The following is a 55,817-nucleotide window of genomic DNA, read 5'->3' as shown; positions in this document are numbered from 1 at the left end:
CGACCGAACGTCGTCGCCCGGCTGATAGGCCCGGGATTCGTCGAATTCCATGCCGCGGCCGCGAAAGACCGAGTGATTGGTCCCGAACTGGTGCGTTCTAACCTTTCCGCCGGGCGCAAAACCGGTGACGCGGCGGTCGGGTCGGCAACGCACGAGTTCGGGGAATGGAGCGTCGATGCCGCTCCGATCCTTTATGTCTGACTGGGTCATCGTTTCTGCCTCAATCGGAGAGTGCTGTAAGGGCCGGTCAGGCGACCGGAACGCGCCTGACGAGTTCGTCGATCACCTCGTCCTTGGTCACGCCGTCGGCCTCGGCCTCGAAGTTGAGGATAATGCGGTGACGCAGCACGTCGTGAACCACCGCCTGGACGTCGAGCGGCGTCGCAAAATCCGATCCGCGCATCCAGGCGTGCGCGCGGGCGCATCGGTCGAGCGCGATGGTGCCGCGGGGGCTAGCGCCAAAGTCGATCATGCCAGCGAGGTCGTCGCCATAGATCTCCGGATTGCGGGTCGCGAAAACGAACTGGAGGATATAATCCTCAAGCGCCCCGGCGACATGGATTTGCAACGCCTCGCGACGCCATTCGAAAATGGTTTGCGGTTGGACCATCGCCTTTGAGGGGCGGTCATTCGACAGCTCTTCGCCGCGCACGATCTTGAGGATCTTGCGTTCGGCCTCGATGTCCGAATAGCCAATGCGCACATGCATGAGGAAACGGTCGAGCTGGGCTTCGGGCAGCGGATAGGTGCCTTCCTGTTCGATCGGGTTCTGGGTGGCGAGCACCATGAACAGGTCGGGCAGCTTGTAGGTTTGCTGTCCAACCGAAATCTGGCGCTCCGCCATGGCTTCGAGCAGGGCCGACTGAACCTTGGCCGGGGCGCGGTTGATCTCGTCGGCCAGAATCAGATTGTGAAACAGTGGCCCGCGGACAAATTCGAAGGAGCCGCTATCAGGACGGTAGACATCCGTGCCCGTAAGGTCCGTGGGCAACAGGTCCGGGGTGAACTGGATGCGACGCTCGTCGCAATCGATGGCTCCGGCGAGCGTTGTCACGGCTTTGGTCTTGGCAAGCCCGGGCGCGCCTTCAAGAAGCACGTGGCCGTTGGCAATCAGTGCAATGAGCAGGCGGTCAACGAATTTCGGCTGACCGACGATGCGATCATTCATGTAGCTGCGAAGCTGATCGATGGCGGATGCCTGGTTGGCGCTTTCCGAAAGCGGAGAATGGACGTTCATCGGTTTCGACCTTTCTGGTGGTGGACCCGCGGTCTTGCGCCGGGTCGCCAATGGTTTCAAAAACAGCGGCGCCGGGCGCCGCTGGAGTAATCGACCAGGCGCCGGCTTCTTTTCCTTTCAAGCTTCAGCCGGCGCCTGCGTGTGAATTCGGGTCAGCTTCTGGCGCCGCCCTGAGACGGGATGGCGTCGATAGCGTAGGCTTCGACCACGATCGAATCCTCGATATCCTTGAGAGCCAGGTTCGCCTCGTAATAGTTGCCGTCCCGGATGAGGGCGGCGGCGTCTTTGGTTTTGGCGACGGATTGATCGATCGGCGCCATTGCGGCGGTTATGGTGACGTCAATGTCGGCGCTCTTCAGCACTTCGGCGGCCTGTTTCTGGTCGCCCTTTGCGAGATGCTCGTTGGCCTGCTGAAGGGGCGCCGCCGTGTTTTCCGAGGGAACGAAGTCTTCCGACACGCCCATGGCCATCTGAAACGGCACATAGGTTACGTTGTCGGCGTCGTTCCCCGGATTTCGAATGCCGAGGGTCGCAATCCGGGCATCCGCGGCGTCAAAGCCCCTGGAGGCGTTGGCTACGAGCGACGAGGCTCTATCAATGTCTCCATCGAAGATCGCCATTCGCGCTGACCGCACATCGCGGAGCGCGCCGAAAACTTCTTCCGAGGTCTTCATGAGTTCCGACGGTTTGGCGTTTTCAGCCGTCTGGGCCGAGTTTTCTGCTTTGACGGTTGCGGACCCTGTATCGGTCGCCCTCGCCGCACCGGCGAGGGGAGCGATGGCAACCATGCCTGACAAGGCGACGGCTGCGAATTTGGAACGGTGGATCATGACTGCAAAACCTTTCAATTGACTGTGTCGATCCGCTGGTGATCGGCAGCCTCAATATGAAAGTCGGTCTTTGCAGCAGCTTCGAGCGAACTTTAAATCTTTGACAAGTTGGCGAAACGGGAGGAAGCCCTGAGGCAGTATCCTTGTTTCTTGGTGGAATTAAAGATTTCGTCTTTCCTTGTTCCAAGCGCGGTGGCCACGCTTCTCGAGGTCTCCGATTGTACGAGAAGAGAATAGCGAGAGCGCTGTTTCCCTAGACCAGTGGGAACCGAATGACGATACGCAAGCCCGGATCGTTGTCCTCCAGGCTGATGGTCGCGTTGTGTCGGACGCATACCGCCTGAACAAGGGCGAGGCCGAGACCGTTTCCGGCTTCGCTGCGGCTCTTGTCGAGGCGAAAGAAGGGTTGCAGAACCTGTTCGCGGTGCTCGGGCGGGATGCCCATGCCTTTGTCCGTCACTTCAAGAACGTCGCCACCGGCGTCGTGACGCGTGGAGACGCCGATAGGGCTGTTTTCAGGGGCGTATTGATGGGCGTTCGTCAACAGGTTGACGAGCAGCTGTTTGAGCATCTGCGCATCTCCGGAAACGGTCACATCTTCCGAGAGATCGAGGGTGAGACGCTGTCCTTTGTCCTCCAGCGTTTCTTTGAAGACTTCGGCGACTTCACGCGCGACGCCGGAAAGATCGATCGCGGTGAACGCGGAGGCGTCACGAGTATTGTCAAGGCTGGAAATGCGCAGCACGGTGTCGAAAATAGCACCGAGCCGCTGCAATTCAGTCTCGATCTCCTCCAACAGGGCGGCCGCATTGTTCGGTGATGCGATTGCGTCCTGCACGGTGATGAAGACCCTGTTGAGAGGCGTGCGAAGATCATGGGCGATGGCCCGCACCGTGTTTTGTGAACTTGCAGTCAACGCCGACAGACGATCGAGCGACTGGTTGATGAGATGCGAGATACGGTCAATCTGGTCATTGCCGGCGATCGGCTGCACCCTCGCGCTGATCTCGCCGCGGCTGACCCGTTCCAGCGCGACGGCGATGCGCTGCAGCTTGACCATGGAGCGGTGGCTGTAAAGCCAGCCGATCAACAGGCTTCCGGCCAGCGAAAATACGCCCGCGAGCAATAGCCAAGCGCGCAAAACGTCGAGCGCCAGGTCCACGACATGAGTGTTGCGTCCAATTACGATCTGGTACCTGTCGATCATGAACCAGCGTGTATAAACCCGGTCTTCACCCACGGCCCGGATGATGCTGCGGTCTTCGCGAATGCCGACGAAATCCGGCGCAAGGTCGATATTGCCTGCGAGCCTGTTGTTGCTTTCGTCAAAGATCGCCGCATAGCGTTCGTCGCCGATCTCCGCGACCTCAAGCTGGGTGATCAGGTCGATGAGCCCGTCGGCGCCCTCATCCCGATAGATCTTGGTAAAGAGCAGTGTTTCCTCGGTCAGTTGCTGATTGAGTTCGGAAAGCATGGCGCCGCGAACGGCGACATAGGAGCTCCAGCCGGCTGCAAGCAGCGTCAGCGCGAACAGCAGCAGCGCGGCGAGCGCAGTCCTGAAGGCGGATCCGGAAAAGATGTCACCGAGGCGCATGGATCGAATACCCGATATTGCGGGTCGTATGCAGCAGCGGGACATTAAATGGCTTGTCGATCTTGGCTCTCAAACGGCTGATATGGGTTTCGACAATCGTCGTCCCGGGATCGAAGCTGAAGTCCCAGACCTGTTCGAGAAGCATCGTCTTCGTGACGACCCGCCCGGCGTTTCGCATCAGCACTTCCAGGATACCGAACTCCTTGGCCTGCAATTCGATGGTCTGTCCGCCGCGGCTGGCCGTTCGGGACAGGAGATCAAGCTCCAGGTCGTGAACCTGCAGGGTCGTTTGCTCGTTTCCACCATTCGGCCGGCGGATGATGGCGTTGATGCGGGCCATGAGTTCGGAAAAGTGGAAGGGTTTGACGAGATAGTCGTCGCTGCCGGCATTGAGACCGTCGACACGGTCCTCCACAGTGCCCAGCGCCGTCAGGAAGATCACCGGCAGCTGGCTTCCCGAGGCGCGCAGGGCGCGCAGGACGGCGAGCCCGTCCATACCCGGCAGCATGCGGTCGAGGATCACCAGATCGCAACTGTTGTAAAGGCAGTAGGTCAGCGCCTCGCGACCGTCAGACAGGCAGTCGACGCTGTGGCCTTCCGCGACCAGCCCCTTTCGCACGAATTCGGCGGTCTTCTCATCATCTTCGGCGACGAGAACCTTCATTGTCGATCGACGATCCCCTTCCATACCCGGCTTGCCGAACCCGGCGCCACGCGCCGGTTTGCAGTTCCGATAGATAACGGAATAACGGAATTCCCGGCGGGATCAAGTCGCCGGGCGTCAGGCGTGTCACTTGCTCGCCGTCGGGTTCTTGTGCCGTCATTTTGAAAAATGCACGGAGACGGCTCGTCTCAATCGTCCTGTAAAGTTCGGGTCATATCTTGTCCAGCGGGCGAGATCGAGGCGCCCGGCGGCCTGCTCGAACATGTCAAACCACTTCCTGCCGGCCCGGGTCGAGGGGTTGCGGCCAAGTCGATTTCCCCGCACCACATGTCCGTCGCCGAAATAGTGTATGACATGCGCGTCCTACAGGTTGGTCCGTCTGAAGAATTCGTCCGCCGGACAGTTCCACGCCTCATCGGCGAGATGCCGCCTGTGCCTGTTTATCAGCGCCACGACCGTCATCTCGTCCATCAACAGTATTTTGCGGTCTCTACCCTTTTCCATGTGCGCAGCCCAATCTGCGGGAAAGTCTTCGCCGGTCGGGCGCGCAATGCCGACCAGTCCAACATTGACATCGATCCGGTCGTCGAGCATTCGCTTCGCTGTTTGTTGGTGCAAATCGTCTCCGATCAGCTCGCGGATGTCTTCGAGATGGTTCATTCGGCTGTCGAAGCCCGGGCGCCCGGCAGCGCCATCAATTCCATAGGGCGGTGAAAAGAAGCGTGTAACAAGCAATCCTTCCTGCTCCAGGGGTTCCCACAGCATATCGATCGGTGATTGGAAGATCAGGTCGCTGTCACACCCCAGCTTGCCCAGATCCCTGCGAAGTCCGGCGTCACGCGTCTGTTCAGATTCGGCGGCGAACAGACAACGTGCCTGGGTCATTCGGGAACAGTTGCCGCTATGTACACGTAGATCAAACTGTGATTATTCTGCCGTTCACAAAGTATCGTTGAAAATACAATGACTTGCGATCGTATTTATTGAGTTTCTACAACGATTGAAAACGAAGGAATTGGTGGAGCCAAGGGGAGTCGAACCCCTGACCTCTTGCATGCCATGCAAGCGCTCTCCCAACTGAGCTATGGCCCCAATTTCGTCCGGAACGTCGCCGGTCCGGCTATCTAAGTCCGCCGGAGGCGGAGATCAAGTTCAAAATGCAGCGGCGGCTGAAATTACCACGCAGCCGCTGTATCAGGTTTCCTCGTCGTCGTCGGAAACGTTGATGATGTCGGAAACGTCGTCGTCTTCGTCCTCGTCGGTTTCCAGGAAGGCGTCGTCGTCATCATCGCCGAGATCGACATCGTCGTCCAGGTCGACATCGTCGTCGTCGTCATCGTCGCCGTCGCTGCTGGAACTCGAACTGGAATCGCCGGAGGCTTCGTCGTCCGCGTCTTCCAGCGTCACAATTTCGACTTCGCTGTCGTCGGATTCCACTTCTTCGGTTTCGACCTCGGCTTCCTTCTCCTCGATTTCGTCCGATGTCTGGTCGCCGCTGTCAAAGAACGTCACCGGATAGGATTTTCCGGTGTAGGGCGACACGATCGGATCGCGATTGAGATCGTAGAATTTGCGCCCCGTTTCCGGACAGATGCGCTTTGTTCCTCGTTCAGGTTTTGACACTGCGAAAGCCTCTTTTCGATTCCGTCGCCGGTAGGCGGACCGAAGGATTGTGCATGACCGAAATGCGATGGACCATAAGGAAGCACGAACGGAATTATTGTCAATATTCCATCGGGGCCCCGGTCTGTTTTTCAGTCCCCGTCTGCCGGTCGCCTTCCGAAATTTGCTTTTTCGGATGCAGCGGCGGACTGCCGATTACTCGAATGTGCGCGCTCCCATAACCATCTTGGCCGTCTCTGTCAAAGCCCTAATCGAAAAAACCGCTCGGTTTTTCCACCGGATGGATGACCCGTCGAAATCACTGTGTTAAGGAACGCGGCGTTTGAGGGCACCGCTTTTGGCGGCGCCGCATCCGGGACGAGAAACAACCTGGCGATGATGACCACAAAAGTTGAGGCCAAACCCGCGACCGCGCGCAGGTCCGGGCCGCTGAAAGGCACGATACGCATACCGGGCGACAAGTCGATCTCGCATCGGTCGCTGATGTTCGGCGGTCTTGCCGCGGGCGAAACCCGCATTACCGGTCTGCTCGAGGGCGATGATATTCTCGCCACGGGCCGCGCGATGCAGGCCATGGGCGCTGTCATGCGCAAGCATGACGACGTCTGGATCATTGACGGCGTCGGCAACGGATGCCTGCTCGAACCGGAAGCGCCGCTCGATTTCGGCAACGCCGGAACCGGCGTGCGCCTGACGATGGGCTTGGTCGGAACCTACGGATTCTCTGCGACCTTCACCGGCGACGCTTCCTTGAGATCCCGCCCCATGGGCCGCGTGCTCGATCCGCTCCGCTTGATGGGCGCGCAGGTGCAAGCCGAAGAAGGCGACCGCCTTCCTGTCACGATGCGCGGCCCGCGAATCGCGCGGCCGATCACCTATCGCGTGCCGATGGCCTCTGCGCAGGTCAAATCGGCAGTTCTGCTGGCCGGATTGAATGCGCCGGGCGTAACCACCGTCGTCGAGCCGGTGATGACGCGCGACCATACGGAAAAGATGCTGGCCGGTTTTGGGGCAGAGCTTCAGGTGGATACGGCGCCCGATGGCGTGCGCACCATCAGCCTTCACGGACAGGGCGCGTTGCGCGGTCAGGTGATCGACGTGCCGGGCGACCCGTCGTCGACGGCTTTCCCGCTAGTCTCGGCGCTGCTGGTTCCCGGCTCCGACGTTACGATAGAAAACGTGCTGATGAACCCGACGCGCACGGGTCTCCTGACCACGCTCCTGGAAATGGGCGCCGATATCGAGATCATCGATCCGCGTCAGGCGGGCGGCGAGGACGTCGCCGATCTGCGCGTCAAGGCGTCGGACCTGAGGGGCGTGCGTGTGCCGGCCGAACGCGCGCCGTCCATGATCGACGAGTATCCGGTGCTTGCAATCGCCGCCGCCTTCGCCGAGGGCCGCACGGTGATGGAGGGCGTCGAGGAACTGCGGGTCAAGGAATCCGACCGGCTCGCCGCTGTCGCCGCGGGACTGAAACTCAACGGCGTCGAATGCGAGGAAGGGCCGGACTGGTTGACGGTCGACGGCGTTCCGGGCGGCAAGGGATTGGGCGCGTCGGCCTCCGGCCCCGCGGTGGCCACGCATCTCGATCACCGGATCGCCATGGCCTTCACGGTAATGGGATTCGCCAGCGAACGGCCGGTCACCATTGACGACTCAACGATGATCGCCACCAGCTTCCCCGAATATATGGATCTGATGACTGGCCTTGGAGCCGTCATCGAATCCGTCGACAGGGCGGCATGAGGCGTGTCGTTCGTCGTCGCCATCGACGGTCCGGCCGCTTCCGGCAAGGGAACGCTCGCCCGTCGCATCGCCGCGCAATACGGCTTCCATCATCTCGACACCGGACTGACCTATCGCGCTGTCGCCCGCGCGATGCTGGACGCCGGGGCGTCGCTGGACGACGAGGAAGCGGCGGCCGAACTCGCAGAAAACCTCGATCTTTCCGGTTTGGACCGTGACGTGCTCTCGGCGCACGAAGTGGGCGAAGCCGCTTCTAGGGTCGCCGTCATGTCGAAAGTGCGCGCGGCGCTCAAAAGGGCGCAACAGCAATTTGCCCGCAAGAGTCCCGGCGCGGTTCTCGATGGCCGGGATATCGGCACCGTGATCTGTCCGGATGCGGACATCAAGTTCTACGTTACCGCCTCCGACGCCGTTCGGGCCAGGCGTCGTCACGCGGAAATGGCGGCGAAGGGCGCCGCCGCCGCCTATGACGCCGTGCTCGCCGATCTGCGCCGACGGGACGCTCGCGACTCAGAACGCGCGGATTCCCCGATGCGGCCGGCGCACGATGCCTACTTGCTAGATACGACCGAAATGGATATAGAAGCGGCGTTCGCGGCGGCTCAATGCCTGATTGAAAAAGCGATCGCCGCCAAAAACTGAGGATAACCGGTACTTTCAGACTGTCCATGCGCCGATTTTGGTCGATATGACCGGACGGTTCTGAAGGTCAATGCAACACCAGCCATCGGCGCCTGTCCGGACGAAGCACATTGTAGCCGTTGCGGACGTACCAGGAGTTTCTATGACATCCATACCCACCAAGGAGGACTTTGCGTCCCTCCTCGAGGAATCATTTGCCGAGCATGACCTGGCTGAAGGCTATGTCACCAAGGGCATCATCACTGCTATTGAAAAAGACGTCGCAGTTGTCGACGTCGGCCTGAAGGTCGAAGGTCGCGTTCCGCTGAAGGAATTCGGCGCCAAGTCGAAAGACGGTTCGCTGAAGCCCGGCGACGAAGTCGAAGTCTATGTCGAGCGTATCGAAAACGCGCTTGGCGAAGCCGTCCTGTCGCGCGAGAAGGCGCGTCGCGAGGAAAGCTGGGTTCGTCTCGAAGCCAAATTCGAGAAGAACGAGCGCGTCGAAGGCGTCATCTTCAACCAGGTCAAGGGCGGCTTTACCGTCGATCTCGACGGCGCCGTGGCGTTTCTGCCGCGTTCGCAGGTGGATATCCGCCCGATCCGCGACGTCACTCCGCTGATGCACAATCCGCAGCCGTTCGAAATCCTCAAGATGGACAAGCGCCGCGGCAACATCGTCGTATCGCGCCGCACCGTTCTTGAAGAGAGCCGCGCGGAACAGCGGTCCGAAATCGTCCAGAACCTCGAAGAAGGTCAGGTTGTCGAGGGTGTCGTCAAGAACATCACCGACTACGGCGCCTTCGTCGATCTCGGCGGCATCGACGGTCTGCTGCATGTCACCGACATGGCCTGGCGTCGCGTCAACCATCCGACGGAAATCCTGTCGATCGGCCAGACCGTGAAGGTCCAGATCGTTCGCATCAACCAGGAAACCCATCGCATCTCGCTCGGCATGAAGCAGCTCGAGACCGATCCGTGGGACGGCATCGGCGTCAAGTATCCGGAAGGCAAGAAGATCCAGGGAACGGTCACGAACATCACCGACTACGGCGCGTTCGTCGAACTGGAGCCGGGCATCGAAGGCCTTATCCATATCTCGGAAATGTCCTGGACCAAGAAGAACGTCCATCCCGGCAAAATCCTGTCGACGAGCCAGGAAGTCGAGGTTGTCGTCCTCGAGGTCGATCCGGCCAAGCGCCGCATCTCCCTCGGTCTCAAGCAGACCCTCGACAATCCCTGGGAAGTCTTTGCTCAGAACCATACCTCCGGCGCTGTCGTCGAAGGCGAGGTCAAGAACAAGACCGAGTTCGGCCTGTTCATCGGCCTCGAAGGCGATGTCGACGGCATGGTCCATCTGTCGGATCTCGACTGGAACCGTCCCGGCGAGCAGGTCATCGAGGAGTTCAACAAGGGCGACGTCGTCAAGGCTGTCGTGCTCGATGTGGACGTTGAGAAAGAGCGTATCTCTCTCGGCATCAAGCAACTCGGCAAGGACGCCATCGGTGAAGCAGCCGCTAGCGGCGGTCTGCGCAAGAACGCCGTCGTCTCCGCCGAGGTGACCGCTGTCAACGATGGCGGCATCGAGGTCAAGCTCGTCGATCATGAAGACCTTTCGAGCTTCATCCGCCGTTCGGATCTGTCGCGTGACCGCGACGAGCAGCGTCCGGAACGGTTCTCGGTCGGCCAGACAATCGATGCCCGCGTCACCAACTTCTCCAAGAAGGATCGCAGGATCACGCTGTCCATCAAGGCGCTGGAAATCGCCGAGGAGAAGGAAGCCGTCGCTCAGTTCGGTTCGTCCGACAGCGGCGCGTCGCTCGGCGACATTCTGGGCGCAGCCCTGAAGAAGCAGAACGACGACAGCTGATTTTACTGTCCGATCTGAAAATCGAGGCCCGCGGCGGAAACGCCGCGGGTCTTTTTTGTTTCTTTTTGAATTACGCGCTCTATCCTTTGGCGCATGAGCGTTCGCCCACCCAATCTCTCCAGTCTCAGTCGCGGCAAGACAGGCCTCGCAGTGCTCGACTACGAGGTCATGCAGGAGCGCGCCTCTGCTCTCGGTGAGGCGGGACGGATGCTGGAAAAGGCGCTTCTCGATCTGAAAACCCACGATGCGGAATCTGTCGCAGAGGACGACCCGGACCAGCGCAAGCGCGCCGGGCTGGTGCAGAAGGCGGCCGACGCCGCCTGGGCGCTGTTCATCCAGCACGAGCTTTCAGGGCTCTCTTCGCAGCGCATCCTCGTCAAGCGTTACCGTATTCCAGGCGAGGTTCTGGCCCGCGTAGGGATCAGAACGAAATCGTAGCCAATCAACCCGTTGAAATCAGCTGTGGGCGAAGATATCGGTTTCGTCCCAGCCCATCAGGTCGAGTTTGGCTCTCGTCGGAAGGAACTTGAAACAGGCTTCTGCCGTCGCGCTGCGGCCGTCGCGATCGAGACGGTCCTGAAGCCTGTCGCGCAAGGCGTGCAGGTGCAACACGTCCGAAGCCGCGTATTCGAGCTGCGCCTTGGTCAGCGTCTCCGCCGCCCAGTCCGAAGACTGCTGCTGCTTGGAGATGTCGATTTCCAGCAATTCGCGCAGATTGTCCTTCAGGCCGTGCCGGTCGGTATAGGTGCGGGTCAGGCGCGATGCGATCTTGGTGCAGAATACCGGCGCGCAGGTGACGCCGAACGTGTGATAGAGCACGGCGATGTCGAAGCGTCCGAAATGAAAGATCTTTGTTTTCTTGCGATCCTTGAGCAGCCCGACCAGATTAGGCGCCTTCTTCTGTCCCCTGGCGATCTGGATCACGTCGGCGCTGCCGTCGCCGGGTGAGAGCTGCACCACACACAGCCGGTCGCGGTGTGGTTTGAGGCCGAGCGTCTCGGTGTCGATCGCTATGTCGCCCGTGTAGCGTTCCGCGTCCTTTTCGGCGATATCGCCCTTGTGCAGCCGGATGGTCATGTCATTTCCCGAGGTCAAATTCATTCTGCGAGTCGCGTCGCAGACATTGCATATTGTCTTGCCGTCAGCCTGTCCAGCCAGCGCGGACGTCGAGTGGCGGCCAGCATCTATCGTTCCTACTTTGTTCTTGTTTTGCGTGCAGAGCGCGTGTAGTGTCAAGAAATATTCGCTTGTAAATTGCATTTATTGATATCGGAGTATGCCTATGGTCGCGCGCGTCAGCACCGTTTCCTTTCAGGGTATCAGCGCCGATCCGGTCGACGTTCAGGTCATGGTTTCTCCTGGCAAGATCAACATGCACATCGTCGGTCTGCCGGACAAGGCGGTGGCCGAAAGCCGCGAGCGTGTGCAGGCGGCGCTCCATGCGTCGGGCATGGCGCTTCCGGCGAAGAAAATCACCGTCAATCTGGCGCCGGCGGATCTCCCGAAGGAAGGCAGCCACTTCGATCTGCCGATTGCCCTTGGCCTGATGGCGGTTCTTGGCGTCATTCCGCCGGACATGCTTTCCGATTACGTGATCCTCGGAGAATTGTCTCTCGACGGAACGCTGGCGCCGGTCGCAGGCGTTTTGCCTGCGGCGATCGGGGCAAACACGCTGGGCAAGGGGCTGATCTGTCCCGAAGCCTGCGGTCCGGAAGCCGCATGGGCGAGCGCCGATCTCGACATCCTTGCTCCGCGCAGCCTTATCGCGATGGCCAATCACTTCAAGGGCGTACAGGTTCTGTCGAGGCCGGAGCCGGCGATGCGCCAGGCATCGGACAACCTTCCCGATCTCGCCGACATCAAGGGGCAGGAATCCGCGCGGCGCACATTGGAGGTCGCCGCCGCCGGTGGGCATAACCTTTTAATGTCCGGCCCACCCGGCTCAGGCAAATCCATGCTTGCAGCCCGTCTGCCATCCATCCTGCCGCCGCTTTCTCCGGCCGAATTGCTGGAGGTCTCGATGGTGCACTCGATCGCCGGGCAATTGCCGGGCGGCCGGTTGTCGGACAGACGGCCATTCCGCGCGCCGCATCACTCCGCTTCAATGGCCGCAATGGTCGGTGGCGGCTTCCGCGCGAAACCCGGCGAAGTGTCGCTCGCCCATCACGGCGTTCTGTTTCTTGACGAGTTTCCGGAATTCACGCCCCAGGTGCTGGATTCCCTGCGGCAACCGCTGGAAAGCGGAGAATGCATCATTGCGCGCGCCAACCATCACGTCAGCTATCCGGCGCAAATTCAGCTTGTCGCAGCCATGAATCCGTGCCGCTGCGGCATGGCGGGCGAACCAGGCCATGTCTGCGCCCGGGGCCCGCGTTGCCGGACGGATTACCAGGCGCGCATTTCCGGCCCGCTGATGGACAGGATCGATCTGCGCATCGACGTGCCGGCGGTCACCGCGGCGGATCTGATCAAGCCCGGCGTCAGCGAGCCAAGCGCCGTCGTCGCCGCCCGGGTCGCGTCGGCGCGCGCGCGGCAGAAGCAGCGGTTCCTTGAACTTGGCCATCCCGGCGTCACCGCCAACGCGCAATGCCCGACGGCGCTGATAGAGACGGTCGCGCAACCGGATACCGGCGGCGCGGCGCTGTTGCAGAATGCGGCCGAGAAGCTGAAATTCTCCGCGCGCGCCTATCACCGCATCCTCAAGGTCGCCCGCACGCTCGCCGATCTGGAGGGAGTCGACACGGTCGGCCGCATCCACATCGCCGAGGCGATCTCCTACCGGCTGTCGGGTGAGGCGGCTATGGCGGCGTGAGATTGTGATGAAGCGTGTGAAGTGGGATCTCATGGAATCGGAGGCGCGTCGCCGTGTGGCCTGAGCTTCCTATAGAGTTCAATGTGACCGGAACCCCAGTGAGCTCTCAAAGCAATAACGGCGCGGCGAAGCTGGAGTGGAAGAACACCGTCTTGTCAGCCGCGCAGGCAGTGATTGGGGAGGGAAGCTGGTCATTTGGCGAAACGCGCTTGGCGGTGACCATGTACTATTTTCCAGACTCACCCATGACTGGCGATGTCGATAATATCGTGAAATTGACTTTGGATGCATTGCAACCGAACGTATATGTGGATGACTCGCTCGTTGATCGGGTTCTGGTTCAGCGTTTCGATCCCGTTGGCGGCTATACGTTCCGGTCTCCCGGCAAGGTGCTTGCCGCTGCGATAGAGGCAGACGATTCGATGCTTTATGTTAAACTGTTCGAGGCGCCGTTGGAGGATATCTCGTCGTGACCGAACGCCAGCATACAAATCATGCGGTCCTGGACAGCCATGAACCCTCATGGGTGGCTCAGGGTTACAGGGTCATACGCGAACCGTCAGGCTCATATCTGCCCAAGTTTCTCGAGCTGTTCAAACCCGACGCCATACTGCTGGGCCGCACACCCAAGATCGTCGTCGAGGTTGTTCGAAAGGGGCAACCAAACGTCGAGCGCAAGATCCGTTTATTGAACGAAACCCTTTCCAATCATCAGGATTGGCGCCTGGAAGTTCTTTATGCGGGCAGTGAACCGGAACAGCTTCCTGCGGTGACGACCGTCCGGCTGAAAGAACAGCTTGCTGAAATCCGCAAATTGTTACCTTTGGAACAACGTGGAAGTCTGTTGCTTCTTTGGGCGACGCTCGAAGCGCTGACTCGTCGCCTGCAACCGGATCAAACACAACATCCATTAACGCCGGGCAGTGTTGTCGAATTGCTGGCTGGAGAGGGGTTTGTTACACCCAGTGAAGCCCGTCAACTGCGTGAAGCCGTTAAATGGCGGAATCGCTTGGCGCACGGGGACCTTGAGATAACGCCTGTCGGGGAAAGTCTTTCCGATCTGGTTACGATTGTCGAGCGGTTGGTCAGCGATCTTGAACGAGAGGAACCGGCCCAGCTAAATCACTGAAACTCCGGTTGGGTGTCGTAACCGGTACTGGCTAAGCTGCTGATTTCAAAAAAAACGAAACGGAGTCCCTTTTTGTCCGTAAATATCGGTGGATTCATTTTCGCGATTATCCTTTTGGTGGTGATATATTCGTTATTGTCGGCTGCTTACCGCTTCTACTTTCGCACTACACTAAGACGACGAATCGCTTTCATCGACGCCTATGAATGGCCGACAGGTCTTGTCGAGAAGCTGTCGATCCGACATCCCGATCTCACATCCAACGACACAGACCTGATTTCAAAAGGCCTGAAGCAGTTTTTCCGCGCCTATCTCAGAGGCGGTCGGCAATATGTCGCGATGCCGTCGCAGGCGGCGGATGACCTATGGCATGAATTTATACTCTACACTCGATCCTATCAGGAGTTCTGCAACAAAGCCTTTGGTCGGTTTCTCCATCACACACCGGCGGTTGTCCTCGCGCCAGAGCAAAAACGAAACAACGAGGGTCTGCGCCGGGTCTGGTGGCAATGCTGCAAGGAAACCAATATTGATCCAGTAAACCCTGCAATGCTTCCGTTGCTCTTTGCTCTCGACCAAAGGCTGAATGTTGCAAACGGCTTCATATACCATCCGGATTGCAAGCAATTGCGGAAGAGAGGCGCAGCGGGAGTTCAGTGTGGCGGCGATTTCGCCAGTTCGGGCTATGACGGAGACACCGACGGTTTCGGCGAGTCCGGTGTCGATGGCGCAGACAGCGGCGGCGGCGATGGAGGATGCGGTGGCGGCTGCGGCGGGGGAGATTAGTCCCGCCAGCCAAAATGGCCAGCGGGACAAGTAATCTACCGGTTGTCCGGCTGGGACCGGACGCGGGCAAGCCCGAGTTCGGTGATCCGGTAAGGCCCGCCGCCTTTGGAGGCGATGGTGCGCCTCCGCTTCAGTTTCCTGAAAAGCGAAAGCGAACAGCCGGAAAACATCCAGCCCTCGCGGGTCACGCATCGGGCCTCGACAATATGGCCGCGGTCATCCTTTTCCACTGCGATGCGGCCGCCCTGGGCGAGCAGGTGTAGCACCCGCTGCTCCTGTCTGGAGATATCCATTGAAATGTCCGAAATTTTTGCGCGTTGCAATTCGCCTGCCGCGGGCCATTCGCCTGCGGCAGCGTTCGCAAACCTGCCCGGTCATTCCACTGACCGGGCTTTACCGGGACTCTTCGCGTCCGCGCATAAAAACTCCGTAACTTGACGAACGCCATTTACGCCAACGCGGTTGAATGCGCAAGAAGGCTGCTGTTTACTTCCTCGGAACCGGTCGTATCAGAGGAGACAGCCATGCAACTCGAGGGATCCTGTTACTGCGGCGCCGTGCATTTCCGGGTCAAGGCCTATGCGCCTGTGCCGTACATGCGCTGCTATTGCTCGATCTGCCGCAAGACGGCCGGCGGCGGCGGATACGCAATCAATCTCGGCGCAAAAGCCGATACGCTTGAGGTGGAGGGCGAGGAAAACATCACCATGTTCCACGCCGTGGTTGACGGTGCGGCGAGCAGCGGCGAGCGGCGCTTCTGCTCGAAATGCGGTTCGGCGCTCTGGGTGTTCGATCCGTCCTGGCCGGATCTCGTCCATCCGTTCGCCAGCGCCATCGACACGCCGCTTCCGCAACCGCCGGAAAGCGAACATATCCTTCTCGATTCCAAGGCCAACTGGGTTTGCGTCGAGGCCGGACCAAACGACGGGCAAAGAGAGGGTTATCCACCGGAATCGCTGGAAGACTGGCACAAACGGCAGGGGCTTTTGAGCAAAGACTGACGCTATTCAGCTCCGCCCCGTAGAACCGAATCCGCCGGCGCCGCGTTCGGTCGCGCCGGCAAGAGACCGCTCCTCAACCGAGACCTGTGTCACCGGCGCAATGATCATCTGGGCGATGCGCATGCCGCGCTCAATCACGAAAACTTCGGACCCCAGATTGACGAGCAATACCTTCACTTCGCCGCGATAGTCGCTGTCGATGGTGCCGGGCGTGTTGAGGCAGGTGACGCCATGTTTCAGCGCAAGGCCGGAGCGCGGCCGCACCTGGCCCTCGTAGCTGGCGGGGATCTCAAAGACAAAGCCGGTCGGCGCCAAGGCCCGCGCGCCGGGCGCGATCGTCATCGGCTCGCCTTCGGGCACAGCGGCGCGCAGGTCCATGCCGGCCGCGCCCGCGGTCTCGTAGGCAGGCAGGGCGAGGCCCTCGCCATGCGGCAGGCGCACCATTCCAAGCGTGACGTTGGAAGTCATCGGTCAAATCCCTATCTTCAGTCCGGTCGCCGACCCTTGTCTTGCCTGCCACGCGCGAGGTCAATTGCAAGTGGCGGCGCTGAGCGCTAGAAGACGCGCAATTCAACAGGATTCTTTGAACTACATGCCAGAAAGTCTCGAACAGGCGGTGGCCCGCCGCCGAACCTTTGCGATCATTTCCCACCCGGATGCGGGCAAGACGACGCTCACCGAGAAGCTTCTGCTCTTCGGCGGCGCGATCCAGCTCGCCGGCGAGGTAAAGGCCAAGAAGGACCGCATGCATTCGCGCTCCGACTGGATGAAGATCGAGCGCGAGCGCGGCATTTCCGTCGTCACCTCCGTGATGACTTTCGAATATGGCGACCACGTCTACAATCTTCTCGACACGCCCGGTCACGAAGATTTTGCCGACGACACCTACCGCACCCTGACCGCGGTCGATGCGGCGATCATGGTCGTCGACGCCGCCAAGGGCATCGAGCCGCGCACGCTGAAGCTGTTCGAAGTCTGCCGGCTGCGCGATATCCCGATCGTCACCTTCGTCAACAAGATGGACCGCGAGGCGCGCGACCCCTTCGAGATCCTTGACGAAATCGAGGACAAGCTGGCGCTCGACACGGCGCCCGTCACCTGGCCGATCGGTCAGGGGCGAACATTTTCAGGCACCTATCATCTGGCCGACAACGCCGTGCGTCGTCTGGATTCCGAAGACACAAGAACCCCGGTCAACGGGCCGGAGTCAGACAGCGCGGCCGGCCTTTTGCCGGAAAACGATCGCGAAGCTTTCGTCGAGGAGGTCAATCTTGCGCGCGAAGCCTGCAAACCCTTCGACATCGAAGCCTTTCTGGAAGGTCATCTGACGCCGGTCTTCTTCGGTTCGGCGCTGCGCAATTACGGGGTGCGGGACCTGATCAACGCGCTCGGCGCCTACGCGCCGCCGCCCCGCGCCCAGCAAGCCGATACGCGGCTGGTCAAGGCCACCGACAGCGACATGACCGCCTTCGTCTTCAAGATCCAGGCGAACATGGACCCCAACCACCGCGACCGCATCGCTTTCGTGCGCGTGTGTTCGGGCAAGCTCAAGCGCGGCATGAAGGCGCGCCTGTCGCGCACCGGCAAGGCGCTCGGTCTGTCGGCGCCGCAGTTCTTCTTCGCGCATCAGCGACAACTGGCCGACGACGCCTATGCCGGCGACGTGGTCGGCATTCCCAATCACGGCACCTTGCGCATCGGCGATACGCTGACGGAGGGCGAGAACATCGTTTTCCAGGGCGTGCCGAACTTTGCGCCGGAAATCCTGCGCCGCGTGCGTCTGGAAGACGCAATGAAGGCGAAGAAGCTGAAGGAAGCCCTGCAGCAGATGGCGGAGGAAGGCGTCGTGCAGCTGTTTTCGCCGGAAGACGGTTCGCCCGCCATCGTCGGCGTCATCGGCGCGTTGCAGCTTGACGTGCTGAAGGAACGGCTGAAGAGCGAATACGGCCTGCCGGTCTCGTTCGAGGCTGCGCGGTTCAATGTCTGCCGCTGGATTTCGGCCGATCGTCGCGCCGATCTGGAGAAGTTCATCGACGCCAAACGCGGCGATATCGCACGCGATCTCGACGGCGACCCGGTGTTTCTTGCTTCCGACGGTTTCTCGCTGAATTATGAAGGCGAGCGCTGGCCCGACATAAAATTCGTGCATGTGAAGGAGTATCACGCCGTCAAGGCGGCCTAATTCGCAACGCCAGGTAGGAGGGCGATCATGCAGCAGTTTCAGGTCCGCAAGGATGATTTGTCGAAGCACCGTCTTGTAGAGGAAACAGCCAGGCCGCTTACAGACGGCGAAATCCGCGTCCGCGTCGCGCGTTTCGCGCTGACGGCCAACAATGTCACCTACGGCGTCGTCGGCGAAAAGATCGGATACTGGAAGTTCTTCGAGGCGGCGGACAACGCCGATGGCGGCTGGGGCGTTATCCCGGTCTGGGGCTTTGCGGAGATTGTCGAGTCCAATACGCCGGACGTTTCAGTCGGCGACAGGATTTATGGTTATTTCCCGATGGCCGACGAACTCGTCATGCGGCCAACGCGCGTGTCGGACAGCCGCATGATCGACGGCGTCGCGCATCGCGCCGATTTGCCGCCTGTCTACAATTCCTATGCCCGCATTCCGGCCGCAGCCAGCCGCGATCTGGACAATGAGCGCATGCTGCTGCATCCGCTCTACGCGACCTCATTCTGCCTGCATGATTTTCTGGTCGATAATGGCTGGTTCGGCGCCGAGCGGCTCATCATCGTCAGCGCCTCGGGAAAGACCGCGATCGGGCTTGCCTATGCCGTCAAGGAAGATGAAAGCGGCTTGCCGACGCTTGGTCTGACGTCGCCGCGCAACCGTGCGTTCGTTGAGAGCCTTGGTCTCTACGACACAGTGCTCGACTATGACCAGATCGCCTCGGTTCCGGATGCGCCTTCTGTGATCGTCGACATGTCCGGATCGGGTCCGGTGCTCTCGGCGCTGCACCGGCGTCTGGGCGACAATATGCGCTTCTGCTCCAATGTCGGCCTGTCCCATTGGGACGACAACCAGATGGGGCCGGATTTCATCCGAGAACGCAGTTCCATGTTCTTTGCGCCTGGTCACATCAAGAAGCGCGCCGGCGAATTGGGGCCGGGTGAATTCGAGAGCCGGGCGAACGCTTTCTGGGAACGCTCGGCTCTTCGAAGCCGCGACTGGCTGAAGCTGAAGATGATCAAAAGCCTGCCCGACGCCGTTCCGGTCTTCGAGGAACTGCGCGCAGGACTTGTCACGCCGGAAACGGGTATCGTCGTCGCGCTTTGATCGCCCGCGCCGTTGAGGCGCGGTCGAGGGCGCGTCACTTTACTTGATGAACGAGCCTGCCTGCAATTCGCGCACGGCCTGGATCAGTTCGTCGCGCGTGTTCATGACAATCGGGCCATGCCAGGCGACCGGCTCGCGGATCGGCTTGCCCGAGACGAGCAGAAAGCGGACGCCTTCCTCTCCGGCCTGAACCGTCACCTCGTCGCCGGTGTCGAACAGCACCAGCGTGCGGTTGCCGGTCTGGTCGCGCAGGAATATTTCCTCGCCGTCGATTTCTTTCTCGGTCAAAACGCCGAACGGCTTAGAGGCCGAAGCAAATGTGCCGGAGCCTGCAAAAATATAGGCGAAGGCGGAGGCGTATGTGTCCACCGGCAACGTCTTGCGCTTGTTGGGCGGAATCGACACGTCGAGATAGACCGGGTCGGCGGCGATGCCGTCGACAGGTCCCGACTTGCCCCAGAACGATCCGCAGACGACGCGCACGACCGTGCCGTCATCGTCGATCACCTCGGGAATTTCGGTTGCGCCGATATCCTGGTAGCGCGGCGCTGTCATCTTCAGCGAGGAGGGCAGGTTGGCCCAGAGCTGAAAGCCGTGCATCTGGCCTTTCGCGTCGCCCTTCGGCATTTCCTGGTGCATGATCCCGCTGCCGGCGGTCATCCATTGCACGTCGCCGGCGCCGAGCGAACCCGTATTGCCGAGGCTGTCGCCATGGTCGACGGTGCCTGCCAGCACATAGGTGATCGTCTCGATCCCGCGATGCGGGTGCCAGGGAAATCCCGCCATGTACTTGTCGGGACTGTCATTGCGGAAATCGTCGAACAGCAGAAACGGGTCCGCCATGTGCGGATCCTTGAAGCCGAAGGCGCGGTACAGTTCAACACCTGCGCCTTCCATCGTCTTCTGGGCTGAAAGGGTCTGTTTGACCGGACGGATGGACATGAGCGTGTCTCCTTTGTTGCGGCCAATATAACAACGATGCGGCTTTCTTGTGCGGGGCGGACAAAGAACTGACTGTTCACTCAGGGTAAACGGTCAGCCGTGATCGTTTTACCGCGACGCATCGACAGCCGTAGCGATCTTTTGGGCGAGCCGCCGGGCGACGGCCTGCTTGTCCATGTCTTCCCAGTCCTCGACGCCGTCATGGCTGACAATGCGCACCCGGTTGCGGTCGCCGCCCATGATGCCGGTTTCGGGCGATACGTCATTGGCGACGATCCAGTCGGCGCCCTTGCGCTCGAGTTTTCCGCGGGCGTTGTCCTCAAGGTTCTGCGTTTCGGCAGCAAAGCCGACGACCAGCTTCGGCCGCTTGTCGTGATGACCGACCGTCTTCAGAATATCCGGGTTTTCAGTCAGCAGAAGAGGGGGCGGGCTTTCTCCTGGCGCCTTCTTGATCTTCTGGTCGGACTGTCCGTCGACCCGCCAGTCGGCGACGGCTGCGACCATCACCGCGATATCGGCGGGCAGGCTCTTTGTGACAGCATCAAGCATGTCGCGGGCGCTCTCCACATGCGTTGTTTCAACGCCAACCGGATCCGGAATGGCGACAGGGCCGGACACCAGGTTCACCGCGGCGCCGAGTTCGGCCAATGCTGCGGCGATGGCATGGCCCTGTTTGCCGGACGAGCGATTGGCGATGTAGCGCACCGGATCGATGGGCTCGTGCGTCGGCCCGGACGTGACGATGGCCGTTTTCCCGGCAAGCGGCTTCGGCCGGTCGTCGAGAAGCCTCTCGCAGGCCGCGGCGATCTCCAGCGGCTCCGCCATGCGGCCGGTTCCGGCCTCGCCGCTTTCCGCCATCTCGCCGCGCATCGGTCCGATGAAGGCGACGCCGTCCTGCTTTAGAACATCGACGTTGCGCCTGACCGCCGGGTTCGACCACATGGCCGGGTTCATCGCCGGCGCCGCAAGAACGGGCGCGCGCGCCGCGAGCGTTATCGCTGAGGCCAGATCGTCGGCAAGGCCAAGCGCCATCTTGCCGAGAAAGTCGGCCGTCGCCGGCGCAATCAGGATCATGTCGCATTCGCGCGCCAGTCGGATATGGCCGACATCATGTTCGTCCTCGCGCGAAAAAAGATCGGTGAACACCTTGTCGGCGGCGAGCGCGCCGACGGCGAGGCTCGTCACGAATTCCTGCGCCGCCTTCGTCATGACCGGTCGCACCGCTGCGCCGCGTTCCCGCAATCGCCTGATCAGGTCCAGAGATTTATAGACGGCGACGCCGCCTGTCATGACCAGCAATATGCGTTTGCCGGCAAGCGCGCCGCTGGCCGTGGACGCCGGGGTCACGGACGCTTCGGTCTGAGGCGTAGCCATGTCCGCCTCGCCGGATGCGCGGATGAGATGGCGCACCTCTTCTTCCATGGATCGGCCGTTGCGGGCTGCGCGTTCGCGCAGATCCTGCTTGGTCGCCTCGTCGAGATTGCGAATGGTGATGCTGGCCATACCGTATATTCCTTCGGATCGCCGTTTAGTATGATATCATTGATATCATTTTACATCTGAAATGCAATAATGATTGCCATCAATGCAATCACCCAAAGCGCGATCCGCCCGGACCGCGTATGCCGCGCTTCGGCTTTACCGATGGCCTGCGCGGTTTCCTCGTCGAAACGCAGGCCGTTTCTTCCCATCCGGTCTATTTCCTCGGAAAGGCGCCTTGCCCTTTCGGCAAGTTCCGGCGCCTGTTCGGCAAGACGAAGCGCGGCGCTCAAGCCGTCGCGCAGATCCGTCGCCACGCGCGCCGGTCCGAGATTGTGACGGATCCAGTCTCCGACCACGGGCTCGGAGGCCTTCCACATGTTGAATTGCGGATTGAGCATGCGCGACACGCCTTCAACGACCACCATCGTCTTCTGCAACATGATCAGCTCGGGCCGTGTTTGCATGTCGAACAATTCCGTGACCTCGAAAAGCAGCGTTAGCAGCTTGGCCATGGAGATCGTATCGGCCGACTGGCCGTGGATCGGTTCGCCGATGGCGCGGATCGCCTGCGCGAAACTCGCCATGTCGTGGTGAGCTGGAACATAGCCCGCCTCGAAATGCACTTCTGCGACGCGGCGATAGTCGCGCTTGATGAAGCCGTAGAGGATCTCCGCCAGAAAGCGTCGTTCCTTTTTGCCCAGTCTGCCGACGATGCCCATATCGACAGCGACGATGTCGCCTTTCGCGTCGACGAACAGGTTGCCCTGGTGCATGTCGGCGTGAAAGAAGCCGTCGCGCAGCGTGTGCCGGAGAAACGACTGGATCAGCGTCTCCGACAGCCGCACCGTGTCATGGCCGGCAGCGCGGAGCTTGTCGAGCTCGTAGATCTTGATCCCGTCGACCCATTCCATGGTCACGCAATCGCGGCCCGTCCGTTCCCAGTCGACTTTCGGCACGCGAAAGCCGGGATCGTCGACCGTGTTGTCGGCGATCTCCGAAAGCGCCGCCGCTTCCAGCCGCAGATCCATTTCGATCTTTGTGGTCTGGTCGAGCGTGCGCGCAATCTCCACAGGTCTGAGGCGGCGCGCGGAGGGAACCAGTTTCTCGGCGAGCTGCGCGACCAGATAGAAGGTCTCCAGGTCATTGCGGAACCGCTGCCGCACGCCCGGCCGCACCACCTTGACCGCGACTTTCCGCACGCCGTTTTCGTCCGCAATTTCCGCCGGGTGCACCTGCGCGATGGAGGCCGCGGCGATGGGTTCGCCGAAGCTCAAATAAAGATCTTCGATAGATCTGCCGATCGACGCCTCGATCCTCGCCTTCGCCGCTTCCTGGGGGAAAGTGCCCATGCGATCCTGCAGCAGCGACAGATCCGCCGCCAGCGCATCGCCGACCACATCCGGACGGGTCGCAAGAAACTGGCAGAGTTTGACATAGGACGGTCCGAGGCGATCCACGGCTTGGCCCAGACGCTGCGCCCGGTCTCGCGATTTCGAGGCGGGTCGCGCGAGCGCCGCCGCGATGCGATAACCGAGGCGCGCCGGGCCGTGCAGGCCTTCCGAAGGCAGGGCGGCGACCACGCCCTCGCGGGCCATCACCCAGCCGGCCCGCAGGAGCCGCGTATAGGCAAGGAAATTGTTCAACGGGATCGAACCTCTGCCGCGTTCAAAGTTTCCAGCCGGAATGTAGCGCCGCGATGCCGCCTGTGTAGTTGGTCCACTTCACGCGGGAAAAGCCGGCCTGTTCGATCGTCGTCGCAAAATCCTTCTGGTTCGGAAATTTGCGGATCGATTCTACCAGGTACTGGTAGGGTTCCGAATCGCCGGTGATCATGCGTCCGAGCCGCGGTATCGCATTGAATGACCATGCGTCATAGAGCCTGTCGAGCATTGGCGCGTCGACCTCGGAAAATTCAAGACACAGGAACCGGCCGCCCCTTTTCAGGACCCGATAGGCTTCCGAAAGCGCCCTGGGGATGTCCGGCACGTTGCGAATGCCAAATGCGATCGTATAGGCGTCGAAACGACCATTCTCGAAAGGCAGATCCTCCGCATTGGCCTCGACAAAATCGACGCATCCATCGAGACGCCGCTTTTCGGCGCGTTCGCGGCCGACCTGCAGCATCGAGCCGTTGATGTCCAGCACAGTTGCGTGCGCCTGGCGGCCGGAGGATTCGACAATACGGAAAGCGATGTCGCCGGTTCCGCCGGCCACGTCCAGCACCGCATAATCCGGCCGTTTCGGCGGATTGAGCGCGGTGACCATTGCGTCTTTCCACAGACGATGCATCCCGCCCGACATGGCGTCGTTCATGATGTCATAGCGCCGCGCCACACCGTGGAACACTTCGTCGACAAGCCCCTGCTTGCCGCCCTGCTCAACCTCGGTGAAACCGTATGAGGTTTCCATCCCGTCCGCGCTGGACACACGAGTCTCGGACATGTCTCTACTCCAAAAGCCGGGCGAGAAATTAGTCTTGCAGCCGGGTCACTGTGCTTATAGGTCAATCACTGACAAACGCCAAACAGACAGAAGCAGAATATCATGCCGGAATTGCCGGAAGTAGAGACGGTTCGTCGCGGCCTGGCCCCCGCCATGGAGGGCGGCCGGATTGTGAGCATGAGGCAGAACCGGCCTGATCTCCGCTTTCCGTTTCCCGACAACTTCTCAGACCGCCTGACCGGGCGCCGCATAGAACGCCTCGACCGCAGGGCCAAATATATCCTTCTGGAGCTGGACGACGGCGCCGTCCTCGCCTCGCATCTCGGCATGTCGGGCTCCTGGCGCGTCGAGCCGGTCGAAGGGAATGAGGCGATCCCCGGCAATTTCCATCACGAACGGTCGAAGGACGGGCGGCACGATCATCTGATCATGGACCTGGAGGGGCCGGGCGGCAGGCATCGCATTATATATAATGACCCGCGCCGTTTCGGTTACATGTTTCTTTCGGATGTCGAGAGGCTCGCCGCCCACCCGATGATGGCGGGGCTCGGCGTGGAGCCGACCGGCAACGCGCTCAACGCAGACTACCTTGCGGCGCGTTTCGCAGGAAGGCAGGTTCCGGTCAAGGCGGCGCTCCTTGACCAGGGCGTCATCGCCGGCCTCGGCAATATATATGTGTGCGAGGCGTTGTGGCGGGCGCGGATTTCGCCGCGCCGCAAGGCGGCGACGCTGGTTGATCGCCGCGGCAAAGCCGTCGCGCGGCTGGAAAATCTCGTTGCGGCGATCCGCCAGGTGATCGCGGAAGCCATCGAGGCGGGCGGGTCGTCGTTGCGCGATCATCGATTGACCGATGGCTCGCTCGGCTATTTCCAGCACAGCTTCAACGCCTATGGGCGGACAGGGGAGCCCTGCCGCCATGATGGCTGCGGCAAACCCGTCAGACGCATTGTACAAAGCGGGCGGTCGACGTTCTACTGTCCGTCATGCCAGAAGTGACGTACGCAAAGCGGCAAAAAGGAGAGGATCATGAGTTACGAAACGATCATTGTTGAAACGGATGGGCGCGTCGGGCTGATAACGCTCAACCGGCCAAAGGCGCTTAACGCGCTCAATTCGCAAGTGATGGAGGAGACCATTGCTGCGGCGAAGGCTTTCGATGAAGACGACGAGATCGGCGCGATCGTGCTGACCGGTTCGGAAAAGGCTTTCGCAGCCGGCGCCGACATCAAGGAAATGCAGGCTCTCAACTATGTCGAGGCTTATGGTCGCGACTTCTTTGGGCAATGGGAGCGCTTTGCAGCGACGCGCAAGCCGATGATCGCGGCCGTGTCCGGTTACGCCCTTGGCGGCGGCTGTGAACTCGCCATGATGTGCGACATTATCGTGGCCGCGGACACGGCGAAATTCGGACAGCCGGAAATCACCCTCGGCGTCATTCCCGGCATGGGCGGAACCCAGCGTCTGACGCGCGCCGTCGGCAAGGCGAAAGCCATGGATCTGTGCCTGACAGGGCGGATGATGGACGCCGAGGAAGCAGAGCGCAGCGGTCTGGTGGCCCGTGTGGTGCCGGCTGCGGAACTGATTGCAACCGCGAGGGAGACGGCGAAGAAGATCGCATCCTTCTCCCTGCCTTCGGTGATGATGGCGAAGGAAGCCGTCAATCGGTCCTACGAGCAGCCTTTGTCGGAAGGTTTGCGTTTTGAGCGGCGGATGTTCCACTCGCTGTTTGCAACGGACGACCAGACGGAAGGAATGGCGGCCTTCACGGAGAAGCGGGAAGCCCAGTTCAACAACCGTTGACGGGCGGGGACTTTCCGGCTATATCGCCCTCCACGGAAAAAGGTGGCCTCCGGGTCACCTTGTTTTTTTACCGGAAAGCGGGCCATCGGCCTCGAGCTGCCGTCCCGGTATCCAGTTTGAAAATTTGAAGAGAGACCTCAATGGCCAATACAACTTCGGCGAAAAAGGCTACACGCAAGATCGCCCGCCGCACGGCAGTCAACAAGACGCGACGCACACGGGTTCGCGGATACATCCGCAAGGTCGAAGAGGCGATTGCCTCCGGCGACCAGGAAGTCGCAGCAGCCGCGCTCAAGGCTGCCCAGCCGGAAATGATGCGCGCTGCAGGAAAGGGTGTTTTTCATAGCAACACCGTAGCCCGCAAAATGTCGCGTCTGTCCCGTCGCGTAAAAGCAATCAGCGCCTGATTGCAATCAGTTAGACTGAATTTTCTTGGCCTGGCGGCTCGCCGGGCCTTTTGTGTTTTTGTTAAAAAATTGTAACACAGCTTGAGCAATGATGGATTCACGCGCCGGCGTGAAACAATGAAAACTGTTAAAAAACAGTAAATTGCCGGAGGTTATAAATTTCCTCCCATCCCTCGGGAAAACTCCATGCGCAGATTATGAGTCAAGCGATTTTTTTTGGTTTTTTTCCAAACTACCGCTTGCAACTGCTTGCCTCAAGAAAAGCCATTGAATCCGAATAGATTATGGCAAAGCGCACATAATGCATGTTTTCGGTGAAGTTGCGTTTCCTTCCTCTGACGTCCGATTCACGATTTCACAGCCTTGACCAATGCAATCCAGGGCTGGCTTAATGAGCCTGCATGGAGGACACAAACAGCGGTCCGTATTGTTTACTCTGGTGCTGACCTCTCGGGGTTCGAACCAGGTTGTTGCGCCTTCCATGACAGTGTCGATAACCGTCGGCGCGCTTCATCTAAAACCCTTGGTTGCTATCCGGAGCGACGTTCCGGAGCGGGGATTTTTTGCGCCTTGTTTACAGGCGCCGGGCGGCAGGGACGTCAGGTCGAAGCGCATCGAAGGGAGAAAGGAGCAGGGTAAGAATTTCGGGTAGCTGTATGCGGGGTAGCGGCCGAAGAGGTCGAAAAAAATCAATAATTAAAACAGGAGATGGCCAAGATGCAGGGTTCTACAGCGGCGCCTGTGCAAGCAGACTTGCATGATAAAAAGACGAATACACCACGACTAGTCAAAACGGCCAACAAAGCGGCGAATACGGGGAAATCAGAAATGGACGAGAAGGCTCTTTTCAATCGGGTCCAGATCCGGTTGAAGGCAATCGTGGGTCCGGACGTCTTTTCAAGCTGGTTTGGTCGTCTGAAACTCGACTCGGTTTCAAAAAGCATCGTTCGGCTTTCCGTCCCCACGACGTTTCTCAGATCATGGATCAACAATCGCTATCTCGATTTGCTCACGAAGCTGTTCCAGGAAGAAAATCCTGACATTCTTCGCGTCGAGATCCTTGTGCGCTCCGCAACGCGCGGAAACAGGCTGATCCAGTCATCCGAAATTACAGACATGTCGGCCCCGGCCGTCCAGCCGGCGCAGCAGCCTTGCAGGCAGCCCCAGTCGACTGGTCCGGCCAAGCTCGCGCGCAACCAGGCAGTTCAGCCGGGCGACGGCAAGTCGGTCACCGGTTCTCCGCTGGATTCTCGCTATTCTTTCGCGACGTTCGTGGAAGGCGCGTCCAACCGCGTGGCGCTTGCCGCGGCGCGAACGATCGCCGAAGCCGGCGCCAGCGCCGTGCGCTTCAATCCGCTGTTCATTCATTCCAGCGTCGGCCTCGGCAAGACCCATCTCCTGCAGGCGATTGCGCTGGAAGCCAGCGCTAGCGATCGCAATCCTCGCGTCGTCTATCTGACGGCCGAATATTTCATGTGGCGGTTTGCGACCGCCATCAGGGACAATGACGCGCTTTCCTTCAAGGAGTCGCTGCGCAATATCGATCTTCTTGTGATCGACGACATGCAGTTCCTCCAGGGCAAGTCCATTCAGCACGAGTTCTGCCACCTGCTGAACATGCTGCTGGATTCCGCGCGTCAGGTCGTGGTTGCGGCGGACCGGGCGCCATGGGAGCTTGAATCCCTGGACGCTCGCGTTCGGTCGCGCCTTCAGGGCGGCGTCGCCATCGAGGTTGAGGCCCCGGATTTCGAGATGCGTCTGGAAATCCTGCGACGCCGGCTGGTCGCCGCGCAGCAGGAGGACAGCACGCTCGACATTCCCGACGACATTCTCGTCCATGTCGCGCGCAACGTCACATCGAGCGGGCGCGAGCTTGAAGGCGCCTTTAATCAGCTGCTCTTCCGCCGCTCGTTCGAGCCGACCCTGTCCATCGACCGGGTCGACGAACTGCTCGGCCATCTGGTCAATGCAGGCGAGCCCAAGCGGGTGCGCATCGAGGACATTCAGCGCATCGTCTCGCGGCACTACAGCGTTTCGCGCCAGGAAATGATCTCCAACCGAAGGACCCGGACCATCGTCAAGCCGCGACAGATCGCCATGTATCTGTCCAAGACCATGACGCCGCGCTCCTTCCCGGAAATCGGTCGTCGCTTCGGCGGTCGTGATCACACAACGGTCCTCCACGCCGTGCGCAAGATAGAAGGCCTCCTGGAACAGGACACCAAGCTGGCCCACGAAATCGAGCTGTTGCGCAGACTGATCAGCGAATAGATTCGGACGCGCAAACCGTACCCGCCCTTGCAAGGGGCGGGTCATCCGCGTCTTACGCCGCTATACGATCGGCGCCGCTGAACAAATTCCCGGGAAATATCTGTTTCTGCACCGCGCTGAACCGCAACGCACTTGCCTATTGGTGGGCAAATCTGTCATTTTGCTGGTCCCGTCTCACCATGCGCTTGCCTGCAGGCGTAGCGTGTGTTCGATTTCAGGTCCACAGTTCCTGACTCCGCCGACCAGGACAGAAATAAGATAACGGTAAAGCAGCCATGCGTGTAACGATCGAGCGTTCAAACCTCCTGAAGTCACTCAACCACGTGCATCGCGTCGTCGAAAGGCGCAACACGATTCCGATCCTGTCGAACGTGCTTCTGAAAGCCGATGGCGTGACGCTTGAGCTCAAGGCGACAGACCTCGATCTGGAGATCACGGAAGCGACGGCGGCCAGCGTCGAGCAGTCCGGCTCGACAACGGTTCCGGCGCATTTGCTTTATGACATCGTTCGCAAGCTGGCGGACGGCTCCGAAGTTCAGCTGAGCGTCGAGCCGGGCGGCAATTCCATGTCGGTCACCTCCGGCCGCTCGCGTTTCACGTTGCAATGCCTGCCGGAATCCGATTTCCCGGACCTGACGGCGGGCGAGTTCTCCAACACGTTCCGCATTCCGTCGACCGAGCTGAGGACGCTGATCGACCGCACGCAATTCGCGATCTCCACGGAAGAGACCCGCTACTACCTGAACGGCATATTCCTGCATACGATCGAGGAAGAGGGCGCGCTGAAACTCAGGGCCGTCGCCACCGACGGACACCGTCTCGCCCGCGCCGATGTCGAGGCGCCTTCCGGCTCGGAAGGCATGCCAGGCATCATTGTGCCGCGAAAGACGGTTGGCGAATTGCAGAAGCTGGTCGACGACCCCGACGTTTCCGTCACGGTGGAGCTGTCCGACGCCAAGATCCGCTTCACCATTGGCGGCGTGCTTTTGACGTCGAAGCTGATCGACGGCACCTTTCCCGACTATCAGCGCGTCATCCCGTCCGGCAACGACAAGGAGCTCAAGATCGATTGCGCGTCCTTCACGGCGGCCGTCGATCGCGTGTCGACGATCTCGTCTGAACGCGGCCGGGCCGTCAAGCTGAGCCTGTCCGACGGCCTGCTGACCCTGACCGTCAACAATCCGGATTCGGGCAGCGCCACCGAGGAACTGGCTGTCGGTTATGACAGCGACGCTCTCGAAATCGGCTTCAACGCGCGATACCTGCTCGACATCACCGCCCAGTTCGGCGGGACCGAGGCCGTCTTCCTGTTCGCCGATCCCGGCTCGCCGACCCTGGTGCGCGAAACCGGCGAGGAAGAAACGGTCTATGTCCTGATGCCGATGCGGGTGTGAGGACCGGACGGCGGGCCAGACCGTGACCGACAGCAGGGTTTATCTGAGCGCGCTCAAACTTTCGGATTTCAGGAATTATCACACTCTGTCGCTGACGCTGGACCGGCGCCACGTCGTGCTGACCGGTGAAAACGGGGCCGGCAAGACCAATCTCATGGAAGCGGTCTCGCTGCTGTCTCCCGGGCGCGGCCTGCGGCGCGGCGTCTATGCGGATATGGTTCGCGAAGACGCGTCCGACGGGTTTTCCGTTTTCGCGGAACTTGAAGGCATGGAAGGCGAGGTGACGATCGGAACCTCCGCCGGCTCGGAAAGCCAGGGCCAAAGCCGCAGAATTCGCATCAACCGCACCAATGCCGCCGCCGCGGACGAGCTGCTCGACCATTTGCGGCTGGTCTGGCTGACGCCGGCCATGGACGGCCTCTTCACCGGAGCCAAGGGAGACAGGCGCCGCTTCCTTGACCGGCAGGTCCTGTCGATCGATCCGCAGCATGCGCGCCGGACGCTCGATTACGAGCGCGCCATGCGCAGCCGCAACCGCTTGCTTTCCGAAGGCGGGTCCGACCCGTCCTGGCTCGCCGCGATCGAGGCGCAGATGGCCGAGTTCGGCACGGCGATCGCGATCGCCCGGCGCGAAATGGTCACGATGCTGTCCGGATTGATCGAAGCCGGTCAGCAGGAAAGCCCCTTTCCGAAGGCGCGTTTGCAATTGACCGATTTCATCGACGGGATCGGATCGGCCTCAGCGGCGGAGATCGAGGACGAATTCGCGCGGCAATTGTCACAGTCGCGCTATCGCGACGGCGCAGCCGGCCGCACGCTGGTCGGGCCGCATCGGTCTGACCTCCTCGTCTGGCATCTTGCGAAGAACATGGATGCGGCGCGCTGTTCAACCGGCGAGCAAAAGGCGCTGCTGATCGGGATCGTGCTCGCCCATGCGCGGCTGACGGCGCAGACCTGCGGTAATCCGCCCGTCATGCTGCTCGATGAAATTGCGGCGCATCTCGACGCCGGGCGCCGCGCCGCCCTGTTCGATCTGATCGAGGATCTCGGCGGCCAGGCCTTTATGACAGGAACCGATCGTGGCATGTTCGCCGCGCTTGGCGAACGGGCGCGCTGCTTCCACGTGGAAGAAGGCGCCGTCCGGCCGGCCGAAGACTGACAGGCTTGACGAATGATCACACTTTCGCATTCCGAACTGGAGCGCTACGCCCGCCATATTGTCCTGCCGGAGGTTGGCGGCGCCGGCCAGCAGCGCCTGAAGGCCGCCCAGGTCCTGGTCATCGGCGCAGGCGGGCTGGGTTCGCCCGTGCTGCAGTATCTCGCCGCCGCAGGCGTCGGAACGCTCGGCGTCGTCGATAACGACGCAGTGTCGCTCTCCAATCTGCAGCGCCAGATCATCCACGACACCGACCAGGTGGGCCGGCCCAAGGCGCAAAGCGCCGCCCAGGCCCTGGAGCGGATCAACCCCCATGTGACGGTGCATGGTCACGCGGTTCGGATGGTCGACGCCAACGCCGGCGAGATCGTCGCGGGCTACGACATCGTCGTCGACGGGTCGGATAATTTCGAAACCCGATATCTGGTCGCCGATATCTGCGCCGCCGCTTGCAAGCCGCTGGTGACGGCCGCTGTCGGCCGCTTCGACGGATCGGTGACAGTGCTTAAACCATTCGAGAATGACAGCCAGGGCAATCCCAACCCCTCCTGGCGGGACCTGTTTCCCGAAGCGCCGCCGCCCGGCGCGGTTCCCACCTGCGCCGAAGCCGGCGTCGTCGGCGCGCTGACGGGCGTTATCGGAACCCTCCAGGCCATGGAAGTGATCAAACTGATAACCGGCGCCGGCGAGCCGCTCGTCGGCAGGCTTTTACTCTATGACGGACTTGCGGCGCGGTTCGACACCATCAGCTACAGCGCCTGATTGTCATCAAATTCCCGGCAACACCCGGTCGGGCGGCCTGTGGCCGTCGAAAACCGTGCGGATATTGATGATGACCTTCTCGCCCATGTCGATGCGGCCCTCGATCGTCGCCGATCCCATATGCGGCAGCATCACGACCTTGCCTTCCTCGGCGAGCCGAATGAACTTCGGATTGACCGCCGGTTCATGCTCGAACACATCGAGACCGGCGCCGGCGATTTTGCCTGCCTGCAGGTTCTTGATCAGCGCCGCCTCGTCGATAATGCCGCCGCGCGCGGTGTTGACGATGTAGGCTTCGCTTCTGAGCAGGTCGAGACGCCGCGCCGAAAGCAGGTGGAAGGTTGCAGGCGTCGAGGGGCAGTTGACCGACACGATGTCGACGCGCGCCAGCATCTGGTCGAGGCTGTCCCAGTAGGTCGCTTCCAGTTCTTCTTCCGTGCCGGGGTGCACCCGGTTTCGGTTGTGGTAGTGAATTGAAAGACCGAAGGCCTTGGCCCGGCGCGCCACAGCCACGCCGATGCGCCCCATGCCTATAATGCCGAGCCGCTTGCCCCATATGCGCCGCCCGAGCATCCAGGTGGGCGACCAGCCGCTCCACTGGCCGCTTTCTTCCAGGATGCGCGCGCCTTCCGTCAGCCGGCGCGGAACAGCCAGGATAAGCGCCATCGTCATGTCGGCTGTGTCTTCGCTCAGCACGTTTGGCGTGTTGGTGACGGCGATACCCTTGTCGGCGGCGGCGATCACGTCGATGTTGTCCGTGCCGTTGCCGAAATTCGCAATCAGCTTCAGGTTCGGTCTCGCCTGCGCGATCATCGCGGCGTCGATCCTGTCGGTCACCGTCGGCACCAGCACATCCATCGTCTGCATCGCCGCGACCAGTTCGTGCTGGGTGCGCGGCGTATCGTCGATATTCAGTTCGGTGTCGAACAGTTCCCGCATCCGGGTCTCTACCGGCTCCGGCAGTTTCCGCGTCACATAGACTTTCGGTCTTTTTTTGTTCGGCATTTCCTCAATCGGCTCCTTGTTGAGAGCTCTTTAACCAAGATACAATAAAACTCGAAAATTGATCGTGGGCCACGATACAGCAACTTTCTACCAGACGATCGCGCCAAGACAAATAGAACTCGCGTCCGGTCCGGTTGAAATTCGCTGCTTTGCGAGCCCGCGCCGTTCTGCAGCAATTCGGATGGAGGTTTGTATGAGCGTACGCACCATCATCACTTCGGCGCTGGGCGCCGCCCTGTTGGCCATTTCTTTCAGCTTCGGCTCCGGTCCCGTCGCGCATGCACAGGGCGCGGCAAAGGGCGCAAGCGGTCTGCCGCTGCCGCGTTTCGTCAGCCTGAAAGCGTCCCGCGTCAACCTTCGGGTTGGGCCGAGCACCGATTATGCGGTTTCCTGGCTCTATACACGATCCGGCGTGCCGATGGAGATCATCCAGGAATATGACCACTGGCGCCGCGTCCGCGACGAAGACGGCACGGAAGGCTGGATCCACAAATCGCTTTTGTCGGGCGAACGCACGGCGGCGGTGGCGCCCTGGAAGCGCGGCGCCAAGGACGTTTTCGTCGAGATGCACGCTGAGCCGCGCCGCGGCGCCGGTCTCGTCGCGCGGCTCGAACCGGGCGTCGTTGTCGCGATCGACGAATGCAATGGAGACTGGTGCCGGGCGGAGATCCAGCAGGCGGAGGGCTGGATCGCGCAGGATCAGATCTGGGGCGCCTATCCGGGCGAGGCCTTCAAGTAAACCGTTACGGGCGAACGAGAGGCGTCACCGTCATGGGGCATGATCACGATCACGGGAACACCGCGAACCGGAAGAGGGTTTTATGGGCGCTCCTGCTCACCGTAACCTTCATGGTCGTGGAGGCCGCGGGCGGCGTCTATGCCGGTTCACTGGCGCTGATCGCCGACGCCGGCCACATGCTGACCGATTGCGTGTCGCTGATTCTCGCGTGGATCGCGTTTCTTGTCTCCGACCGTCATCCCGACCGCATGCGCTCTTATGGTTATGCGCGTTTCCAGGTGCTCGTCGCTTTCGTCAATGGCGTCGGTCTCTTCCTCATCGCCATATGGATCACATGGGAGGCTGTCGGTCGCATCCGCGATCCGGATCATGTGCTCGCCGGTCCGATGCTCATCATCGCCGCCATCGGGCTCGTGGTAAATATCGTTTCTTTCCTGATCCTGCGTGATCGGTCATCGGAAAACCTCAACATGCGCGGCGCCGCTCTCCATGTCATGGGCGATATGCTGGGCTCGATCGCGGCCATTGTCGCGGCCCTCGTCATTATGTGGACGGGCTGGACTCCGATCGATCCGATCCTGTCGATTTTCGTGGCTGTCCTGGTTCTGCGCGCCGCCTACACGATCGTGCGCAAATCATCCCATATCCTGCTCGAAGGCACGCCCGAGGACATGGACGCCGGCGATATTGCTGAAAAACTTGCAGGGATGACGCCCGGCGTCGAGGAAATCCACCATGTCCATATCTGGTCGCTGACCAGCGACAAACCGGTCGTGACCCTGCATGCGGTGGTCAGCGACGACGCCGATCGCGACAACGTGCTTGCGGCCTTGCAGACAGCGCTCGCCGAAACCTTCGGCCTCGCCCATGCGACGATCCAGCTTGAGTCACGCAGCTTTGCCTCGTCGGAAAAGCATCGTTAGCCGCGACCGCGATCAGCTCTCCAGCTTGGCTCTGAGCGCATAGATAAACTCCAGCGCTTCGCGCGGCGTCATATTGTCCGGATTGACGTGCGCCAGCGCTTCCTCGACCGCGGATGGTTCGGCGTTCTGAGCGGGCTTCTGGCGAATTTCGGCGGCGAACAATGGCAGATCGTCAATCAGTTTGTGGGCGGGGTTGGTGCGTTCACCTTCCTCGAGCTGGCTCAGCACCTGCCGCGCCCGCTCCACGACGGAGGCGGGCAGACCCGCAAGCCGCGCAACCTGTATTCCGTAGGAACGATCGGCCGCGCCCGGCCCCACTTCGTGCAGGAAGATCACGTCGCCTTCCCATTCCTTGACCCGCATCGTCGCGTTGAACAGCCGTACTAACTTCTCCGACAACGCCGTCAATTCGTGAAAATGCGTGGCGAACAGGCTGCGGCAACGATTGACCTCGTGCAGATGCTCGATCGCCGCCCAGGCGATCGACAGCCCGTCGAAGGTCGCCGTGCCCCGGCCGATCTCGTCGAGGATCACCAGCGAACGCGGGCCGGCCTGGTTGAGGATCGCCGCCGTCTCGACCATCTCCACCATGAAGGTCGAACGACCGCGCGCCAGATCGTCGGAGGCGCCAACGCGAGAAAACAACCGGTCGACCACGCCGATATGGGCGCCGCCGGCCGGAACGAACGACCCCATCTGCGCCATGATCGCGATCAGCGCATTCTGTCTCAGAAAAGTCGATTTGCCGCCCATATTCGGTCCTGTCAGGAGCCAGATCGCGCCGTCGTCGCGTCCGTCGCTGGGCGACAGGTCGCAATCATTGGCGACAAACGGATCGGCCGCCTGGCGGCGCAGCGCCTGTTCGACGACCGGATGGCGTCCGGCGGTGATCGAGAACGTCACGGAATCGTCGACCACAGGGCGGCAATAACCCTGCTCTTCGGCAAGAGCCGCAAGCGCAGCCGAAACATCGATGACGCTCGTCGCATGGGCTGCGGCGATGATCAGGTCTGATGCCTCGACGATTGCCGCCGACAACCTGTCATAGATTTCGTTTTCGATCGTCAGCGCGCGGTCGGCGGCGTTGGCGATGCGCGATTCGAGATCGGCGAGCTCGGTCGTGGTGAAACGCATTGCGTTCGCCATGGTCTGGCGATGGATGAAGGTCGCCTTGGCGGCGTCATCCGTCAGGGCCCCTGCGTTGCCGGCCGTCACCTCGATGAAATAGCCGAGCACGTTGTTGTGCTTTATCTTCAGCGATTTGACGCTGGTGTCTTCGGCGTATTTCTGCTGCAGTCCGGCGATGACCTTGCGCGACTGGTCGCGCAGCGCGCGCATCTCGTCCAGTTCTTCGTGATAGCCCGCGCGCACGAAACCGCCGTCCCGGCGCAAAAGCGGCAATTCGTCGCCGAGTGCCGCGTCGAGAAGCGCGCAAAGCTTCGGCGGCAGCTCGCCAATGGCCGCGAGCGCCTCTGCAATTTCTTCCGGCGCCGCGCTGTCGCTGAAAAGCCGGCGCAGCATTGAGGCCGACTCCATCGCCTGCCGGATCGATCCCATGTCCCGCGGTCCTCCGCGGTTGAGCGCCAGGCGCGAGAGAGCCCGCGGCATGTCCGGCAGCGATTTCAACGCCTCGCGGGCGCCGTCTGACAGATCGGATTCCGCCAGCATCCAGCCTACGGATTCGAGCCGGCGATTGATCGCGTCCGTATCGAGCAGCGGAGACATCAGCCTCTCTGCCAGAAGCCGGCTGCCGCCCCCGGTGACCGTGCGGTCGAGCGCCTTCAACAGGCTGCCGTCGCGCTGCCCGGAAAGGGTTCGCAGCAGCTCGAGATTTCCGCGCGTCGCGGGATCGATGAACAGGGTCGAGCCGGAGGTCTCGCGTTCCGGACGCGCCAGCGGCGGACGTTCGGAAAGCTGGGTCTTTTCTATATAGGCGATCGCGGCTGCCGCCGCCGCCAGTTCGGCGCGGGAAAACGCCCCGAAACCGTCCAGCGTCGAAACCCCGTAAAAACGCGTGATCCGCCCCTCAGCGCTGCCGCTGTCGAAGAGCACCGCCGGTTGCGGAGTCACGATCCGTCCGAGCGTGTCGAACACCGGCCGCAGCGCGTCGTCGTGGAACAGCTGGTCGGAGACGATGATTTCCTTCGGGTCTATGCGCATGATGTCGGCGAGCAGCCGCCCGCCCGCGCTTTCAACAAGCCGGAAGGCGCCGGTCGATATGTCGAGCCAGGCGAGCGCGTAACCCTCGTCGCCCATGCCCTTCACGCGTGCGAGCGCCATCAGGAAGTTCGATTCGGATGGCGAAAGCAGCTTTTCCTCGGTCAACGTGCCGGGGGTGACGAGGCGCACCACGTCCCGGCGCACCACTGATTTGGAGCCGCGCTTGCGGGCCTCCGCCGGGTCTTCCGTCTGCTCGCACACCGCGACGCGGTGGCCGTGCGCGATCAGCTTTTGCAGGTAGTCGTCGGCTGTGTGCACCGGCACGCCGCACATCGGAATGTCCTTGCCCAGGTGCTGGCCGCGTTTGGTCAGCGTGATCCCGAGCGTTTTCGCCGCCTGAACGGCGTCGTCGAAGAACAGTTCGTAAAAATCACCCATGCGATAAAACAGCAGGCAGTCCTGATTGGCTGCCTTGATCTCGATGAACTGCTCCATCATCGGTGTGGCCGCGGCGCGGCTTTCAGGGGAGGCCAGCGTTGCTGTCGTCAGCATGATCTGCGTTCCTGGCGCAAAATGTCGTCAATGGCGGTTTGCCTTGCGGACCCTCGCGACGCGCGAAATGCCGCGACAACACGTTGCATGATTGTTCAAAACCTCTATCAAGGTGTGGGACCCACCCTAAAGGCGGGACACAATGAAAAACAACAGAATAAGGGCGTAAGCAGCCGCTCGCCCACAACAGGTTTGGAAACATGCCCGATTCACCAAAAGGTTCGCAGACCGCGTCTTCCGTGACCGAACAGGAAGCGCTGGAATTCCACGTCCGGGGACGGCCCGGCAAGATCGAGATCAATGCGACCAAGCCGATGGCGACGCAACGCGATCTGTCGCTTGCTTATTCGCCGGGCGTCGCGGTTCCGGTGAAGGCGATCGCCGAAGATCCCTCGCGCGCCTTCGACTACACGGTGCGCGGCAATCTGGTGGCGGTCATTTCCAACGGCACCGCCATTCTCGGCCTCGGCAATCTGGGCGCGCTGGCGTCGAAGCCCGTGATGGAAGGCAAGGCGGTGCTGTTCAAGCGCTTCGCCGACGTCGATTCCATCGATCTGGAAGTGGGCACGGAGGACATCGACGAGTTCGTCAATTGCGTGCGGTTTCTCGGACCCACCTTCGGCGGCATCAACCTGGAGGACATCAAAGCGCCCGACTGCTTCATCATCGAGCAGCGGCTGCGCGAGGTTATGGACATCCCGGTCTTCCATGACGACCAGCATGGAACGGCGATCATCGCCACGGCGGGCCTCATCAATGCGATGCACCTGACAGGGCGCGATCTCAAGACCACGAAACTGGTTTGCAACGGAGCGGGCGCCGCGGCGATCGCCTGTATCGAACTGATCAAGTCGATGGGCTTCGCTCCGGAGAACATCACCCTTTGCGACACAAAGGGCGTCATCTACCAGGGTCGCGAAGAAGGCATGAACCAGTGGAAGTCCGCGCACGCCATCAAGACGGACGCGCGCAGCCTGGAAGACGCCGTCGCCGGCGCCGACGTGTTTTTCGGCTTGTCGGTCAAGGGCGCGCTCACCCAGGACATGGTGCGGTCGATGGCCGATCGCCCTGTGATTTTCGCCATGGCCAATCCCGACCCGGAGATCACTCCGGAGGAAGTCGCGGCGATTCGCGGCGACGCCATCATGGCGACCGGCCGGTCAGACTATCCGAACCAGGTCAACAACGTGCTCGGCTTTCCCTACATCTTTCGCGGCGCCCTCGACGTGCGCGCCTCGACGATCAATGACTCCATGAAGATCGCCGCCGCCGAGGCGCTGGCGAACCTGGCGCGCGAAGACGTGCCGGACGATGTCGCAGCCGCCTATCAGGGCAATCGGCCGCGCTTCGGTCCGTCCTACATCATTCCTGTTCCTTTCGATCCGCGCCTGATTTCCGACGTGCCCGCGGCGGTCGCCCAGGCCGCGATGGATTCCGGCGTCGCCGGACGACCGATCGTCGATCTTGAGGCCTACCGCCGGGAACTGTCGGCCCGCCGCGACCCGATCGCCTCCACCCTGCAGCGAATCTATCAGCGCGTCCGCCGAAACATGCGCCGCGTGGTGTTCGCCGAGGGCGAGGAGGCCCACGTCATGCGCGCCGCCATTTCCTACGCCAACCAGCGGCTCGGCACGGCGATCCTGCTCGGTCGCAGCGAGCAGCTCGAGGAAACAGCCAAACAGGCCGGCATCGATCTCAACCGGCCGGGCATCGAGGTGATCAACGCCCGCCTGTCGCGCCGGCGCGACGCCTATACGGAATATCTCTACGGCCGCCTGCAGCGGAACGGTTACCTCTACCGGGACTGCCAGAGGCTGATCAACACGGACCGCAACCATTTTGCATCCTGCATGGTCGCGCTCGGCGACGCCGACGCGATGGTCACGGGCACCACGCGCAATTATTCGACCGCGCTCGAGGACGTGCGCCGCTGCATCGACGTCAAGCCCGGTCATCGGGTCATCGGCGTCTCGCTGGCGCTCTGCCGCGGCCATACCGTCATCGTTGCGGACACTGCGGTGATCGACATGCCGAACTCGGAAGAACTCGCCGACATCGCAGAGGAAGCCGCCGGCATGGCGCGACGCATGGGCTACGAGCCGCGGGTCGCGATGCTTGCCTACTCCACCTTCGGGCATCCGTCGGGCGAACGCTCCGAACGGGTGCGCGAGGCGGTCCAGATCCTCGACCGGCGCCGCGTCGATTTCGAGTATGACGGGGAAATGGCGGCGGACGTCGCGCTCAATCCCGACCGCATGGCGCAATATCCCTTCTGCCGCCTGTCGGGACCGGCCAATGTGCTGGTCATGCCGGCGTTCCACTCGGCCTCGATATCGACCAAGATGCTGCAGGAACTCGGCGGTTCCACGGTCATCGGACCGCTGCTCGTCGGCCTCGACAAGTCGGTCCAGATCGCCTCCATGGGCGCGCGCGATTCCGATCTGGTCAACTTGGCGGCCATCGCCGCCTACAATGTCGGTGGGTGAGGCGGACCTTCCGCCGGGCGTTCAGACCAAAAGGCCTTCGGGCGAAGCCGCGGCGGTTTCGTGATTCGGGCAAGAAATAGGACGGATAGCCGACAGCTACGATTGCGTGCTGTCGGTCGTAAAAAAATCCGCGATAAACAGAATGGTCAGAGAACCCATTGCTGCAGAAAGCATGCCGTCAAACAGGCCGACAGCCTCGTTGTGACCTGGAGCCGTGAACGCCAAAAATGCAATGAATGCGCCCGATACGCCTAAAAGGACATCTCTGAAAAGACTTTGGTCCGGAGTTGCTTCCAACAGGTGAATCAGCCATCCGACAATGCCCCCGGTTGCAAGCATCAGGATCAATGGCGCCCCCAACAGGGTGGCGCCAAAATCCAGTTCGTTTGTAATGGCTGAGAACAAAATCAGCGATCTCCAGACAAGCTGGAGCAAACGAATGGATATCTTGGGGCAGAAGAGGAATGGCCTTCCAAAACAACTCGGGCCATTTCTGATTCGACAATATATCTGACAATGAGAAGCTTGCGCATTTGTAACATCACTTGCTTATATATTTACGAAATATGTCGTGAAAACTATTCTGACATGTAACGAAGAATAGGCAAGTAAAAATAAACATATTATACAGAAATTCTAAAAAGGCATTTAAAACAATGGGTTATAAAATCGGATGCGCCCAAAATTAGAAAATGTCTTAAATAAGAATCTATTAAGGTAAAAGTGTCTCTTATGGGAGGTATGCTGACTATCGTTAGCCTTCCTGGACTTGACGATTCTATTGGACAAGGTGGCGTATCCTCCGGCTCAGCCTGCCTTCAGGCCTCGACGCATACTTGGCTTAAAACCGGGCGAAGGCTTATTGGAACAGGCATTGGCAACTGGAGGAACAGGAACAGAACGACTTGCTGCATTCCCGCGCAATTTGTGCTATGGTGCCGTCTGTTAAAGAGACTGTCGCGGCGGCTGGAAATCGGGGTGACGAGGTTGGATCCAGAATTCCCGAAACAAAGCCAGAATCAGTAAAAAGATAATTAAAACAATATTTTGAGTGAAATCAACTCAGGAGGCGAAGCGGCTGGCGTCCGCCTTGTAGTAGTTCAGATAGCGGTCGCTGATACGGGAAATCGGCAAAACCACCATCACGTCGGTCGTGCCGAAGGCGTAGTCCACCACGGCGCCGTCGCCGATCACTGCGCCGAGCCTCAGATAGCCCTTGAGGAGCGGCGGCAGCGCGTTGACGGCGCTGCGCGTGTCGACCGCTTCCTTCGGCATCAGGTCCATGTTCTGGAACAGCTCTGGACGGGCGCTGACCGACCATTCTCCGGCCGCCAGGCAGTTGTGGTAGAGGAACGACAGGGGAAGCGCCATCGCCTCCGGCCGCACGCCGGGGATCGAGGCGCAGCCGAACATCACGTCCATGCCGTGTTCGAGCGCATAGGCCCAGTTGCCCTGCCACAGCAGTTCGACGGTCCGGCGGGTGCGGTACTTTGGAAGCACGCAGGACCGGCCGAGCTCCATGAAGCGTTTTTCCGGATGTCTCGCCAGCATGTCGCTGACGGCGAATTCCGAGGTCGAATAGAAGCCGGTATTGGCGCGGGCCACGTCCTGCCGGAGAATCCGGTATGTGCCCACGATTTGTTCTTCGCTGTCGCCCGGCAGGCTGCGATCAAGGACAAGCAGATGGTCGCAGAATTCGTCATAGATGTCGATGTCGCGGCCGCGCCGGACCGATTCCGGCGTGAGTGTTGCGCCCATCTCCCTGGCGAAAACCTCGTAGCGCACCGCCTGGGCCGCGTCGATTTCGGAAGGCGTCAATGCAAGGCGCGTTTCCAGATTGCCGATACGGCCGAACACCGATCCGTGGGCTTCCGTCATCTTAAGCGCCGGTCCCGGAGCAGTGCGGTTCGTCACTGGCGTTTCGCGTACATTTGTCGCCATGGCAATTCATTCCCGTCGATTCGAATTAGGCCCATTAATCAGAATAGTACGACAACGCGGTGACACCGTAATTCGATGTCCGGGAGCAACTGCGCATGATGAATATTCGGTTCGCCCCACCGTTCAGCCCATATCCACGACAACGCGCCCCCGGATATCCCCTTCAATAATGGCATGGGCCGTGGGCACAATATCCGCAAAACCGATCGTTTGCGATAGGGAATGCAGTTTTTTGATGTCGAGCTCCTGCGCCAGGCGTCGCCAGGCTTCCTCGCGCGTGGGCTTTGCGGCCATCACCGAATCAACGCCCAGCAGGCTCACGCCGCGCAGGATGAAAGGAGCGACGGTGGTTGGCAGATCCATGCCCTGCGCCAGGCCGCAGGCCGCGACCGCCCCGCCGTAGCTGGTCATGGCCAGCATGTTGGCAAGCGTATGTGACCCCGCTACATCGACACCGCCGGCCCAGCGTTCCTTGCCGAGCGGACGGCCGGGGTCGGACAATTCGCTACGCTCGATGATTTCGTCGGCGCCGAGTTCTTTCAGGAAATCGGCCTCCTGTGGACGGCCTGTGGATGCGATGACCGTGTAGCCGAGGCCCGAGAGAAGAGAAATCGCCACCGTTCCGACGCCGCCATTGGCGCCTGACACGACGATTGGCCCGCTCTGAGGCGTAAGCCCATATCGCTCAAGCGCCATTACGCAAAGCATGGCGGTATAGCCCGCCGTGCCGATCGCCATGGCGTCCGTGGCGCTGAAGGCGTCAGGACGCCGGATCAGCCAGTCGCCGTTCACCCGCATATATTGCGCATAGGCGCCGAGATGCGTCTCGCCGACGCCCCACCCGTTCAGGATAACCGCATCCCCCGCCGCGAAGCCGGCGTGGTCGGAGCTGACCACCGTGCCCGCGCAGTCGATGCCCGGAACCATCGGCCAGCGGCGCACGACCGGAGATTTCCCGGTGATCGCCAGCCCGTCCTTGTAGTTGACGGTAGTCGCTTCCACCCGGACGACGACATCGCCCTCCATCAGGTCGTCAAGAGTGAGTTCGGTCGTGTCGACCGACTGGTTCTTGTTCTCGTCGCGCGAAACCAGAATGGCCCGGAACGGGCCTGTCGGGACGTCGGTCATGGCAAATTGCCTCCCATTGCTTGTGTGTAGCGTGTCTGTCGGATCAGATGGCTTCTGCGGGATAAAGCCATTTGCCAAACACTTCGTCGATGATTATGGCCGCGGCGCCCACCGTAATGAACGCGTCGGCGAGATTGAAGACGGCGAATGACCAGGTATTGATGGAGAACAGCACGTAGTCGACCACATAGCCATACATGGCGCGGTCGATAAGATTGCCGATCGCGCCCGCGATCACGAAGGCGAAGCCGATCTGGCTAAGCCACCGCGTCGGTGAAGATCGGGCCCAGATGATCCCCACAACGGCGATGATGACCAGCGTGATCACGATCAGCCAGTTCTCGCCCAGTCCACTCAAGAGTGAGAAGGCGATGCCTTCATTATGGGTCCGAAACAGCGCCAGAAACGGCAGCAGGTCCACCTTTTCATGCATGGGAAGGGCGCGTTCGACCAGCCATTTGACGATCTGGTCCAGGGCGACAAGCGCGGCGATCAGGGCCATGGCATGGCGCTGTTTGGAAAAAACGGAACGGACCGCTTTCATGGTTCGACCTTCAACATATGGCGTCTCGCCTCGAATATCATGACGCCGGTGGCCACGGCCAGGTTCAGCGAATCGGCCCGGCCGGCCTGTGGTATTCTTACCAGATGGTCGCACGCCGCGGACAGCTCGTCGGGCAGCCCTGCCTGTTCGTTTCCCATCAGGATGACAGTCGGCTTTACTGTATAGTCCACCGCGCGATAATCAATGGCGCCGGCGAGGTGGGTTCCAATCAGCAGCAGCGGATTCTTCGATCTCCATTTCAAAAACGCCTCCACGCCGCACCGGGCGACGGAAACTGCGAAGACCGATCCCATTGTCGCGCGGATCGTTTCCAGTGAAAAGGGGTCGGTCGTTTCTCCGACGAGTATGACGCCGCTTGCTCCGGCGGCGTCCGCGGTGCGGATGATCGTGCCGAGATTGCCGGGATCCCGGATGCGGTCGAGCGCGATCCAGGTTTCGTTGTCCTTTGGCTGCAGGCTTTCCAGCGGCGCGTAGCGTTGCTCGAAAACGGCGCAGACCATTTGCGGGTTGTCGCGGCGGGTGATGGCGGAGAGCACCTTTTCGCTCACCTCCAGAACCAGCCCGCCGGAGGCCACGGTGCGCGCCGCCACCCGCTCCACCGCGGACTTGCCTTTGGCCGCCTTGGAATAGATCAGCGTCCGGATCGTCCAGCCGAGCTCCAACCCGTCAATGACGAGTTTCAGGCCCTCGGCCAGGAACTGGTTCGACCGGTCCCGGTTCTTTTTCTGGCTGAGCGCGCGGATATCCTTGATGATCGGGTTCGCGAGGCTCGTGACCTCTTTCACCTGGCCCACGCGGCCGAGCGGTTCTCCGGAGCCGATCATGCGGGAACCCAACGGCTGAACAGGGACGTCGAAAGTTTGATGTCGCGCGCTTCCTCGCGAATAATGAGTTCTCCGGATTCGACGCAGCCGCCTGCGCCGCGCATCGTCTCGCGCATCAGTTCGTGGATCGAATAGAAGGAGGCGCGGATCGAGTAAGCGGTCAGCACCAGGCCGATCGGGTCCGCCGACAACAGGGTTCGGCAGGCGTCCAGCATATGCGGCAGGTCGTCGAAGAGCTGCCACACCTCACCGTCCGGACCCCGGCCGAACTTCGGCGGATCGGTCAGGATGACGTCATAGCGGTTGCCGCGCCGGATTTCGCGATTGATGAATTTCGTCGCATCGTCGCAGATCCAGCGCACCGGCCTGTCTGCAAGACCGGCCAGCGCCTGGTTTTCGCGCGCCCAGCCAATCGCTTTCTTTGAGGCGTCCACATGCGTGACTTCCGCGCAGGCGTCGGCCGCCACCAGCGAGGCGACGCCGGTATAGCCGAAGAGATTGAGAACCTTGACCGGCCGCCGGCTTTCCTCGATCCGTTCGCGCATCCATTGCCAGTGCGCAGTCTGTTCCGGAAAAACGCCGACATGGCGAAACGAGGTCAGCCGCGCCAGAAAGTCGACGCCGGCGAGCCGCATCGGCCAGGACTCGCCCGTGGGTTTGCCCGGGAAATGCCAGCGGCCAACGCCGTCCTCGTCCGTATCGCCGGTAAACACGGCGTCGGCCGTTTCCCATTCCGCCGGCGGTTGGCTGCGCGGCCAAAGCGCCTGGGCTTCCGGTCGCACGATCCGGAAAGGTCCGTAGCGCTCCATCTTCTCCCCGTCGCCCGTATCCAGCAGCGCATAGCCTTCATGGGCCGGCGTCTCGAGAATCAAAGGAGCGCGTTCTGACGGACGGTCGCCTGCGCGCCGCGCGATCGGCTTCCTGTCCTTCCGCACGGATTGTTCGGCCCTGGTCGGTCCCCTGGTCCCGGACGAATTGTGCGGCTTTTTCTTTGAATGCGTTTCGGACGGCCGCCCGCGCCGTTTTCCGGCTTGTTTCCGGGGGCTTGCCTTCAAATCCACAGGTCTGTTTCTCATGATGACGGCTCTAACATTGTGCCGGAGTCTTGGCAAAGCGCAATTATCAAAGCATAGTCCCGGTGATTTGCCGGATCCTTTCCGCCGGCGCCTGTAAAGTAACATCCAACGGGAGGAAATCTCATGGAAATGAAGGGCGAGGAACGCATAGCAGCGTCACGCGAAGTCGTGTGGGAGGCGCTGAACAATCCGGAAGTGCTCAAGCAGTGCATCCCGGGCTGCGAATCCCTGGAACAGACCGGCGAGAACGAGATGGCGGCCACCGTCAAGTTGAAGATCGGACCGGTTTCCGCGAAATTCAACGGCGCCGTGACGCTCGAGAACATCAATGCGCCGGAAAGCTACACAATTTCCGGAGAGGGCAAGGGCGGCGTTGCCGGCTTCGCCAAGGGCGGAGCGGATGTCAGTCTTGAGGAAGAAGGCGACGAAACTGTTTTGTCCTATGAGGTGAAGGCCCAGGTCGGCGGCAAGATCGCCCAGCTCGGCTCGCGCCTGATCGACTCCACGTCGAAAAAGCTCGCCGGCCAGTTTTTCGAGAATTTCAAGACTATCGTCGAAGGCGACGCCTGAACGCGGTCAGACCGCCTGAAATTTTTCCCACACCAGGCAACCGGCGGCGAAATCCTCCAGTGACGCCCCGGTGGATTTGAACAGCGTGATCTCCGTGTCGTCCCGACGGCCCGGATGGTCGCCGCGACACAGCATCGCCAGTTCGGCCGCAACGTCGGAGCGGCTGATGACCCCCGCCTCGATAGGCTGTACGAGATCGCCTGCCTCCTTCAGCGCGCCGTCGAACGTGTCGACGAACAGCGTCGCCCTGCGCACAGCCTCGTCGTCGCTTTCGCGCAAGTCCGGCGTGAAGGCGCCGACGAGATCGACATGGGCGCCGGGTTTCAGCCATGCGCCCTCGATCAGCGGCGTCGCGGATATGGTGGCGGCGCTGATGATGTCGGCGTCGGCGATCGCCGCTTTGCGATCTTCCGTTACGTCCACCGCAAAAGGTTCGGCCGCCAGCTCTTCCGCAAGCTTCTCCGCGTTGGCTTTGCTGCGATTCCAGATCGTGACGTGCTCAACGGGATGCATCGCCGCATGCGCTCGGATCAGATGGCCCGAGAGCTTGCCTGCGCCGATCATCGCCATCCGGCTTGCGCCCTTGCGCGCCAGATAGCGCCCTGCCAGCGCCGATGCGGTCGCGGTGCGCCAAAGGGTCAGCGACTGGCCGTCGATGAGCGCAAGCGGTTCGCCGGTCGTTCCGTCCGACAGCAGATAGACCGCCATGACCGCCGGTTTGCCGATGCTGTTATTGTCGGGACTGACCGTTGCGATCTTGACGCCCATGTACCCGTTGCCGGAAACGGGCTGGGAGAAGTCGCTCCACGCCGGCATCAAAAGCAGCGTGCTGTCAGATCCGCTTGCGCGCTCGATCGTGTGGTGGTGGCGCACCGGCGCGGCAACGCCGCCCCGAAAGGCGTCGGCGAGAGCATCGGCAAGGCTGTGATGGTCGAGGATCCGGTCAACCGCCTCGGCTGAGATAAGTTGCATGGCGCTGTCGGCTCTTTTCGAAATGGACGAAGTCTGACGCCGCCTTTACGCGGTCGGCAGTGACCGCTGGCCGGCGACGGTTTCGGCGCGCTCGCGCTGCCGGTCCGCCTCTGTATGCCACTTGACGGCCTCTTTTGCTTCCTGGCGGGCCTTCTTGCGGTGCTTGCCCTGATTGAACCAGGTCGCCAGAGAACCGATGATCATCCCGAGAATCAGCGCTCCGAACAGGAACACGAAAAGCGGCGCCGATACGGACAGCAGCGTGTCCGAGGGGCGGAAAGGATTGAGCGCCAGCGTCACTTCATTGCGATTGGCCACCGAAAGCACAATCAGCACGATGCCGATCGGAAGGAGTATGAGTATGTTGATAAGCTTGCGTGTCATCGCGTCATTCGCTCAAATTGCTGCGGCCCGGGACGTTGCTATCAGCTCTGTCGCCGCGCCCGTTTCCTGTCTCTATAGAACAAATGCATCAACTTGTCCGCAGGACAATCCATCGCGCCGCCTCATGCCGTCGACCGGCTGAGCCCGGTCAGCCGGCGTCCTGCGGATTGAGACGTTCCCGCAATTCCTTGCCGGTCTTGAAAAACGGCACCCATTTCTCTTCAACATGCACGGTTTCGCCGGTCCGCGGATTGCGTCCGGAACGCGAAGGCCTGTTTTTGACGGAAAACGCGCCGAAGCCGCGCAATTCGACGCGATTGCCCTCGGCCAGCGCGTCGGTGATCTCGTCGAGCACGGCGTTGACGATGTTTTCCACGTCCCGGTGGTAAAGGTGCGGGTTCTGAGATGCAATTATTTGCACAAGTTCCGATTTGATCACGGCTTTTCCCCCGTCCGTGCTATTTGTCTGCCTCGCCAAAGTGCCAAACGGACACGAGGCCGTCAAGGAACAACTTGCGGTCGGCGAGCGCCTTCAGCTCCTCCGCGAAAGGAAAGCTGTTCTGCCCGAAGGCATTGAAGATTTTGGCCATCGCGTCGCCCAGTATCAGCTCCGTTCGCGACTTGCGGGGCTCCCAGTCGATGATGTCGAGCGTGTCGTCGATATCCTGTTCCGCCAGATATTTGCGGATGTCCTCCTCGCCGCCGACAATGTCGATGAGGCCGTTGTCCGCCGCCTGCCGGCCGGTGAAGATGCTGCCGTCTGCAAGCTTGCGCGTCTCGGACATCGGCAGCTTGCGCCTTTCCGACACCAGGGTCACGAACCAGTCGTAGGAATCGGTGATCATGGAATCGATCATCTGCTTGGCTTCGGCGCTCGCCTCGTGGAACGGCGAAGGTTCGGCTTTCAGCGGCGCCGATTTGATTTCCTCGACCTTGACGCCGATCTTGTCGAGCAGCTCCTGGACCTGTGCGTACTGGAAGATGACGCCGATCGATCCGACAATGGACGTGTCGCCGGCGACGATGTAATCCGTGCCGCAGGCGATCATGTAGGCCGCCGACGCCGCCAGCGTGCGCACGTCCGCAACGACCGGCTTGGTTTCTCCGAGCTTGAGCACGGACTTGTACAAAACCTCTCCGCCATAGGAGGTCCCGCCGGGTGAATTGAGTCGCAGGATGACCGCCTGGACATTGTCGTTCTTGACGATCGTATCGAGGCGTTTTTGCAGTTCCTGGTTGTCGGTGATGACGCCGGATATGGTCACGCGGGCAATATGCGGCGACGCCTTGCCGCCGATGGTCTCGCCTTCGCCTAATCCGAAGAAAAGACCGGCGACGACTGCGAGTATCGCGACAAGCGTCGCGATACGCCAGAAAGTCAGCTTCCTCCTCAGCCGGCGACGATCCGTTATGCTGCTGTGATCCATGGCCGTGTCCCGTGCGTTTCAACCTGTGTCGTAGCGTCCTCACTGGGTAACCCGTTATTGTGCGTCGCGCAACTGCGGGTCAGCCGGGCCGTTTTCGAATACATTGCGCAAATGCACAGATTCGCCACTTTGGTTCTGTAAGCAACGACCACGATATGTTAATTGCTGTCAGAATGCGTCAATCGAAGGAGCGGTTCGGCGGATCGCATTGCAGCATTCTCGGAAGATCCTGAAACGTCAGCCATGGCAAATGTCACTCCATATCCCGCCACGGAAAATTTACCGAAAGGCGGCCTTCCCAAGGGCTATGCGAAAGCCAGGAAGCATTCCAGACTGGTTCGTTTTCTGAAGATCGCGTTCCCGATCGCGGCGCTTTTGGCGATAGCGATGTTCATCGGAGTAACGATGCTGGCGCGAGCCCTGCCTCCGGACGTCGGCTTTGCCGGCGCCTCCATTTCCGGCGGCAAGCTGGTGATGGCCAATCCGCATATGACGGGGCGCGCGGGCGGCGACAAAATGTACTCGGTGGTGGCGTCTCGCGCCGTGCAGGACCTGTCGGCGCAGGACGTCGTCCGGCTTGAGGATATTTCGGCCGAGATCGAGTTCGGAAAAGACGACAGCGCGACGCTGGAGGCGGTTAGCGGAATTTACAACCGTGTCGAGAACATGCTGACGCTCGATCAGCCATTCACGGTTGTCACCCGCTCCGGGATGAAGGCCAATTTACGCCAGGCCGACATCAATATCGAAACGAGCGAGTTGAAATCCGAGGGGCGTGTCCGAATTGACACGGATCAGGCATTGATCTCTGCGGAAAAACTTGTCATTTCGGATAACGGCTCGTTGATCACGTTCAAAGACAATGTCGACATGACGATCAAGCCGCAGGAAAAGAAGAACCGCAAGACCGGCAGGTCCGGTGACTAGCGAGTGGAACAGGAACGGACATGACTTCAATGAAACGCAACGTCCTGACGGCCGCATGCGGGTTGCTGGCGGCGGCGCTGGTTGGCGGGGTTCTTGGTTCCGCGGCTGCGCAGCAGGCGACGTCGAGCAGGATGGACGGTCTCGCGATCTCCGGCGACAAGCCGATCCAGATCGAGAGCGATCAGCTTCAGGTCAAGGATCAGGACGGCACCGCGATCTTCACCGGCAACGTGAAGGTCGTTCAGGGCGAGACCTTGTTGCAGTCCGGCGTCATGACCGTTTACTACGAGAAGCAAGAACCGGCCCAAGGCCAGCGTTCCGGCGACGGCGCTCAAGGCCAGCAGTCGGCTGAGGGCGGTGGACAGGCTCCGGCGAGCCCGACCTCGGGTCTTGGCTCCAACATCGAACGTATCGACGTCGCCGACACGGTCTATATCCAGTCCGGCGAGCAGACCGCGACAGCCGATCGGGGTATCTTCAACATGAAGACCGAGGTGCTTGAGTTGACCGGCGAAAGGGTTGTTCTCACCGAAGGCAACAATGTCCTTGTCGGCTGCAAGCTGACCGTTTTCATGAAGAGCGGCGAGGCCAAGCTGGACGGTTGCGGCGGGGGCAATGGTCGCGTGAAGATGCAGCTTGACCCCAAGGCGAAAGACAGCAGCCGGCCCGAGGGCGGCGAGCGGCGGCGCAAAACGAACTGAATTTCGTCCCCGTGGACGGACGAGGCTTAGATATTGGCATTTGTAACCACTGATGACGGCGCAACGGCCGGCCCTGAAGGCGAGAACCGCGAGCCGGCCGGATCGACCGCCAAATCCGGAAATGGTCGATATGAGGGCACCCTGGTCGCCCGGGGCCTCACCAAAGCGTACAAGAAACGGCGCGTCGTCGATGGCGTTTCGCTCGGGTTGAGGCGGGGCGAGGCCGTCGGGCTGCTTGGCCCCAACGGCGCAGGCAAGACCACCTGTTTCTACATGATCACCGGACTGGTGCCGGTCGATGAGGGCGAGATCAGGATCGACGGTTACGACGTGACGTCAATGCCCATGTATCGCCGCGCCCGGCTGGGACTGGGCTACCTGCCGCAGGAGGCCTCGATTTTCCGTGGACTGAGCGTGGAGGAAAACATTCGCGCCGTTCTCGAGATCGTCGAGCCCGACAAACAGGCGCGCAAGCGCAAGCTTGACGATCTTCTCGAAGAGTTCGGTATCGACCATTTGCGCAGCGCCCCCTCGATCTCGTTGTCGGGCGGCGAGCGCCGGCGTCTCGAAATTGCGCGGTCGCTTGCTTCGGATCCGACCTTCATGCTGCTCGACGAGCCGTTCGCAGGCGTTGATCCGATCGCCGTGTCGGACATCCAGGCCCTCGTGCGCCATCTCACCAGTCGCGGAATCGGTGTGCTGATCACCGATCACAATGTGCGCGAGACCCTCAAGCTGATCGACCGCGCCTATATCATCCATGGGGGAAAGGTGCTGACGCACGGCCTGCCGCAGGAAATCGTCGCCGACGCCGATGTGCGGCGACTCTATCTGGGTGAGGGGTTTTCGCTTTAGTTCCAGCGAATGGTGCGCCGCAATATTTTTCTGGTCAATATCGGTTATTTGTATTAAAAACAGAGCTCACGGGCTTGTTTGACCCCTCCCGCGACTGCGTTTCGACAGCCGCAAATCCACTTCCCGCTTGACTCTGAATACGAAAAGAAGCAATTTTCGGGCCAGTTTTGATAATTGGGCCGATATTTTCGACGAATAGTTATCCCGCAAGGCGTTAAGCAGTTACTCCAGACAACAATGGAAGTCTGCGCGTCGCATTGGCGAGCGCCTGTAACGAGGGCGGCGGGATGCAATGTCGGTCAAGCGCGCGCGGATGGCGGCGTGTGCGTGAGTACCCGGCGTCGGAGGCCGGGCAGGGGGATTTGGTGTAGCCATGGCTCTTTCGGCCACTTTGCAGCTTCGTCAGAACCAGTCGCTGGTGATGACTCCGCAGCTTATGCAGTCAATCCGGCTGCTGCAGCTTACCCATGCGGAGCTTGTCCAGTATGTCGACCAGGAGATCGAGAAGAACCCGCTTCTGGAGCACGCGCCATCCGAGCACGGGCCGGTGGCGGCGTCTGCGGAGGACGATCGACTGGGCGACCGCGACCCGGATTCCGGCGACCGAGAAGACTGGTTTGACGCCAATCTCGACAATGACAGCGTCTCGATCTCGGAAAGGCTCGACGCCTCGCCTGAAGATGTGTTTCCCGAAGACAGCGGCGCGGTCCGACCGGACGCTCCGGAACTTGCGTCCCAATGGAAATCCATGCCCGGCTCGTCTTCGCTCGCCGGCGACGGATACCAGGACCTCGACGGTTTCGCCGTCACGCCCGACAGCCTGAGGCAGATCATCGCCGAGCAAATCGTATTCGCGTTCGCAGACCCGATCGACCGGGCCATCGCCGCTGATCTTGCCGACCAGCTTGACGAGTCCGGCTATCTGCGCAGCGACCTTGAGGAAACGGCGATGCGCCTCAATGTCGGCGCAGACCGGCTCGAAACCGTGCTTGCCTCCCTGCAGGAATTCGATCCGGCCGGCGTGTTTGCGCGCGATCTTGGCGAGTGCCTTGCCATCCAGCTCAGGCGAAAGAACCGCTTCGATCCGGCCATGCAGGCCCTGATTGGAAACCTGGAACTCCTCGCGCGACGTGATTTTGCGGCGCTCCGGCGGCTCTGCGGCGTCGACGAGGCCGACCTCATCGATATGCTGGGTGAGATCCGCAGGCTCGATCCAAAACCGGGTCATCGCTACGACACGACCGTCATTCAGGCCATCCAGCCCGACGTTATCGTGCGGCTGCGCAGCGACGGCCTGTGGAATGTGGAGCTCAATCCGGACACGCTGCCCCGGGTCCTGGTCGATCAGGAATATTGCGCCTCGGTTTCGGCGCGACACGGCCTGAAGCGGGAGGAGCAGGACTTCCTGAACGAGTGCATGCGCAACGCGAACTGGCTGACCCGCAGTCTCGATCAGCGCGCCCGAACAATCATGAAGGTCTCGACGGAGATCGTGCGGCAGCAATCCGATTTCCTGACCAACGGCGTAACGGCCTTGCGCCCGCTGACTCTGAAATCCGTGGCTGACGCCATCGATATGCATGAATCGACGGTGTCCCGGGTCACGTCCAACAAGTACATGCTGACGCCGCGGGGCATTTTCGAACTCAAGTTCTTCTTCTCCGCGTCAATCGCCGCGTCGGGCGGCGGCGACAGCCATTCCTCGGAAGCCGTGCGTCATCGCATCCGGCAGATGGTCGACAACGAGGACGCCGGCCAAGTGCTGTCCGATGACGTTATCGTCAGAATACTGAAAGGCGACGGTATCGAAATTGCGCGCAGGACAGTCGCCAAATACCGAGAGGCGATGAACATCGCGTCTTCGGTCCAGCGACGCCGCGAGAAGCGCGCGCTCGCCCGGCTGGCGCAGTGAACTCGGCCGTTTCCGCCCGCGCCATTGACATTTGATCCGGCAGGGAATACATCCGCCGCGTCGTCCGGTCGAGGGTTAAAACGGCCGGTAAGGGTGTCGACGTTTTGCACAGCCAATTCCTGTAAGATCGAATTTGATCGCCAACCGTCTTGGATGGCATCGCAGACTCTTATAAGCTGACACCGCCTGAACAAAGAAGGGTTGCATGGAATGACAGTTCGAGTATCGGGCAAACATATGGAAGTCGGTGACGCCTTCCGTACCCGGATAGAAGATCGTATCGGCGACGCCGTTTCGAAATATTTTGATGGCGGCTACTCAAGCCAGGTGACCATTGAAAAGTCGGGATCGCGGTTTTCGGCCGATTGTCTCATCCATCTCGATACCGGGACGTCCCTGCAGGCGACGGGTCAGGCGCTGGAACCCCAGGCAAGTTTCGACGCGGCGGCCGAACGTCTCGAGAAGCGGCTCCGCCGCTACAAGCGGCGTCTGAAGGACCATCACGCCGGCAATCAGCAGAACGGTTTCGAAATCGCCTACCGGATCATGGATTCGGTGCCTGACGATGACAACGAAGTCCCTGAAGACTATGCGCCCGCCATTGTGGCTGAATCCTCAAAGGTCCTGAAAACCATGACCGTCGCCGGCGCCGTTATGGCCCTCGACATGACGGACAGCCCGGTGCTTGTTTTCCGCAATGCCGCCAATGACGGCATCAGCGTGGTCTATCGCAGGGCAGATGGCAATATTGGTTGGGTCGACACCGCTGACAACGGTTGATGCGTAATTGCGCCGGGCCTGCGGCGGCAGGCCCCTTTGTTTGAAAGACATTCGAGGAACACGAGATGTCGCTTGCGGATTTGATTGTACAGGAAGCTGTTATCCCCGCGCTCAAGGTGAATTCGAAAAAACAATTGCTGCAGGAACTGGCCGCCAAGGCGGCCGAGGTGACGGGTCTGTCCGAACGCGAGATCTTCGACGTGATTTTGCAGCGCGAACGGCTTGGCTCCACCGGCGTCGGCAATGGCGTCGCCATCCCGCACGGCAAGCTGACGTCGATCAACAAGATCATCGGCGTTTTTGCGCGCCTCAACGCTCCGGTGGAGTTCGAGGCGCTTGACGATCAGCCCGTCGATCTGGTTTTCCTTCTGCTCGCGCCGGAAGGCGCTGGCGCAGACCATCTGAAGGCGCTGTCGCGCATCGCGCGCCTGCTGCGCGACGGAGAGACGGTCGCCAAGCTGCGCGCAACGGATTCCGCGACTGCGATTTACACGTTCCTGACCGACACTCCGGCGTCGCACGCGGCCTGACGGCGCGGCCGGCGCAGATTGCCGGCCTTTAGTGAACGCTGACGGTGTTCAGCTGGTTTTCAGCCGCCGTCACATAGGGCGTCGACGCATCGTCGCTCAGCATGATCGGGGTGCCGTTTGCGGCGAACAGGGCCCAGAGATTGAGGCCCGCCTGCAGATCTGCAGCGCCCGGAAAGCGCTCGATCAGTTCATCGGATGTCATCTTGCGCACATAGCCGACCTGGCCTTCGCCAAGATGCGCCAGTTCGTCCTTGCTGATCCGGATTGTGTTCTTTTCTTCCAACATCACTCTAACTCCTTGTTCGGCGACATTCGCTCCTGCCTGACGGCCCGGCGCAAAGGTTCCGTTTGCGATGCTCCATAGACGGATCAATCCGTGACGGAGATATCGATTTTCTTGACGTAACGTTCCGGTTCCGGCTTCGCCAGATCGATGGCCAGAAGTCCGTTTTTCAGTTCGGCGCTCAACACCTGCATTCCGTCGGCGAGCATGAAGCTTTTCTGGAACTGCCGCGCCGCTATTCCCCGGTAGAGATAGTCCCGCTCCTGGGAATCGACCTGCTGGCCGCGAATGACAAGCTGGTTCTCCTGCAGGCTCACGTCGAGCTCGTCGCGCGAAAACCCTGCGACTGCAAGCGTAATTCGCAGCTTCTGGGTGGGGGAACCATCCTCCATCAACCGTTCTATGTTGTATGGCGGGTAGCCGTCGCTGCCCTTGGCGATCCGCTCAAGGGTCTTTTCCATCGTGTCGAAGCCAAGCATCAGCGGGCTTGAAAACGGCGTCATTCGAGACATTGTCATTTCGGTCCTTGCTTCAAGCGACTTGTAAGACGAAACCTGCTCGCAGCGTTTCGCTTGCCCTAATATGGGGTCGCCATCCGGCTTTGCCAACATGAAAGCCGAAACGCCTCCATCGGTCCGATTGTCTAGGAGCGCGCGGCGATATTGACCGAGACGTTGCGGGTGATCCTGCTCGGCGTCAGGATAATGGCGGCAATCACCAGGCCGCAGGCCGCCCACTGCATCGGCCCGACCGGTTCGGCGAGCGTGAACCATCCGACGAGAAACATGGTCGGCAACTCGACGCTGCCGGCGACGGCGGTGCGGGCGGTGCCGATCACAGGCGCGCAGACCGTGTAGAGGAGCTGCGGGATAAACGCCGTGACGGCGGTGATGGCGGCGACCAGCAGCCAGCCGGTTTCGTTGGCGGGCAATATCTCCGACACGGGAGTGGCGAGCATCAGCGGGGTCAGACCGATCACCGATCCGAGCGTGATGCAGGCGATCCGCGGCAGCGTCGGCAGCGGCGTCAATTTGTGAACGAGAACATTGATGCCGAAACCGAAGCCGAACGGAGCGGCGAGCGAGATGATCAGCGCCGGAATATGCTCTTTGGCGATCGCCCCCGGCGACGTCGCGATCACCGCCGCCGCAATGATGAGAAGCGCGGCCAGGATTGCGCGACGGGTAGGGACGTCGCCGAACATGACCCTGGCGATCACCAGGGTGAA

Annotated in this window: 57 protein-coding genes and 1 tRNA gene (2 of these 58 running past the window's edge); 28 read left to right on the top strand and 30 right to left on the bottom strand. The window is 60.9% G+C overall.

The window, feature by feature from the left end:
- From K1W69_RS12515 to K1W69_RS12480, 8 genes are all read right to left on the bottom strand, one after another.
- Nucleotides 1-210, bottom strand: partial view of a DUF58 domain-containing protein gene (locus K1W69_RS12515; protein ID WP_220228679.1) — the start only. It extends 750 nt beyond the left edge of the window; 210 of the gene's 960 nt are visible here — the first part of the coding sequence; its start codon is at nt 208-210; its stop codon lies beyond the left edge, outside the window.
- A gap of 37 nt (nt 211-247) precedes the next feature.
- Nucleotides 248-1,237: an AAA family ATPase gene (locus tag K1W69_RS12510; RefSeq protein WP_220228678.1), complete on the bottom strand. Its 990-nt coding sequence runs from the start codon at nt 1,235-1,237 to the stop codon at nt 248-250.
- 152 nt (nt 1,238-1,389) lie between these two features.
- Nucleotides 1,390-2,067, bottom strand: a complete 678-nt coding sequence (locus K1W69_RS12505) for a YfdX family protein (protein ID WP_220228677.1) — start codon at nt 2,065-2,067, stop codon at nt 1,390-1,392.
- Between the two features lie 253 nt (nt 2,068-2,320).
- Complete coding sequence (locus K1W69_RS12500; protein ID WP_220228676.1) at nt 2,321-3,661, bottom strand: sensor histidine kinase; 1,341 nt, start codon at nt 3,659-3,661, stop codon at nt 2,321-2,323.
- Entirely contained in the window at nt 3,648-4,325 is a 678-nt protein-coding gene (locus K1W69_RS12495) for a response regulator transcription factor (protein ID WP_220228675.1), read from the bottom strand. Before K1W69_RS12495 ends, K1W69_RS12500 begins: the two co-directional genes overlap by 14 nt.
- A 363-nt stretch (nt 4,326-4,688) precedes the next feature.
- Nucleotides 4,689-5,210, bottom strand: a complete 522-nt coding sequence (locus tag K1W69_RS12490) for a hypothetical protein (protein ID WP_220228674.1) — start codon at nt 5,208-5,210, stop codon at nt 4,689-4,691.
- A 131-nt stretch (nt 5,211-5,341) separates the two neighbouring features.
- Nucleotides 5,342-5,417 (bottom strand) — tRNA-Ala (locus K1W69_RS12485).
- Nucleotides 5,418-5,519: 102 nt separating this feature from the next.
- Nucleotides 5,520-5,948, bottom strand: a complete 429-nt coding sequence (locus tag K1W69_RS12480; protein WP_220228673.1) for a TIGR02300 family protein — start codon at nt 5,946-5,948, stop codon at nt 5,520-5,522.
- Nucleotides 5,949-6,326: 378 nt separating this feature from the next.
- Here K1W69_RS12480 and aroA point away from each other — a divergent pair, with 378 nt between their 5' ends.
- The 4 genes from aroA to K1W69_RS12460 all read left to right on the top strand — a co-directional run bounded on the left by aroA (nt 6,327) and on the right by K1W69_RS12460 (nt 10,620).
- Nucleotides 6,327-7,694 carry a 3-phosphoshikimate 1-carboxyvinyltransferase gene (aroA, locus tag K1W69_RS12475; protein WP_220229321.1) on the top strand — a complete coding sequence of 456 codons (1,368 nt, stop codon included), beginning with the start codon at nt 6,327-6,329 and terminating at the stop codon, nt 7,692-7,694.
- Nucleotides 7,695-7,697: 3 nt separating this feature from the next.
- A complete protein-coding gene (gene cmk / locus K1W69_RS12470) occupies nt 7,698-8,336 on the top strand; it encodes a (d)CMP kinase (RefSeq protein ID WP_220228672.1) in 639 nt (212 codons plus the stop codon).
- Between the two features lie 142 nt (nt 8,337-8,478).
- The gene (gene rpsA, locus K1W69_RS12465; protein WP_220228671.1) at nt 8,479-10,182 is read left to right on the top strand and encodes a 30S ribosomal protein S1; all 1,704 of its coding nucleotides are present in this window, start codon (nt 8,479-8,481) and stop codon (nt 10,180-10,182) included.
- Nucleotides 10,183-10,275: 93 nt separating this feature from the next.
- Nucleotides 10,276-10,620, top strand: coding sequence for a DUF6665 family protein (locus K1W69_RS12460; protein WP_220228670.1), 345 nt, complete (start codon nt 10,276-10,278; stop codon nt 10,618-10,620).
- 18 nt (nt 10,621-10,638) lie between these two features.
- Here K1W69_RS12460 and K1W69_RS12455 read toward each other — a convergent pair whose 3' ends face one another.
- Nucleotides 10,639-11,259: a ribonuclease D gene (locus K1W69_RS12455; protein ID WP_220228669.1), complete on the bottom strand. Its 621-nt coding sequence runs from the start codon at nt 11,257-11,259 to the stop codon at nt 10,639-10,641.
- Nucleotides 11,260-11,464: 205 nt separating this feature from the next.
- Here K1W69_RS12455 and K1W69_RS12450 point away from each other — a divergent pair, with 205 nt between their 5' ends.
- The 4 genes from K1W69_RS12450 to K1W69_RS12435 all read left to right on the top strand — a co-directional run bounded on the left by K1W69_RS12450 (nt 11,465) and on the right by K1W69_RS12435 (nt 14,909).
- Nucleotides 11,465-12,994 carry a YifB family Mg chelatase-like AAA ATPase gene (locus K1W69_RS12450; protein ID WP_220228668.1) on the top strand — a complete coding sequence of 510 codons (1,530 nt, stop codon included), beginning with the start codon at nt 11,465-11,467 and terminating at the stop codon, nt 12,992-12,994.
- A gap of 53 nt (nt 12,995-13,047) precedes the next feature.
- Complete coding sequence (locus K1W69_RS27050) at nt 13,048-13,467, top strand: RusA family crossover junction endodeoxyribonuclease (RefSeq protein ID WP_220228667.1); 420 nt, start codon at nt 13,048-13,050, stop codon at nt 13,465-13,467.
- Nucleotides 13,464-14,123, top strand: coding sequence for a hypothetical protein (locus K1W69_RS12440; protein ID WP_220228666.1), 660 nt, complete (start codon nt 13,464-13,466; stop codon nt 14,121-14,123). Before K1W69_RS27050 ends, K1W69_RS12440 begins: the two co-directional genes overlap by 4 nt.
- A 72-nt stretch (nt 14,124-14,195) precedes the next feature.
- Nucleotides 14,196-14,909, top strand: coding sequence for a glycine-rich domain-containing protein (locus tag K1W69_RS12435; protein ID WP_220228665.1), 714 nt, complete (start codon nt 14,196-14,198; stop codon nt 14,907-14,909).
- Nucleotides 14,910-14,944: 35 nt separating this feature from the next.
- Here K1W69_RS12435 and K1W69_RS12430 read toward each other — a convergent pair whose 3' ends face one another.
- Nucleotides 14,945-15,202, bottom strand: a complete 258-nt coding sequence (locus tag K1W69_RS12430; RefSeq protein ID WP_220228664.1) for a YjhX family toxin — start codon at nt 15,200-15,202, stop codon at nt 14,945-14,947.
- Nucleotides 15,203-15,433: 231 nt separating this feature from the next.
- Between K1W69_RS12430 and K1W69_RS12425 the strand changes: the two genes are divergently transcribed.
- A complete protein-coding gene (locus K1W69_RS12425) occupies nt 15,434-15,910 on the top strand; it encodes a GFA family protein (RefSeq protein ID WP_220228663.1) in 477 nt (158 codons plus the stop codon).
- Between the two features lie 6 nt (nt 15,911-15,916).
- Here K1W69_RS12425 and dut read toward each other — a convergent pair whose 3' ends face one another.
- On the bottom strand, nt 15,917-16,378 hold the full coding sequence (gene dut, locus K1W69_RS12420; protein WP_220228662.1) for a dUTP diphosphatase: 462 nt from the start codon (nt 16,376-16,378) through the stop codon (nt 15,917-15,919).
- Nucleotides 16,379-16,502: 124 nt separating this feature from the next.
- Here dut and K1W69_RS12415 point away from each other — a divergent pair, with 124 nt between their 5' ends.
- Both K1W69_RS12415 and K1W69_RS12410 read left to right on the top strand, forming a co-directional pair.
- Nucleotides 16,503-18,092 carry a peptide chain release factor 3 gene (locus tag K1W69_RS12415; protein ID WP_220228661.1) on the top strand — a complete coding sequence of 530 codons (1,590 nt, stop codon included), beginning with the start codon at nt 16,503-16,505 and terminating at the stop codon, nt 18,090-18,092.
- Between the two features lie 27 nt (nt 18,093-18,119).
- Nucleotides 18,120-19,193 (top strand): DUF2855 family protein, encoded by a 1,074-nt coding sequence (locus tag K1W69_RS12410; protein WP_220228660.1) that lies wholly within the window; start codon nt 18,120-18,122, stop codon nt 19,191-19,193.
- A gap of 39 nt (nt 19,194-19,232) precedes the next feature.
- On the opposite strand, the gene K1W69_RS12405 is transcribed toward K1W69_RS12410, so the two are convergent.
- The 4 genes from K1W69_RS12405 to ubiE form a co-directional block, all read right to left on the bottom strand.
- Nucleotides 19,233-20,135, bottom strand: coding sequence for a pirin family protein (locus K1W69_RS12405; RefSeq protein WP_220228659.1), 903 nt, complete (start codon nt 20,133-20,135; stop codon nt 19,233-19,235).
- 108 nt (nt 20,136-20,243) lie between these two features.
- A complete protein-coding gene (gene coaBC / locus K1W69_RS12400) occupies nt 20,244-21,638 on the bottom strand; it encodes a bifunctional phosphopantothenoylcysteine decarboxylase/phosphopantothenate--cysteine ligase CoaBC (protein ID WP_220228658.1) in 1,395 nt (464 codons plus the stop codon).
- A gap of 50 nt (nt 21,639-21,688) precedes the next feature.
- Nucleotides 21,689-23,260 (bottom strand): 2-polyprenylphenol 6-hydroxylase, encoded by a 1,572-nt coding sequence (gene ubiB / locus K1W69_RS12395; RefSeq protein ID WP_220228657.1) that lies wholly within the window; start codon nt 23,258-23,260, stop codon nt 21,689-21,691.
- Nucleotides 23,261-23,282: 22 nt separating this feature from the next.
- On the bottom strand, nt 23,283-24,059 hold the full coding sequence (gene ubiE / locus K1W69_RS12390; protein WP_220228656.1) for a bifunctional demethylmenaquinone methyltransferase/2-methoxy-6-polyprenyl-1,4-benzoquinol methylase UbiE: 777 nt from the start codon (nt 24,057-24,059) through the stop codon (nt 23,283-23,285).
- A gap of 102 nt (nt 24,060-24,161) precedes the next feature.
- Here ubiE and mutM point away from each other — a divergent pair, with 102 nt between their 5' ends.
- From mutM to K1W69_RS12355, 7 genes are all read left to right on the top strand, one after another.
- Nucleotides 24,162-25,055 carry a bifunctional DNA-formamidopyrimidine glycosylase/DNA-(apurinic or apyrimidinic site) lyase gene (gene mutM, locus K1W69_RS12385; protein ID WP_220228655.1) on the top strand — a complete coding sequence of 298 codons (894 nt, stop codon included), beginning with the start codon at nt 24,162-24,164 and terminating at the stop codon, nt 25,053-25,055.
- 30 nt (nt 25,056-25,085) lie between these two features.
- Nucleotides 25,086-25,859 (top strand): enoyl-CoA hydratase, encoded by a 774-nt coding sequence (locus tag K1W69_RS12380; protein WP_220228654.1) that lies wholly within the window; start codon nt 25,086-25,088, stop codon nt 25,857-25,859.
- Between the two features lie 140 nt (nt 25,860-25,999).
- The gene (gene rpsT, locus K1W69_RS12375; protein ID WP_220228653.1) at nt 26,000-26,266 is read left to right on the top strand and encodes a 30S ribosomal protein S20; all 267 of its coding nucleotides are present in this window, start codon (nt 26,000-26,002) and stop codon (nt 26,264-26,266) included.
- An 828-nt stretch (nt 26,267-27,094) separates the two neighbouring features.
- A complete protein-coding gene (gene dnaA / locus K1W69_RS12370; protein WP_258571013.1) occupies nt 27,095-28,537 on the top strand; it encodes a chromosomal replication initiator protein DnaA in 1,443 nt (480 codons plus the stop codon).
- Nucleotides 28,538-28,812: 275 nt separating this feature from the next.
- The gene (gene dnaN / locus K1W69_RS12365; RefSeq protein WP_220228651.1) at nt 28,813-29,931 is read left to right on the top strand and encodes a DNA polymerase III subunit beta; all 1,119 of its coding nucleotides are present in this window, start codon (nt 28,813-28,815) and stop codon (nt 29,929-29,931) included.
- 22 nt (nt 29,932-29,953) lie between these two features.
- Nucleotides 29,954-31,090: a DNA replication/repair protein RecF gene (gene recF, locus K1W69_RS12360; RefSeq protein WP_220228650.1), complete on the top strand. Its 1,137-nt coding sequence runs from the start codon at nt 29,954-29,956 to the stop codon at nt 31,088-31,090.
- 12 nt (nt 31,091-31,102) lie between these two features.
- The gene (locus K1W69_RS12355; protein WP_220228649.1) at nt 31,103-31,849 is read left to right on the top strand and encodes a molybdopterin-synthase adenylyltransferase MoeB; all 747 of its coding nucleotides are present in this window, start codon (nt 31,103-31,105) and stop codon (nt 31,847-31,849) included.
- A 6-nt stretch (nt 31,850-31,855) separates the two neighbouring features.
- On the opposite strand, the gene K1W69_RS12350 is transcribed toward K1W69_RS12355, so the two are convergent.
- Complete coding sequence (locus K1W69_RS12350; protein ID WP_220228648.1) at nt 31,856-32,854, bottom strand: 2-hydroxyacid dehydrogenase; 999 nt, start codon at nt 32,852-32,854, stop codon at nt 31,856-31,858.
- A gap of 193 nt (nt 32,855-33,047) precedes the next feature.
- Here K1W69_RS12350 and K1W69_RS12345 point away from each other — a divergent pair, with 193 nt between their 5' ends.
- Nucleotides 33,048-33,593, top strand: a complete 546-nt coding sequence (locus K1W69_RS12345) for an SH3 domain-containing protein (protein WP_220228647.1) — start codon at nt 33,048-33,050, stop codon at nt 33,591-33,593.
- A 32-nt stretch (nt 33,594-33,625) separates the two neighbouring features.
- Entirely contained in the window at nt 33,626-34,516 is an 891-nt protein-coding gene (locus tag K1W69_RS12340) for a cation diffusion facilitator family transporter (protein ID WP_220228646.1), read from the top strand.
- 12 nt (nt 34,517-34,528) lie between these two features.
- Here the strand turns inward: K1W69_RS12340 and mutS are convergent, their stop codons facing one another.
- Nucleotides 34,529-37,228: a DNA mismatch repair protein MutS gene (gene mutS / locus K1W69_RS12335; RefSeq protein ID WP_220228645.1), complete on the bottom strand. Its 2,700-nt coding sequence runs from the start codon at nt 37,226-37,228 to the stop codon at nt 34,529-34,531.
- A gap of 200 nt (nt 37,229-37,428) precedes the next feature.
- Here mutS and K1W69_RS12330 point away from each other — a divergent pair, with 200 nt between their 5' ends.
- Nucleotides 37,429-39,714 (top strand): NADP-dependent malic enzyme, encoded by a 2,286-nt coding sequence (locus K1W69_RS12330; protein ID WP_220228644.1) that lies wholly within the window; start codon nt 37,429-37,431, stop codon nt 39,712-39,714.
- Nucleotides 39,715-39,810: 96 nt separating this feature from the next.
- On the opposite strand, the gene K1W69_RS12325 is transcribed toward K1W69_RS12330, so the two are convergent.
- The 6 genes from K1W69_RS12325 to K1W69_RS12300 form a co-directional block, all read right to left on the bottom strand.
- The gene (locus K1W69_RS12325; protein ID WP_220228643.1) at nt 39,811-40,149 is read right to left on the bottom strand and encodes a hypothetical protein; all 339 of its coding nucleotides are present in this window, start codon (nt 40,147-40,149) and stop codon (nt 39,811-39,813) included.
- Nucleotides 40,150-40,776: 627 nt separating this feature from the next.
- On the bottom strand, nt 40,777-41,592 hold the full coding sequence (olsB, locus tag K1W69_RS12320; RefSeq protein WP_258571092.1) for a l-ornithine N(alpha)-acyltransferase: 816 nt from the start codon (nt 41,590-41,592) through the stop codon (nt 40,777-40,779).
- A 186-nt stretch (nt 41,593-41,778) separates the two neighbouring features.
- On the bottom strand, nt 41,779-42,783 hold the full coding sequence (gene acuI, locus K1W69_RS12315; protein ID WP_220228641.1) for an acrylyl-CoA reductase (NADPH): 1,005 nt from the start codon (nt 42,781-42,783) through the stop codon (nt 41,779-41,781).
- A gap of 43 nt (nt 42,784-42,826) precedes the next feature.
- Nucleotides 42,827-43,327 (bottom strand): signal peptidase II, encoded by a 501-nt coding sequence (gene lspA, locus K1W69_RS12310; RefSeq protein WP_220228640.1) that lies wholly within the window; start codon nt 43,325-43,327, stop codon nt 42,827-42,829.
- Nucleotides 43,324-44,172: a TrmH family RNA methyltransferase gene (locus K1W69_RS12305; RefSeq protein WP_220228639.1), complete on the bottom strand. Its 849-nt coding sequence runs from the start codon at nt 44,170-44,172 to the stop codon at nt 43,324-43,326. The genes lspA and K1W69_RS12305 overlap by 4 nt, the downstream gene beginning before the upstream one ends.
- Nucleotides 44,169-45,248, bottom strand: a complete 1,080-nt coding sequence (locus tag K1W69_RS12300; protein ID WP_220228638.1) for a class I SAM-dependent methyltransferase — start codon at nt 45,246-45,248, stop codon at nt 44,169-44,171. Before K1W69_RS12300 ends, K1W69_RS12305 begins: the two co-directional genes overlap by 4 nt.
- 123 nt (nt 45,249-45,371) lie before the next feature.
- Between K1W69_RS12300 and K1W69_RS12295 the strand changes: the two genes are divergently transcribed.
- Nucleotides 45,372-45,818: an SRPBCC family protein gene (locus tag K1W69_RS12295; protein WP_220228637.1), complete on the top strand. Its 447-nt coding sequence runs from the start codon at nt 45,372-45,374 to the stop codon at nt 45,816-45,818.
- A gap of 6 nt (nt 45,819-45,824) precedes the next feature.
- Here K1W69_RS12295 and lhpI read toward each other — a convergent pair whose 3' ends face one another.
- From lhpI to sppA, 4 genes are all read right to left on the bottom strand, one after another.
- Nucleotides 45,825-46,790, bottom strand: coding sequence for a bifunctional Delta(1)-pyrroline-2-carboxylate/Delta(1)-piperideine-2-carboxylate reductase (gene lhpI, locus K1W69_RS12290; protein ID WP_220228636.1), 966 nt, complete (start codon nt 46,788-46,790; stop codon nt 45,825-45,827).
- A gap of 45 nt (nt 46,791-46,835) precedes the next feature.
- Entirely contained in the window at nt 46,836-47,174 is a 339-nt protein-coding gene (locus K1W69_RS12285) for a LapA family protein (protein WP_220228635.1), read from the bottom strand.
- 148 nt (nt 47,175-47,322) lie between these two features.
- Nucleotides 47,323-47,613 carry an integration host factor subunit beta gene (locus K1W69_RS12280; protein WP_220228634.1) on the bottom strand — a complete coding sequence of 97 codons (291 nt, stop codon included), beginning with the start codon at nt 47,611-47,613 and terminating at the stop codon, nt 47,323-47,325.
- Nucleotides 47,614-47,632: 19 nt separating this feature from the next.
- The gene (sppA, locus tag K1W69_RS12275; RefSeq protein ID WP_220228633.1) at nt 47,633-48,601 is read right to left on the bottom strand and encodes a signal peptide peptidase SppA; all 969 of its coding nucleotides are present in this window, start codon (nt 48,599-48,601) and stop codon (nt 47,633-47,635) included.
- Nucleotides 48,602-48,844: 243 nt separating this feature from the next.
- On the opposite strand from sppA, the gene lptC reads away from it, so the two are divergent.
- From lptC to ptsN, 6 genes are all read left to right on the top strand, one after another.
- Nucleotides 48,845-49,528 carry an LPS export ABC transporter periplasmic protein LptC gene (lptC, locus tag K1W69_RS12270; RefSeq protein ID WP_220228632.1) on the top strand — a complete coding sequence of 228 codons (684 nt, stop codon included), beginning with the start codon at nt 48,845-48,847 and terminating at the stop codon, nt 49,526-49,528.
- 29 nt (nt 49,529-49,557) lie between these two features.
- A complete protein-coding gene (locus tag K1W69_RS12265) occupies nt 49,558-50,229 on the top strand; it encodes an LptA/OstA family protein (protein ID WP_258571011.1) in 672 nt (223 codons plus the stop codon).
- Between the two features lie 33 nt (nt 50,230-50,262).
- Nucleotides 50,263-51,084, top strand: a complete 822-nt coding sequence (gene lptB, locus K1W69_RS12260; RefSeq protein ID WP_220228630.1) for an LPS export ABC transporter ATP-binding protein — start codon at nt 50,263-50,265, stop codon at nt 51,082-51,084.
- A 373-nt stretch (nt 51,085-51,457) separates the two neighbouring features.
- The gene (gene rpoN, locus K1W69_RS12255; RefSeq protein ID WP_220228629.1) at nt 51,458-52,996 is read left to right on the top strand and encodes an RNA polymerase factor sigma-54; all 1,539 of its coding nucleotides are present in this window, start codon (nt 51,458-51,460) and stop codon (nt 52,994-52,996) included.
- Between the two features lie 210 nt (nt 52,997-53,206).
- The gene (hpf, locus tag K1W69_RS12250; RefSeq protein WP_220228628.1) at nt 53,207-53,776 is read left to right on the top strand and encodes a ribosome hibernation-promoting factor, HPF/YfiA family; all 570 of its coding nucleotides are present in this window, start codon (nt 53,207-53,209) and stop codon (nt 53,774-53,776) included.
- Between the two features lie 65 nt (nt 53,777-53,841).
- A complete protein-coding gene (gene ptsN / locus K1W69_RS12245; protein WP_220228627.1) occupies nt 53,842-54,306 on the top strand; it encodes a PTS IIA-like nitrogen regulatory protein PtsN in 465 nt (154 codons plus the stop codon).
- 28 nt (nt 54,307-54,334) lie between these two features.
- On the opposite strand, the gene K1W69_RS12240 is transcribed toward ptsN, so the two are convergent.
- The 3 genes from K1W69_RS12240 to K1W69_RS12230 form a co-directional block, all read right to left on the bottom strand.
- Nucleotides 54,335-54,592, bottom strand: coding sequence for a BQ00720 family protein (locus K1W69_RS12240; protein ID WP_220228626.1), 258 nt, complete (start codon nt 54,590-54,592; stop codon nt 54,335-54,337).
- An 83-nt stretch (nt 54,593-54,675) separates the two neighbouring features.
- Nucleotides 54,676-55,101: an Hsp20 family protein gene (locus tag K1W69_RS12235; RefSeq protein WP_220229320.1), complete on the bottom strand. Its 426-nt coding sequence runs from the start codon at nt 55,099-55,101 to the stop codon at nt 54,676-54,678.
- A gap of 131 nt (nt 55,102-55,232) precedes the next feature.
- Nucleotides 55,233-55,817, bottom strand: the 3' portion of a protein-coding gene (locus K1W69_RS12230; RefSeq protein WP_220228625.1) for a DMT family transporter. It continues 336 nt past the right edge of the window; only the last 585 of its 921 coding nucleotides appear in the window; the start codon falls outside the window, past its right edge — the gene reads right to left on this strand; it ends in the stop codon at nt 55,233-55,235.

This window comes from Flavimaribacter sediminis (assembly GCF_019492055.1).
Taxonomy (GTDB): domain Bacteria; phylum Pseudomonadota; class Alphaproteobacteria; order Rhizobiales; family Rhizobiaceae; genus Flavimaribacter; species Flavimaribacter sediminis.
This window is presented reverse-complemented; position numbering and strand designations above follow the sequence as displayed.

What these genes read in the sequence shown, in the direction of transcription:
- K1W69_RS12510 (WP_220228678.1), bottom strand. Translation starts at nt 1,237, where the DNA reads ATGAACGTCCATTCTCCGCTTTCGGAAAGCGCCAACCAGGCATCCGCC.
- K1W69_RS12505 (WP_220228677.1), bottom strand. Translation starts at nt 2,067, where the DNA reads ATGATCCACCGTTCCAAATTCGCAGCCGTCGCCTTGTCAGGCATGGTT.
- K1W69_RS12500 (WP_220228676.1), bottom strand. Translation starts at nt 3,661, where the DNA reads ATGCGCCTCGGTGACATCTTTTCCGGATCCGCCTTCAGGACTGCGCTC.
- K1W69_RS12495 (WP_220228675.1), bottom strand. Translation starts at nt 4,325, where the DNA reads ATGAAGGTTCTCGTCGCCGAAGATGATGAGAAGACCGCCGAATTCGTG.
- K1W69_RS12490 (WP_220228674.1), bottom strand. Translation starts at nt 5,210, where the DNA reads ATGACCCAGGCACGTTGTCTGTTCGCCGCCGAATCTGAACAGACGCGT.
- aroA (WP_220229321.1), top strand. Translation starts at nt 6,327, where the DNA reads ATGACCACAAAAGTTGAGGCCAAACCCGCGACCGCGCGCAGGTCCGGG.
- rpsA (WP_220228671.1), top strand. Translation starts at nt 8,479, where the DNA reads ATGACATCCATACCCACCAAGGAGGACTTTGCGTCCCTCCTCGAGGAA.
- K1W69_RS12460 (WP_220228670.1), top strand. Translation starts at nt 10,276, where the DNA reads ATGAGCGTTCGCCCACCCAATCTCTCCAGTCTCAGTCGCGGCAAGACA.
- K1W69_RS12455 (WP_220228669.1), bottom strand. Translation starts at nt 11,259, where the DNA reads ATGACCATCCGGCTGCACAAGGGCGATATCGCCGAAAAGGACGCGGAA.
- K1W69_RS12450 (WP_220228668.1), top strand. Translation starts at nt 11,465, where the DNA reads ATGGTCGCGCGCGTCAGCACCGTTTCCTTTCAGGGTATCAGCGCCGAT.
- K1W69_RS12430 (WP_220228664.1), bottom strand. Translation starts at nt 15,202, where the DNA reads ATGGATATCTCCAGACAGGAGCAGCGGGTGCTACACCTGCTCGCCCAG.
- K1W69_RS12425 (WP_220228663.1), top strand. Translation starts at nt 15,434, where the DNA reads ATGCAACTCGAGGGATCCTGTTACTGCGGCGCCGTGCATTTCCGGGTC.
- dut (WP_220228662.1), bottom strand. Translation starts at nt 16,378, where the DNA reads ATGACTTCCAACGTCACGCTTGGAATGGTGCGCCTGCCGCATGGCGAG.
- K1W69_RS12415 (WP_220228661.1), top strand. Translation starts at nt 16,503, where the DNA reads ATGCCAGAAAGTCTCGAACAGGCGGTGGCCCGCCGCCGAACCTTTGCG.
- K1W69_RS12410 (WP_220228660.1), top strand. Translation starts at nt 18,120, where the DNA reads ATGCAGCAGTTTCAGGTCCGCAAGGATGATTTGTCGAAGCACCGTCTT.
- K1W69_RS12405 (WP_220228659.1), bottom strand. Translation starts at nt 20,135, where the DNA reads ATGTCCATCCGTCCGGTCAAACAGACCCTTTCAGCCCAGAAGACGATG.
- coaBC (WP_220228658.1), bottom strand. Translation starts at nt 21,638, where the DNA reads ATGGCCAGCATCACCATTCGCAATCTCGACGAGGCGACCAAGCAGGAT.
- ubiE (WP_220228656.1), bottom strand. Translation starts at nt 24,059, where the DNA reads ATGTCCGAGACTCGTGTGTCCAGCGCGGACGGGATGGAAACCTCATAC.
- mutM (WP_220228655.1), top strand. Translation starts at nt 24,162, where the DNA reads ATGCCGGAATTGCCGGAAGTAGAGACGGTTCGTCGCGGCCTGGCCCCC.
- K1W69_RS12380 (WP_220228654.1), top strand. Translation starts at nt 25,086, where the DNA reads ATGAGTTACGAAACGATCATTGTTGAAACGGATGGGCGCGTCGGGCTG.
- rpsT (WP_220228653.1), top strand. Translation starts at nt 26,000, where the DNA reads ATGGCCAATACAACTTCGGCGAAAAAGGCTACACGCAAGATCGCCCGC.
- dnaA (WP_258571013.1), top strand. Translation starts at nt 27,095, where the DNA reads ATGGACGAGAAGGCTCTTTTCAATCGGGTCCAGATCCGGTTGAAGGCA.
- dnaN (WP_220228651.1), top strand. Translation starts at nt 28,813, where the DNA reads ATGCGTGTAACGATCGAGCGTTCAAACCTCCTGAAGTCACTCAACCAC.
- K1W69_RS12355 (WP_220228649.1), top strand. Translation starts at nt 31,103, where the DNA reads ATGATCACACTTTCGCATTCCGAACTGGAGCGCTACGCCCGCCATATT.
- K1W69_RS12350 (WP_220228648.1), bottom strand. Translation starts at nt 32,854, where the DNA reads ATGCCGAACAAAAAAAGACCGAAAGTCTATGTGACGCGGAAACTGCCG.
- K1W69_RS12345 (WP_220228647.1), top strand. Translation starts at nt 33,048, where the DNA reads ATGAGCGTACGCACCATCATCACTTCGGCGCTGGGCGCCGCCCTGTTG.
- K1W69_RS12340 (WP_220228646.1), top strand. Translation starts at nt 33,626, where the DNA reads ATGGGGCATGATCACGATCACGGGAACACCGCGAACCGGAAGAGGGTT.
- mutS (WP_220228645.1), bottom strand. Translation starts at nt 37,228, where the DNA reads ATGCTGACGACAGCAACGCTGGCCTCCCCTGAAAGCCGCGCCGCGGCC.
- K1W69_RS12330 (WP_220228644.1), top strand. Translation starts at nt 37,429, where the DNA reads ATGCCCGATTCACCAAAAGGTTCGCAGACCGCGTCTTCCGTGACCGAA.
- olsB (WP_258571092.1), bottom strand. Translation starts at nt 41,592, where the DNA reads ATGACGGAAGCCCACGGATCGGTGTTCGGCCGTATCGGCAATCTGGAA.
- acuI (WP_220228641.1), bottom strand. Translation starts at nt 42,783, where the DNA reads ATGACCGACGTCCCGACAGGCCCGTTCCGGGCCATTCTGGTTTCGCGC.
- lspA (WP_220228640.1), bottom strand. Translation starts at nt 43,327, where the DNA reads ATGAAAGCGGTCCGTTCCGTTTTTTCCAAACAGCGCCATGCCATGGCC.
- K1W69_RS12305 (WP_220228639.1), bottom strand. Translation starts at nt 44,172, where the DNA reads ATGATCGGCTCCGGAGAACCGCTCGGCCGCGTGGGCCAGGTGAAAGAG.
- K1W69_RS12300 (WP_220228638.1), bottom strand. Translation starts at nt 45,248, where the DNA reads ATGAGAAACAGACCTGTGGATTTGAAGGCAAGCCCCCGGAAACAAGCC.
- K1W69_RS12295 (WP_220228637.1), top strand. Translation starts at nt 45,372, where the DNA reads ATGGAAATGAAGGGCGAGGAACGCATAGCAGCGTCACGCGAAGTCGTG.
- lhpI (WP_220228636.1), bottom strand. Translation starts at nt 46,790, where the DNA reads ATGCAACTTATCTCAGCCGAGGCGGTTGACCGGATCCTCGACCATCAC.
- K1W69_RS12285 (WP_220228635.1), bottom strand. Translation starts at nt 47,174, where the DNA reads ATGACACGCAAGCTTATCAACATACTCATACTCCTTCCGATCGGCATC.
- sppA (WP_220228633.1), bottom strand. Translation starts at nt 48,601, where the DNA reads ATGGATCACAGCAGCATAACGGATCGTCGCCGGCTGAGGAGGAAGCTG.
- lptC (WP_220228632.1), top strand. Translation starts at nt 48,845, where the DNA reads ATGGCAAATGTCACTCCATATCCCGCCACGGAAAATTTACCGAAAGGC.
- K1W69_RS12265 (WP_258571011.1), top strand. Translation starts at nt 49,558, where the DNA reads ATGAAACGCAACGTCCTGACGGCCGCATGCGGGTTGCTGGCGGCGGCG.
- rpoN (WP_220228629.1), top strand. Translation starts at nt 51,458, where the DNA reads ATGGCTCTTTCGGCCACTTTGCAGCTTCGTCAGAACCAGTCGCTGGTG.
- hpf (WP_220228628.1), top strand. Translation starts at nt 53,207, where the DNA reads ATGACAGTTCGAGTATCGGGCAAACATATGGAAGTCGGTGACGCCTTC.
- ptsN (WP_220228627.1), top strand. Translation starts at nt 53,842, where the DNA reads ATGTCGCTTGCGGATTTGATTGTACAGGAAGCTGTTATCCCCGCGCTC.
- K1W69_RS12240 (WP_220228626.1), bottom strand. Translation starts at nt 54,592, where the DNA reads ATGTTGGAAGAAAAGAACACAATCCGGATCAGCAAGGACGAACTGGCG.
- K1W69_RS12235 (WP_220229320.1), bottom strand. Translation starts at nt 55,101, where the DNA reads ATGTCTCGAATGACGCCGTTTTCAAGCCCGCTGATGCTTGGCTTCGAC.